Here is a 57,671-nt window from a genome sequence, read left to right as displayed (position 1 = left end):
GCGGGGGCACCGGGCACGGTCACCGGCAACCAACCCCGGGCGGGCATCGCCGGGCCGTGCGCTTGGGCTCCGCCGAGGGCGGCCACCGGGTCGGTGCCCCGGCCGCCGGTCGCGGCGAGGACCACGTCCCGGGTCAGGGCGGCCGGGGAACGGCCGGAGGCGTTCAGACCGTGCAGCCGTTCGCCGTCCCAGACGATGGCGAACAGGTCACCGCCGATGTCGTTGGAGCCCGGCTGGACCACGGTGAGGGTGATCGCGGTGGCCAGCGCGGCGTCGACGGCGTTGCCGCCGCGCCGCAGCACGGCCAGCCCGGCCGCGGCGGCGAGCGGTTGGCTGGTCGCGACGGCGCCGTGCGGGGCGAAGAGGGGCGGTCGGGGGTGCGACATCCGCCATGTCTACCGCACGGGTGGACCGGCCAGGGGTCACGCCGGGTGTTAGCCGTGGGTGAAGTGGTTGCAGGGGTCCCCTCCTCATCAAAACGAGGTAGAAGGGGACCCCTGCAACCACCTCAGCATCAGACGGGCACGAGACGACCGTCGTGGCGGGTGACCCGCAGCGCGCCGGGCAGGTACACCGCGCCCTGACCGCGCCAGTCGGTGACCAGCGCGTCGAGCGCGGCGACGTGCCGGTGCGACAGCGCCGCCGCCGGAGCGCCCAGTTCGCGGGCCCAGGCGTGCAGCACCCGGGTACGCAGCGCGGGCGCGAGCCCGGCCAGCACCGTCACGACCAACCCACCGGGAACCCGGCGCTCCCCGGCCGCCCGGCCGTCGGTCGGCACCCGGGCCTCGGCCAGCGCGGCGGCGGCGAGGTCGTCGAGGGCCGTGGTGTCGGCGGCCACCAGTCGGGCCGTCCGGGCGAGGTTGTCCAGCACCGCCGGACCCAACGCCGCGACCAGCGCCGGCAGCACGTCGGCGCGGACCCGGGCGCGGGCGTACGACGGGTCGACGTTGTGTGGGTCCTCCCACGGCGTGAACCCGAGCACCGCGCACGCCCGACGGGTCTGCTCCCGGCTCACGTCGAGGAACGGGCGCAGCAACGGCACCCCGGACAGGTCCCGGCGTGGTGGCATCCCGGCCAGGCCACGCGGCCCGGAGCCCCGGGCCAGGGCGAGCAGCACCGTCTCCGCCTGGTCGTCCCGGGTGTGGCCGGTGAGCAGGGCGCTCGCGCCGTACCGCCGGGCGGACTCGGCCAGCGCCTGGTAGCGGGCCTCGCGCGCAGCGCCTTCCGGACCGCCGGGCCGGCCCGCGACACGTACCCGGACGGCTTCCACCGGGGCGAACCCGGTCTCCTCCGCCCACCGGGCCACGGCGGCGGCCCGCTCTTCGGAGCCGGCCTGGAGGCCGTGGTCGACGGTGACCAGCCCGGCCGGGCGGCCCAGCCGGGGCGCGACGAAGGCGGTGGCCGCGGCGAGGGCGAGCGAGTCGGCACCCCCCGAACAGGCCACCAGGACCGGACCGGCGGTCGGCAACCCGACCAGTGCCCGGCGGACGGCGACCCGGATCGCGGCTACCGCCGGCGCGAGCGCGGCCACGGCCCTACGGTCAGCCGGCCGTCGGCAGCGGCCCGGCCGGACCGTGCACGCGGGCCACCCAGGCGTCCGGGTCGCCCAACTCCTCCAGCCGGGGCAGGGTCAACGGGGAGCTGAAGATCCGGTTGAAGCCGGGCATGCCGACCCGTTCCACCACGCCGTGCACGAACTTGCGCCCCTCGGCGTACTGGCGCATCTTGACCTCCACCCCGAGCAGCCGGCGGATCGCCTTCTCCAGCGGGTTGCCCGCCTCCCGGCGCCGGTTGAACCCGGCCCGGATCCGCTCCACGCTCGGGATGACCTCCGGGCCGACGCCGTCCATGACGAACTCGGCGTGCCCTTCGAGCAGGGTCATCAGCGCCGTCAACCGGTCGAGCACCGCCCGCTGGGCCGGCGTCTGGACGATGTCCAGCACACTGGCCCGGCTCTCCGGGTCCTTGATCGCGTCGGAGAGGGTGGCGACCCCGCGCCGCAGTCGCTCCAGCAGGTGTTCGCCGCCCTGTGACGCGTCGACGAAGGCCTGCACCTCACCGAGGAAGTAGGCCCGCATCCACGGCACGGCGGTGAACTGGGTCCGGTGGGTCACCTCGTGCAGGCAGACCCAGAGGCGGAAGTCGCGCGGGTCGGCCTCCAGCTTCCGCTCGACCTCCACGATGTTCGGGGCGACCAGGAGCAGTTGGCCCGGGTCGGCCGAGAAGACCTCGTACTGACCGAGCACCCGGCCGGAGAGGTAGGCCAGCACGGTTCCGGCCTGCACCCCGGTGAGCCGGGAGCCGATCGCCTCGGTGAGCGCGCCCGGCTGCTTGTCGCCGGAGAGCCGGCTGACCAGCGGGGTGATCACCTCGCGCAGCCCGGCGATGTTGGTGGCCGCCCAGTCCCGACGGTCCACCACCCGCACCGGCGGGTGCGCGACCTGCGCGCGCAGGCCGGTGTACTCGGCCACGTGCTCGGCCGCCTCGTCGGTCAGCCGCCGCAGGTCGCCCACCACTTCGGTCGCCTCTGCGTACGAGACCCGGGGCCCCGACTTGCCCAGTGCCCCCGCGGTGGCGGCGGCCAGATCCCAGTCCACGAACTGCGCCATGCACCCCACCGTACCCGCGCCGGTACACCCCCACCCGGGCTCGCGCCGCCGGCGGCCGGGCCAGGCCCACTGGCCCGGCCCGGCCCGGCCCGCCGGGGTCAGCGGCAGCCGCAGCCGGCCAGTGCCGCTCCCATCCGGTCGAGCGCCAGCCGGGTGGCGTCCGGGGTGTTCGGCGGGGTGCGGTCGGTGAGGATCGCGAAGCTGAGCAGGCGGCCCTCGGCGGTGGTGACCAGTCCGGCAATCGCGTGCACCCCGGTCAACGTCCCGGTCTTGGCCCGCACCACGCCGGCACCGGCGCGGGTGGCGTCCGTGCCGAACCGGTCGTCGAGGGTGCCGGACCAGCCGCCGACCGGCAGGCCACCGAAGATCCCGGCCAGCTCGGGCCGGGTGCCGTTGCCGGCCAGCGCGATCAGGTCGGTGAGCAGGGACGGACTGATCCGGTTGGTACGCGAAAGCCCGCTGCCGTCGGCCAGCGCGAGCTCGTCGGCGGGGAGCCCGAGCTCGGTCGCCACCTGGTCCATCGCGGTGGCCGCCCCGACGAACGACGCCGGCTGGTCGCGGGCGAGCGCGACCTGGCGGGCCAGCGCCTCGGCGACCACGTTGTCGCTGTCCGTGATCATGATGTCGACCAGCCGGATCATCGGGGGTGACTCGACCTTGCCCAGCTCGGTGCCGGGAGCGGGCGTCCCGGCGGGCGCGGCCTCGCCGCCACCGGTCGGGGCCTTCCCCCGCTCGACCTCCGTCCCGGCCGGCACGCCGAGGAGCCTCGCGAACGCCCGTGCCGCGGCGAGGTCGGGGTCCCGGTAGCGCTCGGCGCCCTTCGGTCCGGCGTCCGGGTCGCGGCGTGCCCCGTCGGTCATCAGCGCGGTGATGGCGCTGCCGTACCCCCCGGTGGGGATGTCGGCGTCCCAGCCCGGCTCGTGCACGGGGCCGGGGAAGAGCGTCGAGTCGACCGTCACCTTGCTGGGGGGAGTCCCGCCGAGGGCCTGTTTCACCTGCTCGGCGAGGAGGTCCAGACGGGCCGCGCCGGGATAGAAGCCGTTGGCGTCGATGGCCAGTGTCGGGTCACCGCCGCCGACGATCACCACCTCGCCGGGCGCCGTACCGGCCACGGCCCGGGTGCCGATCCGGTACGCGGGGCCGCGTGCGGCCAGTACGGTCACGCCGGTGACCAGCTTGGTGACCGAGGCGGGCACGGTGCCGTCGTCCGGGCCCCGGCCGTAGAGTTCCTGGCCGGTCACGACGTCGGTGACCGACACGTTGACCCGGCCGCCCAGCGCCGTCGCGCCGACCAGCGGGTCGAGCGCGGCCCGCATCCCCTCCACGGTCGGCACGGGGGCGGTGCCGGCCGGCAGCGCCAGCACGGGAACCGGGGCGACCTCCGGCGCCCGGGCGTCCACCGTCGGTTCGGCGTCGCCGCCGAGCCAGCCGGCCACCGGGCCGGGCCGGGCCACGACCAGTCCGACCCCGGCGACGACCAGCAGCAGGACGGTCGCCAGCACCGTCACCAGGGTGCGCCGCCGACGCGGGGTCGTCCCGCCACCGTCCGGCGGCGGGTTCCCCCCGGTCACCGGCGGCGGAACGGGTCCGGGCGGCGTGGCTCCGGTCCCGGCCGGCGCTGCGGGGGACACCGGGAAGGCGATGCCGGGGTTCGGGGTGGTGTCGGCGGGCCGGGCCGGCGGCCGGTAGATCGGGGGCGGCGGCTGCCCGGTGCCGGGGGCCTCCGGTCGGGGATGGGTGCCGGTCGGGGCGGGCGACCCCGGCGCGGGACCGTGCGCCCCGGGTACCACCACCCGCCCGGTGGCCCGCTCCGGGCGACCCGGAGCATGGTCACCCCCCACGCGGTAGTGTGAGTCTTCCCTCCCCACAGCCCCCTCCTCCCCCACGAAAAACGGCTTGGGCGACACTACTTCGGTCCGAAGACTATGCGGCGTCCGACGCCGGCGGGTGCGCATCGCCCCGTCCGGGGGTGTCGCTGTTCGTTAGCCAGCGTCGGCAAACGTAGGGAGCGTGAGATGGATTTCGACGTCACGGTTGAGATCCCCAAGGGTCACCGCAACAAATACGAGGTGGACCACGCGACCGGCCGGATCAGGCTGGACCGCACGCTCTTCACGTCCACCCAGTACCCGGCCGACTACGGCTTCATCGAGGGCACCCTGGGTGAGGACGGCGACCCGCTGGACGCCCTGGTGCTCGTGCCCGAGCCCACCTTCCCGGGCTGCCTGATCCGCTGCCGCACCATCGGCATGTTCCGGATGACCGACGAGAAGGGCGGCGACGACAAGGTCCTCTGCGTGCCCTACGAGGACCCGCGCCAGGAGCACCTGCGCGACATCCACCACCTGGGCGAGTTCGACCGGCTGGAGATCCAGCACTTCTTCGAGGTGTACAAGGACCTGGAGCCGGGGAAGTCGGTCGAGGGCGCGACCTGGGTGGGGCGCACCGAGGCCGAGGCGGAGATCCGGGCGTCGTACCGGCGGCACCAGGAGGCCGTGGCGCGCGGCGAGGCCACGCACTGACGGTAACCCGACAGTTTCCGCACCGGGCCCGGGGGTCGCTCAGCCGAGCAGCCCCCGGGCCCGGTCGTACAGGTCGAGCACCGCGCAGGCCACCGGGACCACCGCGACCACCAGCAGCGTGTCGGCCAGGTCGGCGGCCCGACCGAGGTACGGCGAGACCGGACGCCGCGAGTACGTGGCGCCGGCCGTAACGGTGAGCAGGGCGAGCACCAGTCCGGCGACGACCAGCCCGAGCAGGGCCACCGGGCCGGCCTGGTCGACCAGGGCGACGCCCAGCACGGCGAGGGCCGCCAGTCCGGCGGACAGGGTCGGCACCCGCTGCCGCAGCGCCACGAAGAGGCGCGCCCGCAGCAGCAGCACCGCCGCGGCCACGGCGACCAGGATCCGGCCGGCGAGCCCTCCGGTCGCGGTGAGCACGAGCGCGGCGGCCACCGCCAGCACCGCGTGCCCGAGCAGCATCCCGGTCAGCGTCTCCTCGGTGCGGGCCACCGCCGCGTGCACCCGACCGGTGTCCGGCAGGTCGCGGACGCCGGGGCCGTACCCGCTGTCGGTGGCGGCCGGCAGCGTGATCGGGGGCAGCGGCACCTTGCCGAGGCGGATGGCGAGCAGGGGCAGCATGCCGACCACGAAGACCAGGGCACTGAGCAGGACCGCGGCGGCACCGGCGGGGGTGAGGACGAGTCCGAGCAGGGCGGTGGCCGCGCCGAGCAGCCCGACCGTCGCTCCGGCGACGAAGACCCGTAGCCGGGCGGCGACGCCGAACAGGCCGAGCACCGCCACGAGGAGCAGGGTGACCGAGCCGGCCAGCAGTTCGGGCGCGCCGAGCCAGCGCAGCGGGCCGACCGGGGACACCGGATCACCGGAGCTGACCAGCAGCGCGCCGGCGGCGAAGGCGTACGGCAGGGCGTATCCGCCCAGGGTGGCGCCGGCCGGGCCGTCCCCGTACGCCCGGGAAGCGACGCCGCCGGCCATCGCGAGCAGGACGGCCACCGCCGCCGCGACCAGCCAGTCCGCCGGGTGGCCGGGACCGCCGGCGGTGAGCGCGACCAGTCCGACGGCTAGCGGCACGGCGGCCCCGGCCAGCGCGGCGGCCCGGGTGGCGGCCGGTGACCAGGCGACGCCCCGGCGACGCGCCCCCTCGGCGATGACCTCCACCACGTCGTCGTACTCGAGTTCGGGCCAGTGCGTGCGGGCCGGGACGAGGTGCAGCACCTCGCCGTCGCGGACGCCCTGGGCGTGCAGGGCCTGACCGGTCGCCAGCACGGCGCCGTCGGTGCGGCGCAGCACCCAGCCACCGTGCCGTTCGCCGTCGTCGGCGAGCCCCTCACCGGCGTGCCGGAGCACCTCGGGGAGGAGTTCGGCGAGCGGCAACTGCTCCGGCAGCGCCACGTCCAACCGCCGCTGCGGGGCGCTGATCGTGACGCGGGCGAGCCCGGCTGACATCGACGTCTCACTCCCTGTCAGGCGGCGTGCGCGGACGGCAGCACTTTACCTACCATGAGCCAGGCTCGGGTTACCGAGCGCACCGGGGAGGGTGAGTGTCCACTGTCGTCATCAAGCGACCGCCGCGACGCCCGGCTCCGGAGATCCCGGTCGGCGAACTCCCGGTCGAGGCGCCCCCGGAGATCCCCGAGGTCACCGGTGGCCGGTGGCAGCAGTTGCTGATGCTCCTGCCGATGCTCGGCGGGACGGTGGCCATGGCGATGATGTTCGGCCGGGGCGGCGGCGCGTACTCGTACGTGGTCGGTGGCATGTTCGGGCTCTCCTCGCTGGCCATGCTGGTCACCTCCTGGGGCAGTGCCGCCGGCGCACCGAAGAAGTCCGAGATGATGGCCGCCCGGCGGGAGTACCTGCGCCACCTCTCCGTGCTGCGCCGCCAGGTCCGCCGGAACGCCGGCCGGCAGCGCGCCGGCCTGTTCTACCGGCACCCCGACCCGACCCGGCTCTGGTCCACCGTCGACAGCCACCGGGTGTGGGAACGCCGCCCCACCGACCCGGACTTCGCCGTCGTCCGGGTCGCGCTCGGGCCGCAGACCCTGGCCACCCCGCTGGTGCCACCGACCACCCGGCCGCTGGAGGAGCTGGAACCGATGACCGCCGGCGCGCTCCGCCGGTTTCTCGACGCCTACTCGGTGGTGCCGGACCTGCCGGTGGCCCTCTCGCTGCGCAGCTTCGCCCGGGTCCACCTACGCGGTGACGTCGGTGACCCGACGGTCCGGACGACCGGCTCGCCGTCGGCGCAGGCACTGGCCCGGACGATGCTGACCCAGCTCGCCGTCTTCCACGCCCCGGACGAGCTGCTCGTCGCGGTCTGCGCCGGCCCGGAACGGCGGAGCGTCTGGGAGTGGGTCAAGTGGCTGCCGCACGCCCACCACCCGGGGCGGAGTGACGCGCTCGGCCCGGTCCGCCTGGTCACCAGCGCGGCGGCCGACCTGGAACAGCTCCTCGGCGAGGTGCTGGGCAGCCGCCCGCGGTTCAACCCGGCCGGGCCGGCCACGCACGGGCCGCACGTGGTGGTGGTGCTGGACGGGGCCGACCTGACCGGTGCCACCCATCTCACCTCCGACGGCGGCATCGACGCGGTCACCGTGGTCGACCTGGACACGCCGCCGCCACGCCTGCTCGACCGGACCACCCTGGTGCTGGAGGTACGCGACGGCCGGCTGCACTCGTACGCGGCCGACACGCACGCCGAGGTGGGCGCCGCCGACCAACTCCCGATCACCGACGCCGAGGCGGTGGCCCGGCGACTCGCCCCGCTGCGGCTGGCGACCACGGTCACCGGGTCCGACACGCCGCACCGCACCGAACCGGGCCTGCCCGAGTTGCTCGGCCTCGGCGACCCGGAGAACTTCTCGGTCGAGCAGGGCTGGACGCCCCGGGCCCCGCGCGACCGGCTGCGGGTGCCGATCGGCGTCGGCACCGACGGCGGCGCGATCGAGCTGGACCTGAAGGAGTCCGCACAGGACGGCATGGGTCCGCACGGGCTGCTGATCGGGGCCACCGGCTCCGGCAAGTCGGAGCTGCTGCGCACGCTGGTGCTGGGGCTGGCCGCCACGCACAGCTCGGAGGTGCTCAACTTCGTCCTGATCGACTTCAAGGGCGGGGCCACCTTCGCCTCGTTCGACCGGCTGCCGCACACCGCCGCCGTGATCACCAACCTGGAGGACGCGCTCCCGCTGGTGGACCGGATGGCCGACGCGCTCAACGGGGAACTGACCCGCCGCCAGGAGCTGCTGCGCCGGGCCGGCAACTACGCCAGCCTGCGTGACTACGAACGGGCCCGGGCGGCGGGCACGCCGCTCGCGCCGCTGCCGTCCCTGCTGGTGATCTGCGACGAGTTCTCCGAGCTGCTGTTCCACAAGCCGGACTTCATCGACCTGTTCGTGCAGATCGGCCGGCTGGGCCGATCCCTCGGGGTGCACCTGCTGCTCGCCTCGCAGCGGCTGGAGGAGGGCCGGCTGCGTGGGCTGGACACCCACCTGTCGTACCGGATCGGGTTGCGGACCTTCTCCGCGCTGGAGTCCCGGACGGTGCTCGGCGTGCCGGACGCGCACGAGCTGCCCCGCTCCCCCGGTCACGGATACCTCCGCTTCGGCACCGAACCGCTGGTCCGGTTCCGGGCCGCGTACGTCTCCGGGGCGGCCCGCCGCCACGGCGTCGGCGCGGGTGTCGACAGCGCCGGCACGGCCCGGCTGCTCGCCTTCTCCACCCACCTCGTGCCGGTGCCGGAGCCCGTTCCGGCACCCCGGCCGGCCGAGGAGGAGCGCGGGGGCGAGACCCTGCTGGACGTGCTGGTCGGGCGGATCGCCGGCCAGGGGCCCCCGGCCCACCAGGTGTGGTTGCCCCCGCTGGAGTCCCCGCCGACCCTGGACGACCTGCTCGGCCCGGTCGGCGTCGACCCGGCCCGTGGCCTGACCTTCGGCAACCCGGAGCTGCACGGCGCGCTCCAGGTGCCGGTGGCCCTGGTCGACCGGCCGTACGACCAGCGGCGTGACCTGCTCTGGCTGGCCCTGGACGGCGCGACCGGGCACGTCGCCGTGGTCGGCGCGCCACAGAGCGGCAAGTCCGGCCTGCTGCGCACGCTGATCTGCGCGCTCGCGCTCACCCACACCCCGCACGAGGTGCAGGTGTACTGCCTGGACTTCGGTGGCGGCGGACTGGGCCCGCTCCGCGACCTGCCGCACGTCGGCGGGGTCGCCGGGCGGGCCGACCCGACCTCGGTGCGCCGTACCGTCGGGGAGGTCGCCGCCCTGCTGGCCGAGCGGGAGCAGCGCTTCGCCGAGCTGGGCGTGGAGTCGATGGCCGCGTACCGGCAGCGACGGGCGGCGCTGGCCGCCGCCGGACAGCCGGTGACGGACCCGTTCGGCGACGTCTTCCTCGTGGTGGACGGCTGGGCCACCCTGCGCGGCGAGTACGACGACCTGGAGGGGCCGGTCACCGACCTGGCCGGCCGGGGTCTGGCGTACGGCGTACACGTGGTGGCGACCGCGCTGCGCTGGCTGGACTTCCGGCCGGCGATCCGGGACCTGTTCGGGTCCCGGTTGGAACTGCGTCTCGGCGACCCGTCCGACTCGGGCGTCGCCCGGCAGGCCGCGGCGAACGTGCCGGAGAACAGCCCGGGGCGGGGCATCACGGCGGAACGGCTGCACTTCCTCGGCGCGGTACCCCGGCTGGCCACCCCCGGTGGGGACACCAATGACCTGGTGAAGGCGGTCGCCGGGGCCTGGACGGGCCCGGCCGCCCCGGCGGTACGGCTGCTCCCGCCGGTGTTGTCCTATGCGGAGCTGGACCTGTCCCGGTCGACCGGGCTGCGGCTGCCGGTCGGCATCGCCGAGGCGGACCTGTGTCCGGTGGTGCTCGACTTCGCCGCCGAACCCCACTTCGTGGTCTTCGGGGACGCGGAGTGCGGCAAGTCGTCGTTCCTGCGCGCACTGGCCACGTCGATCACCCGACGGTTCACCCCGGAGCAGGCCCGGGTGATCCTGGTCGACTACCGGCGCAGTCTGCTCGGCGCGATCGGGACCGACCACCTGATCGGCTACGGCACCGCGGCGGCCGGCACCGCCGAACTGATCGAGTCGGTCGCCGGCTACATGCAGCGCCGGATGCCCGGCCCCGAGGTCACCGCCGCGCAGTTGCGGGACCGGTCCTGGTGGTCCGGGCCGGAGCTGTTCGTCCTGGTCGACGACTACGACCTGGTCGCCACCGGCCCGGCGAACCCGCTGCGCGCGTTGGAGGAGCACCTACCGCAGGCCCGGGACGTGGGGCTGCACCTGGTGCTGGTGCGGCGGTCGGGTGGCGCGGGCCGGGCCCAGTACGAGCCGATCGTCCAGCGGCTGCGGGAGCTCTCCACGGCCGGTCTGGTGATGACCGGCAGCCCGGAGGAGGGTGCGCTGGTCGGGCCGGTCCGGCCCGGCCCGCTGCCGCCCGGGCGGGGCCGGCTGGTGACCCGGCGGGAGGGCGTCCGGCTCGTGCAGCTCGCGTACCTCCCTCCGATGTGACCATCCGAGGCGGTTGATTACGGCGAAGAGGAGCCGGAGTGGACCGGAGAACGGGTAACCTCCGAGCATCATGTGTCCGGCGCGACGAATGGGCTGAGGCTGTGACTGCGGTGCGGCAGAGACGCGTGACCGGGCCCCGGAGGCCCGCCCGCCGTGCGTTGCTCGCCGTGGCCGCGACGGCCGTGCCGCTCGCCGTGGTCTCCGTGGCACCCGCGCACGCCGCCCCACCCTCGCGGACCGCGCCCGTCGCGTCGGTCGCGTACGCCGCTCCGGCCCGGCAGCTCGCGACCGTCGGGACGCCGCTGCGCCCCGGACCGGTCGCCGTCGACCCGGTCCACGCTCCCGCCCGCGCCGACCAGGTGCGCGACGACCAGTGGCAGCTCGACGCGCTCGACGCGGAGACCGCCTGGCGGACGTCCACCGGGCGCGGGGTGACCGTCGCGGTGATCGATTCCGGCGTGGACGCCACCCACCCGGACCTCGTGGGCCAGGTGCTTCCCGGTCTCGACCTGGTCGCTCCCGACGGGACGGTCGAGCCGGACCCGGTGGGGCACGGGACCACGGTCGCGGGCCTGATCGCCGGCCGGCGGGACGACCGCCGCGGGGTGGTCGGCCTCGCCCCGGACGCGAAGATCCTGCCGGTCCGGGTGCTCGACGAGGAGAACCGCTACGACGACGCGCTGGTCGTGGCCAAGGGAGTCCGGTGGGCGGTCGACAACGGGGCCCGGGTGATCAACCTGTCGTTGGGCGGGGGCGGGGACAGCGCGGCCCTGGCGGCGGCGCTGGACTACGCCTTCGCGCGGGACGTGGTGGTGGTCGCCTGCACCGGCAACGTGGCGGTCTCCTCCGGCTCCCGGGTCTGGTATCCGGCGCGGGAGCCCGGAGTGATCGCGGTGGCCGGCCTGGAGCGCGACAGCGACAACCTCTGGTCCGGCTCCATCAGCGGCCCGGAGACCGTGCTGACCGCCCCGGCGACCGGGCTGGTGGGTGCCCGGCCGGGCGGCTACTGGCGGGTGCAGGGGACGAGTTTCGCCGCACCGCTGGTGACCGCCACCGCCGCGCTGCTACGTGCCCGATGGCCGCAGATGTCCGCCGGTGACGTGGTGAACCGGCTGATCGCCACCGCCCGGGACATCGGCCCTGCCGGCCGGGACGACCGGTTCGGATTCGGCCGGCTCGACCCGGTCGCCGCGCTCACCGGGGACGTCGGCGCGGTGCCCCGCAACCCGCTCGACGACCACTCCTCGCCGGGCGAGGTGGGTTTCGGTCGGGCCCCGGGCATGGCCGAGACGTCCGGGACCGACGCCGACCGGCTCGGTCTCACCGGCACGCAGGGTGACGGATGGACGGCCCGCGCGGCCGGCGACGGCGAGGCGGCGGGACCGGCACGTCTGTGGGGTGGTGTGGTCCTCGGTGTCATTCTGGTCACCGGCACGGCCCTGGTGGCCCGCCGCTTCCGTCGTCCGGAGCGTCGCTGAGTCACCGCGGGGCAGATATCGGGTAACGTGATCATGACCCTGAGCCACCAGCGAAGTCGTTCGGCCCACTTTCTACTTAACGGTCGCTAAGCCTGCCTTTCGGCTCCCCGAAATCAGGAGATGCCGGTGAGCAGGCAATTTGCATCGCTGTTTATCGTGACAGTGATTCGGGTGCCAGCGCACCGCCGACAGCGATAAGGGCCAAAGATGAGCGACAGTCACCCTCCGTACGGAGGACCGTCCGATCCGAACGCCGGGCAGCCGTGGGGACCGCCTCCGGGCCAGCCGGTCTCCGGGCAGCCGTGGGGGCCGCCGCCCGGTCAGCCGATCTCCGGGCAGCCGGACCCGTACGGGTACGGCCAGCCCGGCTACCAGCAGCAGCCCGGTTACGCGCCGCCGCAGTACGCCGCCCCGGTGCAGCCGCCGAAGAAGAACCGGGGCCTGATGATCGGCCTCGGTGTCGGTGCCGCGACGGTGGCGCTGCTGGCGCTCTGCGGCGTCGGGGTCGGCGTCATCGTCGCGAACGGCGACGACGACGACCCCACCCCGCCGCCGATCGCCACCTCCACGGCTCCGGGCGGGGACACCAACCCGAGCGCCGCCCCGTCGCCCAGCGAGAGCCAGGACGACGTGCCGAACAACAACAACGCGGTGACCGCCCGGTACTCCAGCGACTTCGACGCGGTCTGCGCGGGCAACCCGGTCCTCAACGCGGCGGCCTACTCCGCGCCGGCCGGGTCCAAGGCGTACACCTTCTACAACTCGCCCTCCCGGCCGGAGAACTACTCGCTCCGCTCGACCGGCTACGGCAAGTCGTACTACGCCAAGAGCGACGAGTTCGAGAAGGTCAGCGTCGTGGGCTGCCTGAAGTACCAGGACGGCAGCGAGGGTACGGGCCGCAAGTGCCAGCTCAAGGACAGTGACGACAAGATCATCACGGTCGACTACGTGTCCTCCCGGTACACCCTCACCTTCTACGCCGCGAAGACCGCGCAGAAGATCGGCGACGGCGGCACCATCAACGCGCCGGCCGTGCGCTGCCCGTCCTTCGTCACCTACAACAAGGCCACGATGAAGGCGTACGCCTCGCCGGACACCGGCGCCATCGAGGCCGCCCTGGACAAGTTCCTGGGCTGACCCACCCGAGTGACCCGGTGCCGGGGAGGGATGGACGCCGTCCCTCCCCCGGCCCGGGTGGCGCGGCGGGCCGGTTCAGGTGCAGTCGCCGGTGTCGACCGCGCGGGTCCGTTCCGCGCCGGCCAGGGCCACCGGGCGGGCCTCCTCGGCGGTGACCGCGAACCCGGTGTTCGGGTCGTCCGCCGCCGCCGCGAAGATCACCCCGAGCACCAGGCCGTTCGGCGCGACCAGTGGGCCGCCGGAGTTGCCGCTGCGCACCAGTGCGCGGATCGTGTAGACCTCCCGGGTGACGTCCCCCGAGGAGTAGATGTCCGGACCGGTGATCCGGTCGACGTCCCGCACCCGGGCCGACTGCGCGTCGTACGGCCCGTCCAGCGGAAAGCCGAGGACGATCGCGTCCGCCCCGCTGGCCGCCTGATCGGCGGCGAACCGCATGGCCGGACCGGGCAGGTCCGGTACGTGGATCACGGCCAGGTCCCGGTCGGGGTCGTAGACCACCACGCGGCCGTCGTACCGCTCGCCGTTCTGTTCCACCGAGACGTCACGGGTGCCGGCGACCACGTGTGCGTTGGTCATCACCCGGTCGTCGGCGTAGATGAAACCGGAGCCCTCGATCCGGCGGCTGCAACTCGGCGCGTGGCCACGGACCTTGACCACCGAACGCTGGCCGTTGGCGACCACCTGGGAGCCGGCGAGCGCCGGATCGGGGGGCGACACCTGTCGGGCCCGGGTGGGCGCCAGGTCACCGAAGACGTCCGGGAAGCCGTTGGTGTCCACGGTGTCCCGCAACGCGGTGGAAAGTTGCTGGGCCTGGTCCGGCATCACCCGGTCGACCACGGTGAGCAGGGCGCTGTTCCGGACCGAGGAGGCCAGCCAGGGGAACGACGACGACCCGAGCGGGACGGCGACGAGCCAGGCCACCAGGACCACCGCGAAGAGCGAGACGAACGCCCCACCGATGTCGTCGGCACGGCGGCCGACCCGACTGGTGATCGCGTGCCGCAGGTGCGAGCCGATCCAGCCGGCGAGGGTCTGGCCGAGCACCGCCAGTCCGAAGACCGCGACCAGCGCGACGATCACCCGGGTGGCGCTGTCGGCGAGCCGCTCCGCCAGCAGGGGGCCGACCTGGAGGCCGAGCAGCGCCCCGAGGAAGAAGCCGGTGAAGGAGAGCGCCCCGATGACGAACCCCTGGCGATATCCGCTGATCGCGAACACGAGCATGAGCAGCAGCAGGACGAGATCAACGGCGGACACCCGTCCAGCGTACGGGCACCGGACAGCGGCAACGACGCTCGTCGCGGAAGCCGACCACCGCCGTCAGCGGTCGGCCATCTCGTCTGCGGAGTCGGTGCCGGCGGAGGGGGCCGGGGTGGCGTCCGTCGGTGGCAGGTCGACGATCCGGTCCCGGTGCCAGGGCCGGGCCCAGCCGCCCATCTCCAGCAGGGTGGCGAGCACGCCTGCGGTGAACCCCCAGACCAGCATGCCGCGCGCGGAGAAGGCCGGCCCGGTCCAGCCGCTCGGATGGCGTACCCGCATCCGGTTCTCCGGGTCGACCAGCTCGGCGACCGGGAGCCGGGCGACGTGCGCGACCTCGGCCGGTTCCCGGGGGTGCACCGGGTGCGGCCGGTGCCACCAGCCGAGGACCGGAGTGACCACGAAGTCGCTGACCGGGATCCAGAGTTTCGGCAGCTCGGCCAGGACGGTGACGGTGGCCGGGTCGAGACCGACCTCCTCGTTCGCCTCGCGCAGCGCGGTCGCGGTGGCGTCGGCGTCCTCCGGGTCGGCGGCCCCGCCGGGGAAGGCCGGCTGACCGGCGTGGTTGCGCAGGGTGGCGGCCCGTTGCAGGACGAGGACGTCCGGCCCGACCTCCGGTTCCTCGCCGAGCAGCACCAGCACGGCGCTCTGCCGGCCGCCGCTGGTCGGGGTGTGCAGCGGGGTGAAGTCCTCGGAGCGGGCCGTGCCGAGCCGGGCGAGCAGCGGGTCCATCCACGCGGGCAGCGGACGGGTCATGCCGGTACGTCCAGGCCGAGGTGACGGCGGACCAGGTCGGCGAGGCGGGCGTCGTCGATCGCGCCGGAGACGTCCTGGTGCCGGACCCGACCCTGCCCGTCGACCAGGAGGGTGATCGGCAGGACGTTCGGCGCCAGTGCGCGCTGCAACCGCTGGTCGGTGTCGACCAGGGTCGGGAAGGTCACGCCGAAGTCCGCACCGATCGAGACCGCCCGGGGCCGGTCGTCGCGGGTGTTCACCCCGATCACGTGCACCTGCCCGGCCATCCGCTCGTGCAGGCGCTGGAACGCGGGGAGTTCCTTCCGGCACGGCGCGCACCAGGAGGCCCACAGGTTGATCACCGCTGGTCCGCGTACCGCCCGGAGGGAGACCTCGGTGCCGCCGGTGAAGCACGCGAAGCTGAGGTCGGGCAGGTCCCGGCCCGCCCCCGGCGTGCCGGTCGCCGGGTCCGGCGAACCTGCGGGCGCGGCGCCGGTTTCGGACGGTCGGACCGACGGTCCGGGTGACGCGGGCGGAGCCGACGGGGCTGCGGTCAGCGCGGCGCAGTCGGCGAACGGCGAGTTCTCCGCCGCGGCCGACGGCGCGGCGTCCCGGTCGGGCTCCCCGGTCGTGCAGCCGGCGACCGCCAGCAGCGGAGCGAGGAGAGCTGCGGCCATCCGTCGGTTCACGGCACCTCCACGGCGACGGCCTGGGCGGGGACCAGCTCGGGGTCGAGCCCGGCGGCGACCGCCAGGTCCCGGGCCCGGGGACCCTTGAGCAGCTTCGCGGCGGCGGCCGGCTCGGTCGGCCCGGTCCCGTACGACGGGCAGAGCTTCGTCAGCGTGCAGGCGCCGCAGGCGGGCTTGCGGGCGTGACAGACCCGCCGCCCGTGGAAGATCACCCGGTGCGACAGCATGGTCCAGTCGCGCTTCTCGAAGAGCGCCCCGACCGCGTGCTCGATCTTGACCGGGTCGGTCTCGGCGGTCAGCCGCCAGCGGTGCACCAGCCGCTGGAAGTGCGTGTCGACGGTGATCCCGGGAACGCCGAAGGCGTTGCCGAGGATGACGTTGGCGGTCTTGCGGCCGATCCCGGGCAGGGTCACCAGGTCGGCCAGTCGGCCGGGGACCTGCCCGTCGTACCGTTCGACGAGAGCCTGGCCCAGCCGGATCAGCGAGTCGGTCTTGTTCCGGAAGAAGCCGGTCGGCCGGATCAGCTCCTCCAGCTCGGTCCGGTCGGCGCCGGCGTAGTCCGCCGCGCCCGGATACCGGGCGAAGAGCTTCGGGGTGACCTCGTTGACCCGCTTGTCCGTGCACTGGGCGGAGAGGATCGTCGCCACGGCGAGTTCGAGCGCGTTCGAGTGGTCGAGTTCGCAGTGCGCGTCGGGGTGGGCGTCGGTGAGCGCGCGGCCGATCCGCCGGGCCCGCCGCTTACGGCCCAGGTCGGTCTCCGCCACGCTGGGAGAGCTGGTGGTCACGCCGGCCAGCCTACGTCGCCGGGCGGACGGACCGGTCCTGCCTACCCGGCGTCCGGGGCCGAGATCGCCCCGTCGGTGGCGAACGTGGCACCGGTCTTCGGGAAGTCCTGCTTGGTGAGCGTCTTGAGCAGGCCGAGGCCCCGGTCGTCCGGATCCGTGACCGGCTTGCCGATGCTGTTCATGTACGTCGAGGCGAACGAGCCCTCGACGAAGGTGCCGTCCGCCTTGAGCGACACCTTGAGCACGCCACCCCAGCCGAGCCGGCCGTTGTTGCTCAGCGAGTTGCCGCCCCCGGCGAAGTTGCCGAGGCTGTAGGCGATCAGCCGACCCTGGTAGAACTCCATGGCCCGGAGCACGTGCGGGCCGTGCCCGACGATCAGGTCCGCGCCGGCGTCGATCATCGCCCGGGAGAACTTGACCGGGTCGCCCCGGTTCTCGCCGAGGAACATCTCGGTTCCGGGCTTGACCCGGGTCTTCTCCGACCCCTCGGCGCCCATGTGCACCTGCACGACGACCAGGTCGGCCATGGTCGCCGCCTTCTCGATCACCTGCTTGGCGGCGTCGATGTCGACCAGGCTGTTCGACCAGACGTACGACGAGAAGCCGGCGACGGCGACCTTGACGCCCTTGACGTCGACCACGGTGATCTGGTCGGGCGCGCCGGTGTGCTCCAGGCCGTGCTCCTCCAGCGCCTTCTGGGTGTTCTTGTAGCCGGCCGGGCCGTAGTCGTACCCGTGGTTGTTCGCCTGGTTCAGCAGGTGGAACCCGGCGTCCTTGAGGTGGGCGGCGTACTCCGGCGGGGCCCGGAACTGGAAGCAGCGGGTGGAGTTCGCCCCGCACTTGCCGGCACCGGTGTCGACCGTGAGCGGCTCCTCCAGGTTGCCCATCACCAGGTCGGCCTCGAGCGCGGTCTTGACCCCGTCGAAGAAGCCCTTGCCGCCGTTGGGGGGCAGCCGGTTCGGCGCGTTGCCGATGATGATGTCTCCGGTGGCGGAGAGCGAGACGACCTTCTCCTCCTCGGCCGGGGGAGCGCTCGGGCTCGCCGGGGCGGGGGCGGCGGTCGGATCGTCGGCGGGCTGCCACGCCGGGCTCTCGGCGGCCGGACCGCATCCGGTGGCGACCAGCAGGGCGAGGAGCACCCCCAGCGCGGCCGCCGGGCGGCGGCGGGAGCGGGAGCGGCGGGCGTCTCGGAAGGCGACGGCGTACATCGTCCGCGACCCTACCGGTCGGCAGCGCTTCCGGGGACGGCCGATCGGTTGAAAGGCACCTATCCGGTGGCCTCCGCCAGGCGCAGCCGATCCGACCACGGCACCACCTCGTGCGCGCCGCCGGCCAGGACGGCCGCGTGCACCGCGCGGGCGAGCGGGGCACCCCACCGCGAACGGGGCCCGCCGTACGGGTCGACCGGGCCGTCCGTCGGGCAGAGCACGGTCACCGCGTCGGTCGGGGTGCCGGTGGCCCGCAGCCCCAGTTCGACGATCGCCTGGGTCTTCGCCTCGGTCGCGGTCGCCACGGCGTTGACCAGCGCGGCATCGCCGAGCCGGACGGGCAGCAGGACGACGATGTTGACCGTGCCGACCGGCTCCACGGCGGCCGGGGTCGCCGGGGCGGCGGCCTGGACCGGGGTGCCCAGCCCGACCGTCGCCCAGACCCGTACCCCGTCGTCGGCGCGGGCCACCACCTCGGTGACGTCCACGCCGGTCAGCAGGCCGACCCCGGGTCCGTCGAGGCCGAGCCGGTCGGCCAGGCCGGCGAGGTGCTCCGCCGGGTCGTCCCGGTGGTACGACATCGGCACGGTCGCGTTGACCACCCAGTGCCGGACCCCGACTCCCCCGCCGAGCGGGGCGGAACTGACCCCGTACAGCGGCCGGTCGGCGCGCCAGTACAGCAGCGGGACGTCCCGGCCGTCCTCGGACCGGGTGGTCAGGAAGGGTTCGCTCAACACGTCGGTGACCCTACGACCGACGCCCGGCGGGGCGCTCCCCCGCCCTTCGCGGCGGGGGATCATAGCGGTTGATCAGGTCCGTTTCGTTACGTCCAACGATCACGTTCCAGGGGTGCACCTCTGATTACCGCTCACATGCGCCTAGACTGGCGTCGCGCGAGGGATCAGCGGACGGCGGACCCAGCCGACGGACGGCACGCGCAGGCGGAGGTGCGCGATGGACGAGGTACTGGCCCGTAGTGGGATCTTCCAGGGCGTCGACCCGGAGGCGGCCGAGGCGCTCGCCAAGGAGATGGAGACGCTCGAGGTCCGCAAGGGCGAGGTGGTCTTCAACGAGGGCGAGCCCGGCGACAGCCTTTACATCCTGCTTTCCGGCAAGATCAAGGTGGGGCGGCGCGCCGCCGACGGCCGGCAGAACCTCATCGCGGTGATGGGCCCGTCGGACATGGTCGGCGAGTTGTCGCTCTTCGACCCCGGCCCGCGTACGGCGACCGCCACCGCGGTCACCGACACCCGCCTGGTCCGCCTGCGCAAGCAGGCGCTGCGGCCGTGGCTGAACAACCGGCCCGAGATCGCCGAGCAGCTCCTCCGGGTGCTGGCCCGCCGGCTCCGGCGGACGAACGACTCGCTGGCCGACCTGATCTTCACCGACGTGCCCGGCCGGGTCGCCAAGAACCTGCTCCAGATGGCCGGCCGCTTCGGCACCCGCGACGGCGGCGTGCTGCGGGTGACGCACGACCTGACCCAGGAGGAGATCGCCCAGCTCGTCGGCGCGTCCCGGGAGACGGTCAACAAGGCGCTGGCCGACTTCGCGTCCCGGGGCTGGCTGCGCCTGGACGGCAAGAGCATCATCATCCTCGACCCGGAGCGGCTCGCCCGCCGGGCACGGGTCTGACCTCGGTCTCCCACGGGAGGGCCACCTTCGGGTGTGCCCTCCCGCGTTCTGCCCGCCGCAGAATCCGTCGACCGGATCGGTGGCCGGCTGCCACCCTGACCTGATGGTGGAACGCGTCGCCGTCCTCTCCGACATCCACGGTGTCCTGCCCGCGCTGGAGGCCGTCCTGGCCGAACCGGACGTCGCCGCCGCCGACCTGGTCGTGCTCACCGGGGACATCGCCGCCGGGCCACAACCGGTCGAGGTGCTGGACCTGCTGGTCTCCCTCGGTGACCGGGCCGTCTGGGTGGGCGGCAACGCCGACCGCGAACTGGTCTCGCTGCGCGCCGGTCACCCGATTCCGGTCCCGGACGAGGTGACGCCCTGGGCCGCCGGCCAGCTCCGCGACGACCAGGTGGCCCGGCTGGCCGCGCTGCCGCTGCACGTGACGCTGCCGGTCGCCGGGCTGGGCGAGGTGCTGTTCTGCCACGCCACCCCGCGCGACGACGAGGAGGTCGTGCTGGTCGACTCCCGGCTCGACCGGTGGCGCGAGGTCTTCGCCGCGCTGCCGGTCGAGGTCGGCACGGTGGTCTGCGGTCACACCCACATGCCGTTCGTCCGGCTCGCCCACCGCCGCCTGGTGGTGAACCCGGGCAGCGTCGGCATGCCGTACGGCGGGGCGGGAGCGCACTGGGCGCTGCTCGGTCCGGGTGTGCAGCTGCGCCGCAGCGGTTTCGACCTGGACGCCGCCTGCGCCCGGGTGGCGGCCGAGTCGGCGTATCCGGCGGCAGCCGCCTGGGCCGACGAGTACGTGCGGTCCCGGCACGACGACGCCGAGGCGCTGACCGTCTTCGCTCCACGCGACGGCCGCTGACCCACCCCGTCGTCCGACCTGTTCAGACGGCATCAGGGCGACCCTGTCCAGCCGGCATCAGCCCAGCCCGTCGTGGTCGGACCATAGCCCGCCGCGTCCTTTGGAGCTGCCCCGTTCCTGCGCCCGGGTCGTCCGTCACGCCCCCTGCGGTCGCCCCGACCCACGCCATCTCCGTCGTCCGGCCTTTTTGGCCGCAGGTCGGAAACAAGCTGGACAGCAGGATCCGCCCGCCAGCCGGCCGCCCCCGCAACGGGGGCCTGCCCCGTCTGTGCGGGCAGCTCCAAAGCGTCCGGCCCGCAGCACCTTTCGGTCGGCCGCCACAGTCGATCTGCTCGGCGGGCCGACGACGCCATCACCAGAAAAAGTCAGTCTTGACTGTTTGTTTCTCCGGCGGCACGCTGACGGAGTGCCCGAGCCGCCGAGCCACGCCGCACGACCGGACCGCGCCGCGCAGCCGAGCCGGGTGCCGCAGCAGGAACGGAGCCGCGCCACCCGCACCCGGCTGCTGGAGGCGACCGTCGACTGCCTGGTCGAGCACGGCTGGTCCGGCACCACCACCACGGTCGTCGCCACCCGCGCCGGGGTCTCCCGGGGTGCGCAACTGCACCACTACCCCACCAGGGCCGCCCTGGTCACCGCAGCCGTGGTCCACCTGGCCGAGCGTCGCGCCGCGGAACTGCGTACCGAGGCCGAGGCGCTGCCGGCCGGTCCCCGGCGGCTCGACCGGGTGATCGACATGCTCGCCGCCGCCTTCACCGGTCCGCTCTTCGTCGCCGCCCTCGAACTCTGGGTGGCCGCCCGCACCGACCCGGAACTCCGCGCGGCCCTGGTGCCGCTGGAGGCCCGGGTCGGCCGGGAGATGCACCGGCTCACCGTCGCGCTGCTGGACGCCGACGAACGACGCCCCGGGGTCCGCGAGGCGGTGCAGGCCACGCTCGACCTGCTCCGTGGGCTCGGGGTGGCCAACCTGCTCACCGACGACTCGACCCGCCGCACCGCCCTGCTGAACACCTGGAAACGCCAGCTCGCCACCCTGCTCACCCCGTGACCGGAGGCACCCATGGTCGTCCTGTCGGACCTGCCCGCTCGTCCCGCGACGGTGACCGCGTGATCCGGATCGGCAACGCCTCGGGCTTCTACGGCGACCGGTCCACCGCCTGGCGGGAGATGCTCGACGGCGGTGAGCTGGACTTCCTCACCGGCGACTATCTCGCCGAGCTGACCATGCTGATCCTCGGCCGGGACCGGCTCCGCGACCCCTCCCTCGGCTATGCGAAGACGTTCCTCCGGCAACTGGAGGGCACGCTCGGCACCGCGCTGGAGCGGGGCGTACGGATCGTCACCAACGCCGGTGGCGTCAATCCCGCCGGGCTGGCCACCGCGATCGGGGCGCTCGCCGACCGGCTCGGCCTCACCGTCCGGACCGGGTACGTCGAGGGTGACGCCGTGCCCCGGCCGGACGCGCTCACCGCGAACGCGTACCTGGGGGCGTTCGGCATCGCGGCCTGCCTGGAGGCGGGCGCGGACGTGGTGGTGACCGGCCGGGTCACCGACGCCTCCCTGGTGGTCGGTCCGGGCATCGCCCGGTTCGGCTGGCGGCACGACGACCTCGACGCGCTGGCCGGGGCCACCGTCGCCGGGCACCTGATCGAGTGCGGGGCGCAGGTGACCGGCGGAAACTTCAGCTTCTTCACCGAACTGCCCGACGGTGGACGCCGTCCCGGGTTCCCTGTCGCCGAGCTGCACCCGGACGGCTCGTCGGTGATCACCAAGCACCCGGGCACCGGTGGGGCCGTCACCGTGGAGACGGTCACCGCGCAGCTCCTCTACGAGATCGGCGGGCCGGACTACCTCGGCCCGGACGTGGTGGCCCGGCTCGACACGGTGGCCCTGCACCAGGACGGCCCCGACCGGGTACGCGTCAGCGGCACCCAGGGCACCCCGCCGCCGGACACCCTGAAGGTCGGCGTCAACAACCTCGGCGGGTTCCGCAACTCGATGACCTTTGTCCTCTGTGGACTGGACGTCCCGGCGAAGGCAGCGCTGGTCCGGCAGCAGATCGAGGCGGCGGTCGGCCCGGAGGGGCTGGAGTTCCGCCTCGCCCGCACCGACCGGGTCGACGCGGACGACACCGAGACGGCGAGCGCGCTGCTGCACGTACACCTGCGCGACGGTGACCGGGCGCGGGCCGGACGGGCCTTCTCGGGCGCCGCGGTGGAACTGGCCCTGGCCTCGTACCCGGGCTGCACGCTGACCACCCTGCCCGGCGACGCGACGCCGTACGGGGTCTTCACCTCCGACACGGTGCCGCAGAAGGCCGTCGCGCACGTCGCCGTGCTCCCCACCGGCGTACGCGTGCCGATCCCACCCCCACCGCTGACGTGCGAGCAGGGGCCCCCTGCAAAGCAGAAATCACCTGTAGGGGACCCTTCCTACCACTCCTACCAACCGACGAGGCGGGGTGTGCTCGGGGAGCTGGTCGGGGCCCGCTCGGGCGACAAGGGCGGCGACGCGAACCTCGGGGTCTGGGCACGCACCGGCACGGCGTACGCCTGGCTGCGCGGCTGGCTGACCGTCGAGCGCCTCGGCGAACTGCTGCCGGAGACGGTCGGGCTGACCGTCGAGCGGCACGAGCTGCCGAACCTGCGCGCGGTGAACTTCGTGATCCGGGGCCTGCTCGGCCAGGGGGTGGCCGCCTCCACCCGGTTCGACCCGCAGGCCAAGGCGCTCGGGGAACTGCTCCGGGCCCGGATCGTGGACCTGCCGGCGGAGCTGGCACCGGGCGGACCGGAGGACCGTCCATGACCACGTTGCGCAGCACCGTCGACCCCACCTCCGCCGCCCACCAGGCCAACCGGGAGGCGCTGCTCGCCCGGCTGGCCGAGCTGAACGGGGCGCTGGACGCCGCCCGGGCCGGCGGCGGCGAGAAGTACGTCGCCCGGCACCACCGGCGCGGCCGGCTCCTGCCCCGGGAGCGGATCGAGCTGCTGCTCGACCCGGACAGCCCGTTCCTGGAGCTGTCGCCGGTGGCCGCGTACGGCACGGACTTTCCGGTGGGGGCGAGCGTGGTGACCGGGATCGGGGTGATCGAGGGGGTGGAGTGCCTGGTCCTCGCCAACGATCCGACCGTACGCGGCGGCGCGGTCAACCCGTGGGCGCTGGCCAAGACCCGACGGGCCGGCGAGATCGCGCTCGCCAACCGGCTGCCGATGGTGAACCTGGTCGAGTCGGCCGGCGCGGACCTGCCCACCCAGGCGGAGATCTTCATCCCGGGCGGGCGGGTGTTCCGGGACCTGACCCGGCTCTCCGCCGCGAAGATCCCCACGGTCAGCGTGGTCTTCGGCAACGCCACCGCCGGTGGCGCGTACATCCCGGGCATGTCGGACTACACCATCATGATCCGGAACCGGTCGCAGGTGTACCTGGCCGGGCCGCCGCTGGTGAAGATGGCGACCGGCGAGGACGCCGACGACGAGTCGTTGGGCGGGGCGGCGATGCACGCCACCCGGTCCGGCCTGGCCGACTTCCTCGCCGAGGACGAACCCGACGGGATCCGGCTGGCCCGACGGTGCGTCCGCCGGCTGAACTGGCGCAAGCAGGGGCCGCCGCCCCGCACCCTGGACCCGGCCCCGCCCCGGTACGACCCGGAGGACCTGCTCGGCATCGCCAACGCCGACCTGAAGGTGCCCTTCGACCCGCGTGAGGTCCTGGCCCGGGTGCTCGACGACAGCGACTTCGACGAGTTCAAGCCGGCGTACGGCACCGCGCTGGTCACCGGCTGGGGTGAGCTGCACGGGTACCCGGTCGGCGTGCTGGCCAACGCCCGGGGCGTGCTGTTCAGCGAGGAGGCGCAGAAGGCGGCCCAGTTCATCCAGCTCGCCAACGCCACCGACACCCCGCTGGTCTTCCTCCAGAACACCACCGGCTACATGGTCGGCACCGAGTACGAGCAGCGCGGCATCATCAAGCACGGCGCGCTGATGGTCAACGCGGTGTCGAACTCGACCGTGCCGCACCTGACGGTCAACCTCGGCGCGTCGTACGGCGCGGGGAACTACGGCATGTGCGGCCGGGCGTACGACCCGAGGTTCCTGTTCACCTGGCCGAACGCGAAGTCGGCGGTGATGGGGCCGGCGCAGTTGGCCGGGGTGCTGTCGATCGTGGCCCGGCAGGCCGCCGCCGCCCGGGGCCGGGAGTACGACGAGGACTCCGACGCGGCGATGCGGGCCATGGTCGAGCAGCAGATCGAGTCGGAGTCCGGGGCGCTCTTCCTCTCCGGGCGGCTCTACGACGACGGGGTGATCGATCCCCGGGACACCCGTACCGTCCTCGGCCTCTGCCTCTCGGCCGTCCACAGCGCGCCGGTGCGGGGCACCGACGGCTTCGGCGTCTTCCGGATGTGAGCGCGATGATCACCAAACTGCTGGTCGCCAACCGGGGCGAGATCGCCCGCCGGGTCTTCGCCACCTGCCGGACGCTCGGCGTCGGGACCGTCGCCGTGCACTCCGACGCGGACGCCGACGCGCCGTTCGTCGCCGAGGCCGACCAGGCCGTACGCCTGGCCGGGAACACGCCCGCCGAGACGTACCTGCGGATCGACCTGATCCTCGACGCGGCCCGCCGGTCGGGCGCGGACGCCGTGCACCCCGGCTACGGCTTCCTCGCCGAGAACGCCGCGTTCGCGACGGCGGTGACCGACGCCGGGCTGACCTGGGTCGGCCCACCGGCCGCCGCGATCGCCGCGATGGGCGACAAGATGGCGGCCAAGGAGCTGCTCGCGAGGGTTGGCGTGCCGATGCTGCCGACCTGGACCGACCCGGACGCGGTCACCGACTTCCCGGTGCTGGTCAAGGCGTCCGCCGGTGGCGGTGGGCGGGGCATGCGCGTCGTCCGGGACGCCGCCGACCTGGCCGAGGCGCTCGCCTCGGCGCGCCGCGAGTCGGCGGCGGCGTTCGGCGACGGCACGGTCTTCGTCGAGCGGTACGTCGAGCGCGGTCGCCACGTCGAGGTGCAGATCGTCGGCGACGGGCACGGGACGCTCGTGGCGCTCGGCGAGCGGGAGTGCTCGATCCAGCGCCGACACCAGAAGCTCGTCGAGGAGGCTCCGGCGGTCGTCCCGCCCGACCTGCGGGAACGGCTGTACGCGGCGGCGGTGGCGGCCGGGCGGGCGGTCGGTTACGTCGGCGCGGGCACGGTGGAGTTCCTGCTCGCCCCGACCGGCGAGTTCTTCTTCCTGGAGATGAACACCCGGCTCCAGGTCGAGCACCCGGTCACCGAACTCACCACCGGTCTGGACCTGGTCCGGCTGCAGCTGCTCGTCGCCGAGGGCGCGCCGCTGCCGTTCACGCAGGCCCCACCGGCCGACGGTCACGCGATCGAGGTACGCCTCTGCGCCGAGGACCCGGCGCACGGCTGGCGACCGGCGACCGGTGCCCTGCGCCGGTTCGCCGTGCCCGGGGTGGCCGTCGAGTTCGGCGGCCTCACGCGCCCCGGCCTCCGGTTGGACTCCGGCGTGGCGGACGGCTCCACGGTGGGCGTGCACTACGACTCGATGCTGGCGAAGCTGGTCGCCCGGGGGCCGACCCGGACCGAGGCGGCCCGGCTGCTGGCCGGCGCGCTGGCCCGCGCCGAACTGCACGGGGTGACCACCAACCGGGACCTGCTGGTGCGGGTGCTGCGCAGTCCCGGGTTCCTGGCCGCCGAGGTCGACACCGGGTTCCTCGACCGGCACCCGGAGGTCTTCGCCCCGCTGCTGTCCGCCGACGAGATGCCGCTGACCGCGCTCGCCGCCGCGCTCGCCTCGGCCGCCGCCCGCCGCGCGGCGGCACCGGTGCTCGCCTCCCTCCCGTCGGGCTGGCGGAACGTTCCGGCGTTTCCCCAGGTCACCCGCTTCGCCGGGGCGGACGGCGAGGTCGAGGTCCGGTACCGGCTGGACCGCGCCGACGGGCTGGCCGAGTGGTCCACCGACCCGCCGGACGAGCGGACCGTCACCCTGGTCGCGGCGACCGGCGAGCGGGTGGTGCTGGACGTCGACGGGGTCCGGCGGGCGTACCGGGTGCACCGGGTGGGGTCGGAGGTCTTCGTGGACGGCCCGGAGGGGGCGACGGGCCTCACCGAGTTGCCGCGTCTCCCCCTGCCCACCGCCGAACTTGCGGTCGGCTCGCTGCTGGCGCCGCTGCCCGGCACGGTCACCCGCCGGCACGTCGAGGTGGGCCGACGGGTCACCGCCGGGGACCTGTTGCTGACCCTGGAGGCGATGAAGCTCGAACACCCCGTGCTCGCCCCGGTCGACGGCGTCGTCACCGACCTGCCGGTGCCGGCCGGCGGGCAGGTCGAGACGGGCGCCGTGCTGGCCGTGGTCGACCCGATCCAGGAGGACGCCTGATGAACTTCGACCTCACCGACGAGCAGGAACAGCTCCGCGACGCCGTCCGGGCGCTGGGCCGGCGGTACGGCCACCGGTACTTCGTGACGAAGGCGAAAGCCGGCGAGCACACCTCCGAACTGTGGGACGAGGCCGGCCGGCTCGGCTACCTGGGGGTCAACATCCCCACCGAGTACGGCGGCGGGGGCGGCGGCATCACCGAGCTGGCAATCGTCTGCGAGGAACTGGCCGCCGCCGGCTGCCCGCTGCTGCTGCTGGTGGTCTCGCCCGCCATCGCCGCCACGGTGATCGCCCGGCACGGCACCGACGGGCAGCGGGAACGTTTCCTGCCGGGACTCGCCGACGGTTCGCTGAAGGTGGTATTCGCGATCACCGAGCCGGAGGCCGGGTCGAACTTCCACCGGCTCGGTACGGTGGCCCGCCGGGACGGCGACGACTGGCTGCTCTCCGGGCGCAAGTGCTACATCTCGGGCGTCGACGAGGCGGGCTACGTGCTGGTGGTGGCGCGGACGGAGGACGCCGCCTCCGGGAAGCTCAAGCCGGCGCTCTTCGTCGTGCCGACGGACGCGGCCGGGCTGACCTGGTCGAAGCTGGACATGGAGATCGTCTCCCCGGAGAACCAGTTCCTGCTCTACCTCGACGACGTGCGGGTGCCCGCCGACGCGCTGGTCGGCGGATCGCTCGACGCCGGCCTGCCGGCGCTCTTCGCCGGCCTGAACCCGGAGCGGATCACCGTCGCCGCGATGGGGGCCGGCACCGGCCGGTACGCGGTCGAGCGTGCCTCGGAGTACACCGCCACCCGCGCGGTCTGGGGTGGACGGAGCATCGGCTCGCACCAGGGGGTGTCCCACCCGCTGGCACACGCGGCGATCCAGGTGGAACTGGCCCGACTGATGATCTACAAGGCCGCCACCCTCTACGACGCCGGCCGGGACCTGGAGGCCGGGATCTCCGCCAACATGGCCAAGTACGCGGCCGGGGAGGCCGCCGCGCTCGCCGTGGACACCGCCGTCCAGGTGCACGGCGGAGCCGGCATGACCACCGAGTACGGCGTCGCCACCCTGCTCGGGGCGGTTCGCGCCGGCCGGATCGCACCGGTCAGTCGGGAGATGATCCTCAACTTCGTCGCGCAGCACGTGCTCGGCCAGGACCGGTCGTACTGACCGCTCAGATCGGGGTACGGCAGGCGGCGTCGATGCGGTGCACCGGCCGTACCCGCCGGCCCAGCCCCTCCAGCAGCGAGTCCTCGACGTGGAAGTCGTGGATCCGCAGCCGGTGCCGGGGCAGTTCGTCCTCGTTCGGGCAGAGCACCTGCGCCTCGATCCGGTCCACCGGGACGAACCGCACCCCGCCCCGGGCTTCCAGGATCGTCATGTTCACGTCGTCGACGGCCACCACGTGCCCCCGCACGTCCTCGCTGCTCCCGGACTGCCCGGAGACGGTGACCACGGTCAGCGGCAGCACGGGGGTGGTGATCACCGGCACCGCTGCCCAGGCCAGGACGACCAGCACGGCGGTCTGGGTGACCGGGGCGAGCGGGCGGAGCACCGCCCGGGGCAGGGGCCCGGCGACGGCGCAGGCGAGCAGCGGCGACGCGCCGAGCAGCGACAGGGCCACCAGGTCCCGCTGGTCCCAGGCGTCGAGCACGGTCGGCCCGACCAGCCAGCCGTACCCGGCCAGGAGGCCGAGCAGGAGCAGCAGCCGGGGCAGCAGCCGCTCGTGCAGCCGTTCCGGGGTGAGCTGGAACGCGGCGGCCACCGCGGGCAGCAGCAGTGGCAGGTAGAGCAGTTCCCAGGTGACCATCGCGAACAGGAAGCTCGCCAGCACCAGCCAGGCCGGGGTGATGTCGGCCCACCGGGCGAAGAGCGGCCGACGGGCCGGAGGGACGACGGCGACGTCGGGAGCCGGCCCGTCGGCGCTGACCGCGAAGACCGCGCCGAGGGCGAAGACGGCGACCAGCACGGTGGTGACCAGTTGGGCCGCCGTGGTGAGGAAACCGGCGATCAGGTTCACCGGTCCGACGTTCGCCACCAGCAGCAGCGTGGTCTGGAGTTCACCCCCGGCCTCCACGGCGAGCCGCAGCACCGAGAAGACCGCAGGTACGCCGACGACGAGCGTCCAGAAGGACTGGCTCGCCCGGTCCCGCCGCTCGTCCCGGTCCCGCTGCCCGGCCCCGTTCCCCGCGTGGTCGTCGCCGGACCGGACCGGGACGGGGTCCGGACCGGAGGAGACGGTCGGGTGGTCGTCGACGGGGGCGCTCATCGCGTCGGTGCCTTGTCGTCGAAGTCCACCAGGTCCGGCACGTTCAACGGCTGCGGCTGGGGCAGGTCCGCCTTCAGCCACGGGCCGAGCGTCTTGTGGTACGCCGTCAACCAGGGGCTGCTGCCGTCCCGGCGTCCCTGCTGGTAGCTCTTGTCGAGGAAGTAGGCGACCAGGTCACGCAGCGCCGGGTCACCGATCGACACCCCCACGCCGATCCGCTCGCTGGTGCCGAAGGGCATGTCGACGATCTGGAACTCGGTGGGGAACTGGGAGCGGAACCCGGCCAGGATGGCCTCGTCGGAGCTGACCACGTCGTACCGGTCCTCGCGGATGCCCCGGACGCAGTCGCTGACGTTCTTGACCACCCGGGGCCGGATGCCGTGCTCCTCCAACTCCGCCTCGCTGGTCGATCCGCCGCTGGCGCAGACCCGCAGCGCGGGACCCCGCAGGTCCTCGATGGTCCGGACCCGGTCCTTCAGCCGGATCGGGACCAGGACCTCCTGGGTGGTCACGAAGTACGGGCCGGCGAAGAGGACCTGGGTCTCCCGCTCCTTGGTCATCGAGAAGCTGCTGACCACCAAGTCGACCTCGCCGCTCTGGAGGGCGGGGATGCGGTCCTCGGTGGCCAGCGGCACCATGTCGATCCGCCGGTCCCCCTCGTAGCCGAGCGACGCGGCGACGTACCGGGCGATCTCGGCCTCGAAGTTGACGAAGGCGTTCTTCTCCTCGTCCAGCAGCGGATCCAGGATCGCCACGCCGATCCGCAGCTTCGGCTGGCCGTGGACCTGCGTCTCGCGCAGTTTCTCCTGCACGGAGGGGAATTCGGGCTCCTGCCGGCTGTCGCAGCCGGCGACCGCCGCGAGGGAGAGGGTGAGGGTGACCGCCAGCGCGGTGGCGATCGCCCGGAGTTGCTGTCGGGACGGCGGGTTCATGGACGGCCTCCCGGGAGACGACCAGCGGGGCACCCAGGGTATGCGAACGGTTCCATTACGTGTCGCATGTGTACGGGGACGCGCCTCGCGCGCCCCCGCCCTACCCCTCCGGACCGTCCGGTCGGTGGCACGGCGGGCGCCCTCGGCCGACGGAGGTGGTCCGGCGGTTGACAGCGCGGGCGGGCGGGTGATGCTGGACGGGTGACTCGTCTTCTCCGATCCCGCGCCCGGATCCTGGCGGTGACCGCCTCACTCGCGACGGTCTCCCTCCTGGTCACCCTGGTCGTCCTGCGCCGGGCCGACTTCCTGGGCGTGGTGCTGGCCATCCTCGTCGTCCTGTTCGCGATGATCGCGGGAGTCGCCGTCGACGCGGCGCGGCACCAGCCACCGGCCGGGCCGGCGACCGCGCCGCCGCCGCAGCAGTCCACGGGTGGCCCGCGCGGGATCGACGCGCCCACCCTGGAGACGCTCGACAACCCGATGATGGTGGCGGCGCTACGGGCCCGGCTCCGCGACCGCTGACCACGCCGTCCGGGCGGGGCCGACGCGGACCGGGTCGATCAGCGCAGGCTGAGGGTCGGCGTCGCCAGGCCGTCGACCCCACGGCCGGCCAGACAGCGGTACGTCTGGTCGGGGTCGGTGTCGTCCGGCGGCAGCACCTCCAACTTCCACCCGTCCTCGTGGGTCAGGCCGCTGGTGAGCCGGAACGTCGTGGGGTTGCAGACCTGCTGGACCGACGCGGCGGTCTTGACCGTGTCGTGGTCGGCCCCGACCAGTTCGGCGGGGAGGTCGCCCTCGGCGTAGCTCTCCCAGGTGTGCCGCCGGTCGCAGCGGACCCGGATGGCCTGGGCCCGGGCGCCCCGGACCCGGACCGGGCCGAAGCACTGCAACTCGTCGGAGCAGCGCACCCCTGCGGGCAACTCGGTCGCACCGTCCACACAGCCCGGAAGCGTCCCCACGACGGTGGTGTAGGTGGGCAACGGGTCCGGGGTCCGGGTGCTGTCCGCCACCCAGGCCCCGGCGCCCGCCGAGGCGACCAGGGCGACCACGCCGGCCCCACCGAGGAACCAGCGCCGCCGGCGGCGCACCGGAGCCGGCACGGTCGGGTGGTCCTGTTCCAGCGGAGCGCGCGGCGCGGGCTGCCCGGTGTGCCCACGTGCCGGATCGTCGCCGGTGCGTTCGGCCGGGCCGGGGGGCCGCCAGGGCCCGACGAAGGACGTCCCCTGGTGGTGCGGGGAGTCCGTCGGGTCGAGTGGCAGTCCGGCCAGCAGGCCGCGCAGCTCGACCGCGGAGGGCCGGGCGCCCGGGTCGTTCGACATGCCGAGGCGGAGCACCTCGACCAGATCGTCCGGCACCCCGGGCAGTCCGGGGATCGGACGGTTGAACATGTCCAGTACGGTGACCAGGCTCGGATTGCGCTCCGACTGCCAGCGCGGGGGCCGGCCGTGCATCACCGCGTACAGGGTCGCGCAGAGGGCGTAGACGTCGACGGCCGGCGAGGGCGGGCTGTGGTTGAACATCTCCGGCGGCGCGTACGCCGGGGTGAGCACCTCCATGGTGACCGTCGGGTCCCGCACCTCGGCCAGCACCGCCAGCCCGAAGTCGGCCAGCACCGCCGAGTTGAAGTGCGAGTGGAGGATGTTGGCCGGCTTCACGTCCCGGTGCAGCACGCCGGCCGCGTGCGAGTGCGCCAACGCGTCGGCGATCTTGACGCCGAGGTCGCGCGCCTCGACCGGGCCGAGCGGCGAGGTCCGCATCCGCTCGGCGTACGACCCGTCGCAGAGTTCCATGATGAGGTACGGGTGCTGGTCGATGGTGACGCCGACGTCGAAGAGGTCCACCACGTGCGGGTGGGACGACATGCGACCGGCGGCCCGCGCCTCGCGCAGGAAGCGGGCCTGGTCCCGTTCGCTGTCCAGGGTGCGGTTCTCCACCTTGACCGCGACCTCACGCCCGACGGAGATCTGGACGGCCCGGTAGACGGTGGCGTAGCCACCCCGGGCAAATACCTGCAAATCCGTCAGACCGGGCACGATGGGCTTCGGCAGGGCGCCGGGCGGGGTGGCGGTCACAGCTCGAAAATACCCAACTCGTCCGGCGACTCAGAGCCCCGCACCGGCGACCAGCGCGGACGACGGCCCGGCACCGCCCGCGCCGCCCACTCTCCGGCGGGCGTCCACGCGGAGGCCCAGCGCGGTCGCCAACGCTCCCACGCCCTCCCAGACGGCCACCCCGAGGAACCCGACCGGTGCGACGTCCGCCACCACCACGAGGGTGAACACACAGACGGTGACCAACCGGAACACCACGGTGAAACGGAAGAACGGACGCCAGTCGCCGACCGCGGCGAGGAGGTAGTAGACCCCCATGTTGAACGCCGCCATGGAGGACGCGACCAGGAAGGTGCCGGTGTGGTCACCGGACGCCCGGGTCGGCGGCACGGCGAGGCCCAGCATGCCGAGCAGGGCCGCCGGCCAGAGCAGACCGAGCACACCACTCAGCAGGGCCGTCCCGCCGAAGACCGCGACGGTCCAGCCGGCGGCGGAGCGCGGCAGTCTCATGACGGTCCTTTCGTGGGTACGGCCGTCACTGTGGACCACCGCTGTGGCCCCTTACGCTAACCGCTCCGGCGCGTTCCGGCATCGGCAGAACCGGCAGATCCCGCCGAACCGACCGAGCCCGACGGGTGGGGCGTCGTCGCGTCCGCCGGAGCCGCCGCCGCGGTGAGCGGTTCGGTCGCAGCGGGGACGAGCAGCCGGGCCCGCAGCGCCTCCGCACCGGCCCGCTCGCTGCGCTGTTCCGTCGCGTACGCCAGCCGGACCGCCTCCTCGGCGGCGGCCAGCGCCTCGACCGGACGTCCGCACGCGCTCGACGTCTCAGCCAGGACCATCGCCGCGACCACCTGGCTGCGGACGTCCTCGGCCGGTGCGGCGACCGCCCGGCGGGCCCAGTCCAACGCCTGCTCGTGCTGCCCGAGAGCGAGCAGCGCCGACGCGTACCGGGCCAGGGTCTGTCGTCGGGAGATCAGCAGCGCCGAGGTGTTGCCGGCGGTCGCCACCGGGGCGAGCAGCCCCACCGCGGTGGTCGGGTCACCGGCCGCCAGCCGGGCCATCGCCAGCAGCACGCGGGGTGCCACCTGCGCCGGGGCCTGCGGGTTGTGCGGCTCCACGGCGGCGAGCACCTCGCGGGCGTACCGCTCGGCCGCCGTCTGGTCGCCCGACTCCAGGGCGACGAAGCCGCGCAGCGTGCCGGCCATCCCGGTGAGCAGCGGGTGGGTGGTCCGGCCGGCGTGGTCGAGGGCGTCGGTGAGCAGGTCCGCCGCGTGCTCCGGCTCGCCCAGCCCTCGGGCGATCGCACCGCGCACCACCAGGGCGAAGCCGCGTCCCCAGTCGTCCGAGGCGGCCACGAAGTCCCGGTACGCGCGCCGGGCCGACCGGTCCGCCTCGGCCAGCTCGCCCAGCTCGGCGGCGGCGTACGCCTCGACCGCGCGCAGCGTGCCGACCACCCACGCCTCGCCGATCCGCTCGCCGAACGGCAGGAAGATCCGCGCCAGCCGGTACGCCTCGCGCAGCCGACCGGCGAGCACCCGGGCGAACGCGGTCGTCCCGCGCAGCCAGGCCCGCCCGTACGGGTCCTTGAGTTCGGCGAAGAGCCGGGCGGCCCGGCCGAGCACCGCGTCGGTGCCGGCGAAGTCGCCCCGGGTGGTGGTCACCCAGGCCAGGTTCTGCAACGACCACGCCTGCCCGCGCGGATCCTGGGCGGCCAGGCTGACCTGGTACGCGGCGGCGAACCGGCTGCTGGCCTGACCCAGCCGCCCGGTGACGAAGTCGGCCATGCCGAGCCGGCGCATCGCCGAGGCGCGCAGCGTGGGCAGCTCGGCGTCGGCGGCCACCTGCAACGCCTCCTGCCAGCTCGCGACCGCCCGCCCCAGGTCACCGAGGTTCTGGTACGCCTGCCCGGCCAGCAGCAGGGCGTTGGCCCGGGTCGCGCCGTCGTCGGTGGCGTTGGCCGCGATCTTCTCGGCGAAGGCGAGCGCGTCGGCGGCCCGCCCCACCTGGAGCAGCGCCCGGGCGTGCACCACCCGGGCGGTGACCGGCAGCCCGTCCCGGGCCAGCTCGGCGGCGCGTTCGGCGTACTCGACCGCGAGAGCCGGCTCACCGGCGGCGAGCGAGCGGCGGGCGGCCCGATCCAGCGCGGCCACGCCCAGCGGGGCCACCGTGCGGGCCGGCGCGTCCGGACGGAGCCCGACCGCGTCGGCGAGCGTGGTGGCCCGCTCGGCGTGCTCGGCGACGAACCCGTCCCGGGCGGCGTCGGTGAACCCGCCCGGCACCGGGGTGCCGCCGGAGTCGGTCGGCGCGGCCCAGCGGGCCAGGGCGGCGTGCCGGTCGGCCAGGTCGGCCTTGCTGACCCCGGCGTAGGCGGCCTCCCGCATCAGCGGGGTGGCGAAGGAGTAGCCCGTCCGGGTGCGGTGCAGCATCCGGCGTTGCAGCAGTTCCTCCACGGCCCGGTCCAGTTCCACCGCCACCACGGCGGCCGGTCGGCCGTCCCGCCCGGCGCGCCGTTCGCGCAGCGCCTCCAGAGTGCCGGTGGGCACGGTGTCGCCGACCACGGCGGCGTCCCGGAGCACCGAGCGGGCCTCGGTCGGGAGCGCGTCGATCCGGGCCGCCAGGACGGCGGCGAGGTCACGGGAGAGCAGCCGGCTGCCGAGGGAGCCCGGGGCCAGCCGCCAGGTCGCCGCGCCGCTGCCGTCCCGCTCGGCCCCGGCGGTCAACGCGCCCCGCTCCATCAGCAGGGTCACCAGTTCGGCCAGGTAGAACGGATTTCCCTGGGCGGTGGCGAGCAGCCGGTCGGCGTCGGCCTGGGGCAGCTTTCCGCCGCTGAGATACGTAGTCAGCAGCCGGGAGGCGTCCGCGCCGCGCAGCGGCGGCAGCACGTGCACCTCGGCCTCGGAGAGCCGGGTCAGCGTGCCGGCGGTCCGGACCAGTTCGGGGCGGCCCAGCAGCAGCACCAGCACCGGTCCGGCCAGCCGGGACAGGGTGACCCCGAGCGCCCGGGTGGTCTCGGGCGTGGCGTCGTGCAGGTCGTCGACGACCACCACCAGCGGCGCCTCGGCGGCGAGCCCGCTGAGCAGGTTCGCCACCGCGGTCGGCACCGCCTCGGCGTCGGGTGGCGGGCTGTTCGCGTTCCACTCGGCGTCGTCGGCCGGGCCACCGTGGGTACCGGGCAGGTCGACGTAGCCGAGCAGGGCCAGCAACTGGTCGGTGGCGAGCGGCGGCGGCACCGGCTGCACCCGGGCGAGCCGCTGTTCGAGGCGGCGCAGCCGTTCCTCGACGGCGGCCCGGGTGACCGCGGTCGCGGCGTCGCCGGGCAGACCCACGGCGGCCCGGACCAGGTCGGCCAGGGGGGCGAGCCGGCGGCGCTCGCCGAAGGCCGCACAGCGCACCGAGAGCACCCGCGCCCCGGTGTGCGCGGCGAACCGGCCGGCACCGACGTCGTACCCGGCGGCGAGGCGTTCCACCTCGGCGGCGAACCGGGACTTGCCGATCCCCGCCTCGGCGGTCATCAGCAGCACCCTCGGCTCGGTGCGGTCGATCACCTCGGCGAGCCGGCCGGCGACCCGGCCGACCTCGGCCTCCCGGCCGACGAACGGGGCCTCGTCGCCGAGCCCGGAGCGGGTGCCCGGCGCGTCCAGGAGCCCGAGTAGTTCGTACGCCTCGACCGGCTCCCGCTTGCCCTTGAGCCGCAGCGGACGCAGGGCCCGCCAGGAGGCGACGTGCCGGGTGGCGGCGGAGGTCCGCGCCCCGGCGTACACCGCTCCGACGGCGGCGGCGTCGGCCAGCCGGGCGGCGGTGTTCACCGTGTCGCCGATGACCGTGTACTCGATGGCGGCCTGGATGCCGGCGATCACGTCCCCGGTGTTGAGCCCGACCCGCAGGCCGAGCGGGGCACCACCGCCGCGTTCGTCGTCGAGCACCCGGCGGACCGCCCGCTGCATGGAGAGCGCGGCCCGCACCGCCCGCTCGGCGTCGTCCTCGTGGGCGACCGGCGCGCCGAAGACCGCCATGATCCCGTCGCCGGTCAGCTTGTCGACGTGCCCGCCGAAGGTCTTGACCGCCCCGGCGAGCGCGGCGAGCACCCGGTCGGTGACCGCGCCGACCCGCTCCGGGTCGAGGTCCTCCGACCAGGAGGTGAAGTCGGACAGGTCACCGAAGAGCACGGTGACGACCCGGCGCTCGGCCGCCGGCAGGGTGGCGGCGGCCGGCAGCGCGGCACCGCAGTTGTGGCAGAACCGGGCGCCGGGCACGGCGACGGTTCCACACACCGGGCAGGTCACGGTTGGTCCAACCGCGCTTCTCCGCCCCCGGATTCCCGGGGCGTCACACCCAGGTACTCCAGCTGGGCCCGGACCGACCACTCGGCGGCCCACCACAGCGAACGGTCCACGTCCGCGTAGACCCGGGCGACCACCTGGGCGGCGGTGGTGTCACCGGCGGCGACCGCCGCCCGGACCTGGTCGAGCCGGGCCCGCCGGTGGGCGAGGTAGTAGTCGGCCGCGGCACCGCAGTCGGCCAGCGCCGGCCCGTGCCCCGGCAGGGCGACGACCCCCCGGTACGCCGACAGCCGTTCCAGGCTGGCCAGGTAGTCCCCGAGATCGCCGTCGGGGTGGGCGACCACGGTGGTGCCCCGGCCGAGGATGGTGTCGCCGGTGAGGACCACCCGCTCGCCCCCGTGGTCGACGAGGAAGCAGACCGAGTCGGCGGTGTGCCCGGGGGCGGGCACCAGGTCGATCCGGAAGCCGGAGCCGCCGGCGGGCTCCCAGGACCCGGTGAGGGGTGCGGCGTCGACGGTGTGCGCCGGGTCGGCGGCGAGCACCGGGACGCCGCCGAGCAGCTCGGCGAGGCGGCGGGAGCCGTCGGTGTGGTCCGGGTGCCCGTGGGTGATCAGCACGAACCCGACCGGCGCGTGGGCGGCGATCCGGGCCAGGTGCTCCTCGTCGGCGGGACCCGGGTCGACCACGATCGCCTCGTCCCGCCCCGGGGCGCGCAGCAGCCAGGTGTTGGTGCCGTCGAGGGTCATCGGGCCGGGGTTCGGCGCGCGCAGCAGCGTCACCCACTCCGGCAGCGAATCGGCCAGCGCGGCCGCCGGCGTCGTCATGTGCCCCGTCATGGCTGCGATCGTACGACCCGACCGGCCACTCTTCGCGATCTTGAAAGCCGCACCGGCCACCGCACGGCCGGGAAGACCGTGAACGCGTGACCCCACCCGGCCGGGCCGGGTGGGGTCACGGCGAACGGAACCGGTCAGCCGACCTCGACGATGACCTCGACCTCGACCGGGGCGTCCAGCGGCAGCTCGGCCACACCGACCGCGCTACGGGCGTGCCGGCCGGCCTCCCCGAAGACCGTGCCGAACAGGTCGGAGGCACCGTTGATCACGCCGGGCTGGCCGGTGAAGCCGGGCGCCGAGGCGACGAAGCCGGTCAGCTTCACCACCTTGACCACGTTCTCCAGGCCCACCAGCGCGTCGATCGCGGCGAGCGCGTTCAGCGCGCAGCGCTGGGCGAGGTCCTTCGCCTGCTCGGCGGAGACACCCGCGCCGACCTTGCCGGTGGCGAGGAGCTTCCCCTCGGCCATCGGCAGCTGACCGGAGACGTAGACGGTCCGCCCGGACTGCACCGCCGGCACGTAACTGGCCACCGGGGGCACGACCTCGGGCAGTTCCAGCCCCAGCTCGGCGAGCTTGGCGTACGGAGCGGCGGTCATCCCTTCGGCCGCTTCAGGTAGGCGACGAGCTGCTCCGGGTTCGGTCCCGGGACCACCGAGACGAGTTCCCAACCGTCCTCGCCCCAGTTGTCGAGGATCTGCTTGGTCGCGTGGACCAGCAGCGGAACGGTGGCGTACTCCCACTTCTGCATCGTTGCCGGGCTCCCGTTGTCGTGGGGTGGATGTTCCGCCGACAGCCTACGGCCCGGTCGACGGCCGGGGCACGGGACGCGGCTCGGGGACCAGCGGCGTCTCCCCGCAGGGCCCCGAATGCCCGTAGCGCTGGGGGCAGCGTGACCGGTCCGGCAGGAGCAGGTCGCAGAAGACCCGGGACCGGTTGTTCTGGTCGTCGGCGGTGGACACGGTGGTCTCTCCGGCGTCCAGTTCGGGCAGGAAGCCGAGGGAGTCGGCCACCTGGTTGGCCAACGCGGTGGCCGCCGCGAGGTCCAGCACCCGGACCGGCAGGTGGATCACGTAGCCCGGCTCGTCGTCGTCCCGGCCACGGTCGACCTGCCGGGTCCGCAGGCGCAGCGGTTCGACCTGGTCGGGCGGTCTACGGTACGGCCGCTCGTTGCACGTGGACGCCACCACCGGCTCCCCGACCTCCCCCCGGCGCACGGGCCTGAAGTCGCCGTCGGGAAACTGGGTGCGGGGAGTGTTCTCCGCGTCGCGCATGCAACCGCCTCCGGGCGTCGTACCTGTCCGATCTGCCGTCTGCGGGGCGGGCGTCGCCGCCCACCCGTTCCCCCGCGCCGGGGCCGAACGTAGGGTCGAGATCCACCAAACGGCAACTGGACGCGCTCGAATCATCACGGACAGTCATATATGCGACAGGCCGGCCGTCCGGTTGCGGATATCGCGATCGGCCGGTCCGGCGGTAGGCGACCCACGCCCGGCACACGCCGGTGGAGTACGTCGACCCCCCGGTCGGCACCGGCGGCATTCGCACCGGGACCCCGGTCCGCCCCGGCGACCGCTACCCTCACGGGCGGGTCGGCGCTCCCGACCCGCCCACCAGAGAGCGTCACCGCCGCCGGTGACCGCGTAGCGCACTCCCGGGGGAGACGATGACCCAACCGCCGCAGGGTGGCCAGTTCCCGCCGCCGAGCGGTCCGCCGTTCGGCGCCGGCCAGCCGCAGCCCGACGCCCCGTACGGCACGCCGGGCCCCGCCCCGCAGTACGGTGGCGCGCCGGGATACCCGCCCCCGCCCGGCACGCCGGCCCCGCCGCCCGGGTACGGCGCACCCGTGCCTCCGCCCGTGTCCGGCGCACCCGGGTCCGGCGCACCGGTCTCCCCGTCCATGCCCGGTGGGCCCTACCCGCCCGCCGGATACCCGGCACCGGCCGGCGGCGCCTACCCGCCCGGCGGACCGTTCCCGCCCGGGTACCCTGCGCCGGCCCCGCCCCGGAAGAAGCGCGGGCTGCTGATCGCCTCGATCATCGTGGTGGTCGCTCTGCTGCTCTGCGCCGGTGGTGGGACCGCCGCCTTCTTCCTGCTGCGGGGAGCCGACCCGGGCGAGGGCGCGGACGAGCCGACGACCGCGGTCCAGGAGTTCCTCACCGCCGTCTACCAGGACCGCAACGCCGGTCGCGCGACGGACCTGGTCTGCTCCTCCTCCCGGGACCGGGAGAAGATCGCGGCCAAGGTGGCCGAGGTGGAGAAGTACGTCGCCGAGTACGACACGCCCCGGTTCCGGTGGACCGCGCCGGCGGTGGCCGACCGGACCGACGAGCGCGCCACCGTCACCACGAAGGTGACCGTGACCACCGCCGACGAGAAGGTCGCCGACCAGGAGCTGCGGTTCACCGTGATCCGGGAGACCGGCTGGTGGGTCTGCGAGGTCGGCTGATCGGAGACCGGTGGTTAGGCTCGACTGGTGCGAGCAGCTGAACAGCCGGTCGACCCGGCCGGCCCGGGGTGGCCGGCCCGCCTCCACGTGGTCACCGGCAAGGGCGGCACGGGCAAGACCAGCGTGGCGGCGGCGCTGGCCCTGGGACTGGCCGCCGGCGGCCGGCGCACCCTGCTGGTCGAGGTGGAGGGGCGACAGGGCGTCGCGCAGCTCTTCGGCACCGACCCGCTCCCGTACGAGGAGCGGCACCTGACCGACGCGCCGGGCGGCGGGGAGGTCCGGGCACTCGCGGTGGACGCCGAGGAGGCGCTGCTGGAGTACCTCGACATGTTCTACAAGCTCGGTGCCGCCGGCCGTGCCCTACGCAAGCTCGGTGCGATCGACTTCGCCACCACCATCGCCCCCGGCCTGCGTGACGTCCTGCTCACCGGCAAGGTCAAGGAGGCGACCAGCCGGACCAGCGGGCAGCGCCGGGTGTACGACGCGGTGGTGCTGGACGCTCCGCCCACCGGCCGGATCGGCCGGTTCCTGAACGTCACCGCGGAGACCGCCCGGCTGGCGAAGGTCGGACCGATCAAGACCCAGAGCGAGGGCGTGGCCGCCCTGCTGCGCTCCCCGATGACCGCGGTGCACGTGGTCACGCTCCTGGAGGAGATGCCGGTCCAGGAGACGCTGGACGCGGTCGCCGAGTTGACCTCGTTCGGATTCCCGGTCGGGCGGATCATCGTCAACGCCGCCCGCCCGCCGCTGCCCACCGGCCGGCCCACCAGCCAGGCCGAACTACGCCGGGGGCTGCTCGCCGCCGGGCTCCCGGCCGACCGTGCCACCGTGGCCGGACTGCACAGTGAGGCGGTCGACCAGGCCGTCCGGCGGGAGCTGGAGGAGACGCTCCGGGAGGAGCTGGCCGAGCTCGGCCGGCCGCTGGTCGAGCTTCCGCTGCTCCCGACCGGCGTGGACCGGGCGGGCCTGGAGACGCTGGCCGCCGCGCTCGTCCGGGCGGATTGACTCACACCTGCCGCCGGCACGGCGCGGGGAGCCGCACGAGCCCGATACGCTCGATTGGTGCCTTCTGAAGACGCAGCGCCGCTGCTGGACGTCGACCAGATCCTCGCCGACCCGGGCGTGCGGATCGTCGTCTGCTGCGGTGCGGGCGGGGTGGGTAAGACGACCACCGCGGCGGCGCTCGCGCTGCGGGCGGCGGAACGGCACGGCCGGCGTACGGTGGTGCTGACCATCGATCCGGCGCGCCGGCTCGCCCAGTCCCTCGGCCTGACCGAGCTGGACAACACACCCCGCCAGGTCAAGGGGCTCGACACCGACGGCGGCGGTGAGCTGCACGCCATGATGCTGGACATGAAGCGGACCTTCGACGACGTGGTGCTCCAGCACACCGACCCGGCGAAGGCGGCGGAGATCTTCGCCAACCCCTTCTACCAGGCGATGAGTTCGACCTTCGCCGGCACACAGGAGTACATGGCGATGGAGAAGCTCGGGCAGCTCCACGCCCGGGGCGAGTGGGACCTGATCGTGGTGGACACCCCACCGTCCCGCTCGGCGCTGGACTTCCTCGACGCGCCGGCCCGGCTCTCCCGCTTCCTCGACGGCCGGATGCTGCGGCTGCTGCTCGCCCCGGCGCGCAGCGGTGGGCGGAGCATGTTCAGCCTGGTCACCGCCTCGTTCGGGATGTTCTCGAAGGTGGTGCAGAAGGTTCTCGGCGCGCAGTTGCTGACCGACCTCTCCGGATTCGTCGCGGCGCTGGACTCGATGTTCGGGGGCTTCCGGCAGCGTGCTGAGCAGACGTACCGGATCCTCCAGGCCCGGGAGACGGCCTTCCTCCTGGTGGCGGCACCGGAACCGGACGCGGTCCGGGAGGCCGCCTACTTCGCCGGGCGGCTGCGGGAGGAGCGGATGCCCCTGGCCGGGCTGGTCCTCAACCGGGTGCACCGGCCGACGGTGACCACCCCGGACGCGACGGAGAGCCTCGCCGCGGCGGACCGGCTGGCGGAGCTGGGTGGCCACGAGGCCACCGTGGACGTGCTGCGGGCCCACGCCGCGCTGCTCCAGCAGTCGGCCCGCGAGCAGCAGGTGGCGGCGTCCTTCACCGAGGCGTTCCCGGCGGTGCCGACGGTGGCGGTGACGGCGCAGCCCGCCGACGTGCACGACGTCGACGGGCTGCGGACGATCGGGACGGCGATCAGCCGGCCCTGACCGGTGGCGGATGTCGCCGGATGACGGCCGGTCAGCCGGCGTTGACCAGGATCTTGTCCTTGCCCGCCTTCTCCTTGGCGTTCTTCCGCATGGCGGCCTCGAACATCTTGCGCCAGCTCGTCACCTGGGGGTGCCGGCGCAGCAGCGCCCGGCGTTCCCGCTCGGTCATGCCGCCCCACACGCCGAACTCGATGCGGTTGTCGAGCGCGTCGGCCAGGCACTCGTACCGAACTGGGCAGCTCCGGCAGATCCGCTTCGCCACGTTCTGTTCAGCGCCCTGTACGAACAGTGCGTCCGGGTCTCCGTTCTGACACGCCGCCAGCGACGGCCAGTCAGTGATCATGCCCATCTGTACTCGTCCCCCCTTGCAGTACCTACCGACTCCATGCGGGTCAGCCGGATTTCCCCCCGGTCATCCGCGCCCGACCTTCCCCAAGGCGGCACGGACGACATCTGGCTCTGTCGCCGCCCTCATCATGCTCCGTAGTCACCCGATTACGCAACGTTGTCGGCCAAATCCATCATTTCGGACACATCGCGCGTCTCGGACTACGGCCCGCCGCATACCCCGGCCGACCGGGTGAAAACCCTGCGGCGTCCCCACTTTCCGGGGACACTCGCCCGCCGGGCGCAACCCCGCACCGGGGGTCGTGCGTTTAGCACAACGAGGGCGGCGCACGCAGGAAATGGGGGAAACCTGCCCCGAAGCCGCCCACTACCTACTCGCGTACGCTGTCGAGGTGACCTGGATGCGGAAACGTGACCACAATCTGCTGACCAACGCCGCATCGCTACTGATATGCGGCCTGCTGGCCGGGGTGGTGGTGGCGGCCGCCGCGTTCCCTGCGGTGGCGATGTCCGGGCTGGCCGCCAAGGCCGGGGCCGAGACGCTCGGGAAGCTCCCGCCGGACCTGACCGTCAAGCGGGCCCCACAGATCAGCTACCTGCTCGCCAGCGACGGCAAGACCCCGCTGGCGACCATGTACGACGAGAACCGCCGCGACGTCAAGCTCAAGGACATCGCCCCGGTCATGCGGCAGGCCATCGTCGCCGCCGAGGACCACGACTTCTACAAGCACAACGGCGTCGACTTCAAGGGTGTCGCCCGGGCGTTCGTCAACAACAGCTCCGGCGCGGCCTCCCAGCAGGGCGCCTCGACGCTGACCATGCAGTACGTCCGACTGGCGATCGCCTACTCGGCGAGCCACCCGGCCGACGTGGTCGCCGCGACCGAGGACACCACCGCCCGCAAGGTCCGTGAGATGCAGTACGCCGTCCAGGTGGAGAAGAAGTTCTCCAAGGACGAGATCATGGAGCGCTACCTCAACATCGCCGCCTTCGGCAACGGCGCGTACGGCATCTTCGCCGCCAGCCAGGTCTACTTCAACAAGACGCCGGCCAAGCTCACCATCGACGAGGCCGCCATGCTCGCCGGCATGGTGAAGGCGCCGACCAGCTTCGACCCGACCACCAAGAGCGGCTACCCGCTCGCGGTGGAGCGCCGCAACTATGTGATCAACAACATGGTGGAGATCGGCGCCATCACCAAGGAGGAGGGCGAGAAGGCCAAGGCCGTCAAGCTCACCGTCAAGGGCAAGCGGGCACCGAACGGCTGCGTACAGACCCGGGACGCCCAGTGGGGCTTCTTCTGCGACTACTTCTACCGCTGGTGGCTCCAGCAGGAGGAGTTCGGCGCCACCACGTACGACCGGGAGCGGCGGCTCAAGAGCGGTGGCTACAACATCGTCACCACCCTCGACGTCCAGGCTCAGCGCGGCGCGGACAAGGCGGTCCGCAAGGCCAAGTCGGTCAACAGCAAGGAAGCCGCGATGGTGGCCGTGGTCGAGCCGGGCAGCGGCCGGGTGCGGGCGCTGTCGGTGAACCGAAACTTCAAGCTGGACGACCCGAACAAGCCGCAGAACAAGCCGCACAGCGACCCGGTGCAGCGGAACAAGAACAAGAAGCGGGGCAACTACCCGAACACGGTGAACCCGCTGCTCTCCGGCGGTGACGGCATCACCGGGTACCAGGCCGGCTCGACGTTCAAGATCTTCACCATCGTGGCCGCGCTGGAGAAGGGCGTCCCGCTCCAGTACACGATCAACTCGCCGAAGCAGTTCAAGTCCGAGTACATCGTGGAGCGCAACTCCCCGGCCGCCTGCCCGGGCACGAACAACTACTGCCCCACCAACTCGGTGGAGAGCATGGCCGGCCCGCACAACATGTGGAGCGCCTTCGGCCGCTCGGTGAACACCTTCTTCGTCCCGCTCCAGCAGCAGGTCGGCGCGAAGAACGTGGTGAAGGCGGCGCAGAAGCTCGGCATCACCTTCCGGGCCAGCAACGACGCCACGTTCGCCGCCACCGACCAGGCCGCCAACCAGTGGGGCGCGTTCACCCTGGGCGTCTCGCAGACCACCCCGCTGGACCTGGCGAACGCCTACGCCACCCTCGCCGCGGACGGCAAGTACTGCGAGCCGATCCCGGTGCAGAAGATCACCGGACCGGACGGCAAGACCCTGGACATCGCCAACCCGCGCTGCGAGCAGCGGATCAGCACCGAGGTGGCCCGCGCCGCCGTGGACGCCGCCCGGTGCCCGGTCGGTGACCGCTCCTCCACCTCGCGCTGCGCGGGTGCCACCGCAGGCAACGTCAAGGGCATCGTGGACGCGCCGGTCGCCGGCAAGTCCGGCACCACCGACTCCGAGAAGACCGCCTCGCTGGTCGCGATGACCAAGCAGTACGCGGTGGCCGGCATCATGGCCGACCCGGACTGGCCGCAGACCAACGTCAAGATGAAGCACAACCAGAAGGACGGCATCAACCCGCCGGTGTACGAGACGCTGCGGGACGCGATGAAGGGCAAGGAACGGATCAACTTCACCCCGCCGAGCGGCAAGATCGTCACGGGTGACCAGCGCTCCATCCCCCGCGTCCGGTGCGAGTCGGTCGACACCGCCCGCAACCGGTTGAAGGGTGCCGGCTTCGAGGTCGTGGTCAGCGACATCAAGATCTCGTCGAGCTGCCCGGCCGGGAGCGTCGCCGGCACCAGCCCGGACGGACGCACCATCAAGGGCGGCGTGGTCACCATCCAGATCAGCGACGGCAACGGTGGCGGCACGCCGGGTGACAACGGTGGCGGCACGCAGCCGGGTGCTCCGCCCCGAGGCGGCACGGACCGGCCCAACCGGTAACCGGTCCGGACACCACGAAGGGCCCCTGCCGTCGCACACCAGCGACGGCAGGGGCCCTCGTCAGTTTCCGGTCCGACAGCTCGGGAAGCCGGTCGACGACCCGGGTCGGCCGACCGCTCAGACGGCGAGCTGGCGGCGTACCTCGGCGGCCACCCGGCCCCCCTCGGCCCGGCCGGCCACTGCGGCCTGGGCCGCCTTCATGGCCGGGCCCATCTGCGCCTTGCCGCCGAACCCGCCCGCCGCGAGCGCCCCCGCGACCAGCTCGGCCAACTCCTCGTCGGAGAGCTGCCTCGGCAGGTAGCGCTCCAGCACCTCGCCCTCGGCGGTCTCCTTGCCGGCCTGCTCGGTGCGCCCCGCCTCGGCAAAGGCGGTCGCCGCCTCACGGCGCTTCTTCGCCTCCTTGGTCAGCACGGCGAGCACCTCGTCGTCGGAGAGCTCCCGCTTGGCCTTGCCCGCGACCTCGGCATTGCCGACGGCCGCCAGGGCCATCCGCAGGGTGGAGGTGGTCAGCTCGTCCCGGGCCTTCAGGGCGGCCCGCATGTCGGTGGTCAGGCGGTCCTTAAGCGTGCTCATGGTCGGTCAAACTACCCTGAACGGCATGCGAAAGCGCACCTTATTCCGGCTCGCGACCGCCACCGCCGCCCTCGGCGCGGCCACCCTGGCGTACGCCTCGCTCGTCGAGCGCAACATGTTCACCCTCCGCCGGTACGACGTGCCGGTGCTGCCGGCCGACGCCGAACCGCTGCGCATCCTGCACCTCTCCGACCTGCACATGACTCCTGACCAGGAGCGCAAGCAGCGGTGGGTGGCGTCGCTGGCCGCCCTGGACCCGGACCTGGTGGTGGTCACCGGGGACAACATGGCCCACCCCGACGCGGTGCCCGGTGTGCTCCGTGCCCTCCAACCACTGCTCGACCACCCGGGTGCCTTCGTCTTCGGCTCCAACGACTACACCGGTCCGGTCTGGAAGAACCCGTTCTCCTACTTCCTGCCCGACCGTGAGTACGCCGAGGGCGTCGCGCTGCCGTACGAGGAGTTGCGGTCGGTCTTCACCGGTGCCGGCTGGGCCGACCTGAACAACTCCCGGACCACCATCAAGGCCGGCGGGCGGCTGGTCGAACTCGTCGGGGTCGACGACCCGCACATCGAACGGGACGACTACTCGCTGGTGGCCGGGGCGGTCGCCGAAACCGCCGACCTCTCCATCGGCCTGACCCACTCCCCCGAGCCCCGGGTGCTCGACGAGATGGCCGCCGACGGCTTCGACCTGCTGCTGGCCGGTCACACCCACGGCGGGCAGGTCTGCGTACCGGGAGTGGGAGCGCTGGTGACCAACTGCGAGCTGCCCCGCGCCATGGCCAAGGGCCTGCACCGCTGGCCCGGCTCCGACTCGTGGCTGCACGTCTCGGCCGGTCTGGGCACCCACCCGACCGCCCCGGTCCGGTTCGCCTGCCGCCCGGAGGCGAGCATCCTCACCCTGATCCCTCGCTGATCCGGCACCTGCGCCGCCGCTGACCGGAGGCCGAGGCGGGCGCGGGGGTACCGAGTTTGATCCCCGGGGCGGGTGGGCTAGTATTTGTCCGCACGCCTCGGGGTGTGGCGCAGCTTGGTAGCGCGCTTCGTTCGGGACGAAGAGGTCGTCGGTTCGAATCCGGCCACCCCGACAGAGGCAGAGCGGGCCTGGTGAGATGCTGTCTCACCAGGTCCGCTGCTGTAAGTGGAGCGTTCCATTTCAGCGAATTACGTCGATTCTTGCTGGCCTTCCTCGCCCTCGTTCTGCTCGATAGTCAGCGGAAAGTCAGCGAAGGGTTCTCAGACCCGGTCGGCACCCGTCTCGGACGTGTGCGTGTATCGATCGAGCGTGGTCGAGATCTGCTCGTGCCCCATCACGCGGGCCGCATCGTCGAGCGGTACGCCGTCCGTGATCAGCCACGGGGCGTACGAGTGGCGCAGGTCGGCCCTGTCCCGGAGCACGCACTACCCGGCGGTTGGCTAGTGCCTCGTCCCGCAGTCCTGCACAGGTGATCCGGGCGGCGGCTCTTGGAGTTGATCGCGAACCCGGATTTCGGTAGGCCGATCTGCCACTGCCACAGATTGTGCCGCCGCCCGCCCGCCCGGCCGGCCGGCCGGCCGGCCGAGGACGCCACCCCGACAGCAACTGAGTGTCCGAGGCTTCGTGGCTGCCTGAGGTGTGATCCGCTCGGCGTGTCGTGTATCTGAGCTGCCACAACTGTGTGCGGTAGCGGATGTCCGCTCATCCGCCGCCACTCCGTTGTGCAGCAGCCGACCGCACCCGACCCGCACCAGCCTCAGCAGCCCGCTTGACCTCGGACGACAGCCGATCCACCCTCCTCGCCACCAGTTCGGGACGGAGAAAGGCCGGTTCAGGCGCGTACGAAGTTGAGGTCGAAGTCCTTTCGCCAGGACTTGCCCCCGTCCTCGGACGCCTCCCAACGGCCGAGGATGCGGTCCTTGTCGACGTCGGCGACGAAGCGTTGGTGGAAGTCCGGGTCTTCGCGGGTCATCGTCCAGTGCCCGCCACCGAAGGTCACCGCGAACTCGCGACAGACTCCGCGATCGTCCTGGTAGAGCGCGACGAACCGGTCGTTGGCATCGCTGCGTCCGAGGACGAGGCTCATCTCGGAGTGCGCGTGCCCGTCTCCACCGAACTCCGACCGCACGAGCAGCAACGACTCCCCGAGCCACTCGATCACGGTGGCGCCCGGCACCTCGGTGCCTGCCGGTTCGAGGAACCAGGCGTCCGATATCGTCGCCGTCCAATCGCCGACGAGGCCGTTGAGCTTCGCCATCTCGGTGTTTCGCATCGTTTCCTCCCGGTCGATCCGACGCCGCCCGGCACGTCGACGCCGCCACCGCAGGGCAGGCACCCCACCCCGGCTCAGGCAGTTCCCCACACTGATCGTGCCCCACCCGGCCGACCAGCGCTCCTGGAGAGGACGACGAGCAAGCCGTCTCATGATGGCCTCTCCGACGGCGACGGGCAGGTAGCTGGCTTCTTGATGTGATTCGCTGTCTTCCCACTCGGGGATGTCTGCCGGGTCGTCGCCTCCGATGCCCATCGACACGTCGCTGTGCCGGGCGCGGAAGTAGAACCGCTCACCGTCTGGCAGAGCGCCTTCTACCTGCACGGGGGCTGCCGCACACGTCACGTGCGCCGCCCAGCCCTCGGCCTCGAGGGTGGCGGCGAGTCGGAGCCAGGACGCACCGTGTCGCTGGTGCCACCGCCGCCGAGCCTCATCCACCGTGCTACTCCTCAGCCTCGCATCCGGCCGAGCCGACACTTGGCGATCATGCCGGAAGCGGACTGAGCGACTGGTCCGGGCCGCTGAGCGGCCGGACGAACTGTCGGTCGCGGGCGCTGACCGAGGCCGTCGGGCCGGCTGCCCGGAGGACGACATCGAGAACCAGGTCCGAGTCCGCCACGTAGGCCCCGCTGGCCCAGGCGGCATTCGCCTCGACCACGGCCCAGTGGCCGTCGACCAGTCCCACGTCGACGACGATGGCGGAGGGCAACGTGTGCCCGTATCCGGCGAGTAGGTCGGCGCCGAAGGCCAGCGCGTCGGCCGAGGGAGGGCCGAGATGCAACCGGCCGTGCTCGGCGTACTGGCTGCCCGCGTGGACCGCACCGTCGAGCAGGTGCAGCCGGTACTCGGCGGTGAAGTCGACGACGTCGCTGACGAGCACCGGAGTCCGTCGGTCGACAGCATCCGGTCCGGGCAGACGGGATCCGTCAGTGTAGATCATCGCGGGGATGCTCTTGTCGTTGGGCGACTTGACGAAAGCTGGGCGACGGAGTTCGTAGGCCTCACCGATCGCGACCAGGGCGATCTCCCTGCGGGTGAGTTCACGGGGAAGCCGGGTCAGCCAGCCGGGCTCGGCCTCCAGGGGTGCGATGCCGAGCAGCGGCGCGACGGCGTCGGCGAAGCTCGGTCCCGCATGGAGGTGATCAGCGCAGGTCCCGGCGGGCACCTCGAAGGTGGGAAGCTGCACAGTACGTAGTCCGCGTCGGTGGGCGGCGTCGCGCAGACGTTGGGCCGAGGCGGTCAGGCGCGGTGGCAGCACGAGTGTCACGACTGGTCATCCTGCCTCGACCCGCCACCTCGTTCACAGCAGTTGTCCGGCGGTCCGACCCGGTGCGGAAGTCGCCTGGTCTGGCAGGATCGGAGCCCATGCACCCCTTCCAGCACTTTCTCCTTCCCGGGTTCGACCAGGTGGCCGCCGACACCTGGGCCAACGACGAGCGGATCGTGATCCAGCCGGTCTTCTTCAACCTGGTTCCCGACCTGCCCGCCGCGCTCACGGACCTGACCGCGCTTCGGAAGGGGTTGGCGAAGATGGCCGCTGCCCAGGGTGGCGCGCTGATCGAGGCAGACGTCGAGTCGGTCGGCGGGCAGCCGGCACTTCGCCAGGTCATCAAGGTCAAGCTGCCCAACCAGCCCCACGGCCAGGCCTTCCTCGGCAGCTACATCGTGCCGAAGGCCGCGTGCAGCGCGGTGCTGCGGGTGCAGGCCGCCGAGAGCGGCATGACCGGCCAGCGGGAAGCGCTGGTCATGGCCAGGACCGGTCCCGCGAACTACTTCCGACCCCATCCGTACGGACCGGAGGGCGAGGGCGGCCTGCCGTCGCACGTCGCCGACGATGCGGCGTACGACGCCCAGTTCCCACAGCACCCGCTGACCCGGGTACGCCAGGTGCTGGCCCAGCTCGCCCAGCAGGTCGAGTTGCACCCCGGCTTCGCCGCGCTGCCGCCGTTCGCCCCCTGAGGTCGTGATCGGTCCGGTGGGCCCGGACGGGCGAAACCCTGTTGCCCCCACCACCACGGCGAAGCACGATTCCGGGATGACCGGAGTCGCCCACCTGGACGCCGACGAGGTGCACGCCGTCCTCGACGCTCTCGCGAGCGCCGGTTGCCCGGCGTGGATCGGTGGCGGTTGGGGCGTCGACGCTCTCGTCGGTCGGCAGACCCGCAGTCACCGGGATCTCGACCTGCTGATCCCGGCGGATCGCGAGGCGGCGGCACTGCGTTCTCTCGGACTGCTCGGCTACACGGTGGAGACCGACTGGCGTCCGGTCCGGGTCGAGGTCGTCGCCGCCCGACGCGGCCGGGTGGACCTGCACCCGGTGACGTTCGACGCGGCAGGGGACGCCTACCAGGCGGGCCTGGACGGTACCTCCTTCCACTATCCCGGGGACTGCTTCACCACCGGCACCATCGCCGGTCGCGCGGTCGGCTGCCTCTCCGTCGAGCAGCAGTTGAGTCTGCACAGCGGCTACGAACCCCGTGACGTCGACCGCGCCGACCTCGCCCTGCTCCGGCAACTCGCGTCGGCCTCCACCGGGCAACCTCCGCAGGTCACCGGGACACCGTGAGGACGGGTGGGCGCGGGAACCCGGTCGCCACCCGCGCACACCCGACCGGCCGGCGACGGGCCGGTGTGGACTCTCAGAGCGTCAACACGACCGTGGAGATGCTGCGCGCCCCGACGTTCACGCTGACCTGCCCGCCGTTCACCGTGGTCGGCTGGCTGGCCGCGTTGGCGTTCTGCGAGGTCAGGTAGTACTCCGCCGTCGTGACGTTCTGCGGCACCTGGATCACCGCGTTGTTCACCGCACTGGTCGACCGGTTGAGGATCACCAGCGTGATCTTCCCGCCGCCCCGGTATGCGGTCACCTCCAGCGGTGACGCCTTGGAACTCTTCGTCAGGGCGACCCGCTGGTAGCCGGGGCGGACGTACTTGGCGTACTGCGAGAACGCGTACCCGCGCTTCAGCGGGACCCCGGCGGTGGTGCCGTAGGCCGCCTCCCCGTCGCCGATGAAGGAGTAGTAGCGCTTGCCGTACCACCAGACGTAGGCGCTCCAGTTCGACTCCATCGACCTGTGCACCGTACGCATGATGTCGTCGAGCGTCTCGTTCCAGACCGCCTGGTTGCTGGGGTTCCCCCAGATGTTGGAGCCGCTGCCGTCGGCCTCGTGGAGGTTCCACTCGGTCATCCACACCGGCTTGTCGTGCTGGGCGGCCAGGTCGTAGGGCTTCAGCCGGCCCGACGCCTCGGTGCCGTACAGATGGCCGCCGATGTAGCCGATGTTGTTCCGGGCACTGGCGTCGTTCAGGGTCGGATCGGTGTAGCCGTAGTTCAGGTTCACCGCCTCGGCGACCATCAGCCGGGTGTTCTGCACCTTGGCGCCCTGCTCACGTACGAAGGTCTGCAGCTCCGTGCCGCTCCAGTCCATCGAGTCGTAGTCCGGGTGCCAGTCCGGCTCGTTCTGCACCGAGGTGACGTCGACCGTCACGCCCTGGTTGCGCATGTACTGCACGTAGCTGTTCAGATGGTTGGCATAGTCGTCGTAGTACTCGGGCCTCAGCTTGCCGCCGTTGATCCGGCTGTTGTTCGTCTTCCACGCCGCCGGTGCCGTCCACGGCGACGCGAGGATCTTCACTCCCGAACCGTACGTTTTCGCCGTCTTGAGGGCGTTGACGTGGATCGGCCATTCGCTGGAGACCGGCGAGAGGCCGGTACGCACGATCGACAGGCCCAGCTGGTTGGGGCCCAGCCCGACCAGGGTCTGCGTCTCCGCCGTCGACCAGGCGCCGCCCCAGATCGACTGCGCCGCCCCGAACCCGTCGATCGTCTGGTAACCGTTGGCGCTGTTCACCGTGATGTCCGCCGGCCCGTTCGGCGGCGGCGTGGTGGGCGGTGGGGTGGTGGGCGGTGGCGTGGTCGGACCGGTGGTCGGCGTGACCCCGCCGGTGCAGGTCACCCCGTTCAGCGCGAAGCTGGTCGGCGCGGGGTTGCTTCCGCTCCACGAGCCGTTGAAGCCGAACGAGGTCGTACCGTCGGTCGGAATGGCACCGTTGTAGCCGACGTTCCTGGCGGTCACCGCCGCACCGCTCTGGGCGACGGTCGCGTTCCAGGCCTCCGCGACCCGCTGGCCGGCGCTGTAGGTCCAGGTCAGCGTCCAACCGGTAACGGGGTCACCGAGATTGGTGACGGTGACGTTGGCCCCGAAGCCGCCCTGCCACTGCGACGCCACGGCGTAGTTCACCGAACAGCCGGCGGCGGCTGCCCCGGCTGGCAACGCCCCGGCGACCGCGGCCGATGCCAGCAGCACGGCACCCGCCGACACCACGGCGGTGTTCACTCTGCGTCTCTTCATGGAAGATCTCCTGACTGGGGATGCGGCCGACAATCGGGCTCCGAAGGCTCGGAAGCGCCTGACGGCCGCGCCGGGCAGACCGGTGACGGGTCCGCCGAGGGGGTGGTGGAGGAACGCCGGCCCGTCGAGTTCCCCGTACGGGGCCAGGAGAGATCCACACTGGAGACGGGCTTCGGGACGGCCCTCCAGCCGCCCGTCCGGCCGCCGGCCAGGTGGTGCGCCAGCCCGGAACTGCCGGAGGAGTCGACCCCGAGCCGACGATGTTAGCGCTCACATTACGGCCAGTCCGGAAGCCGTCCCACCGGCCCGGTGCGGGCAGGCGGACGACGGGATGGCTGGTGATCGCGGCCAGCGGAGCCACACGGCGCCCTACCGTGTCGGCCGGTTCGATGGAGCCGGCCAACTCCACTGCTCATCGCAGGCCCGCAGGCGATCTCCGCACAGCGAGCGCACGAAATCCTTCTCTGGTCGCCACGAAAACTAGTCCGCCCAGCGACACATGTCAATGATCATCGATTCGATACCTCGCCCCCCGTGCGACGACGAGGCCGGGCCGACCACGCGAACGGGCCCCGGAGCAGCAGCTCCGGGGCCCGTTGCGGTGCCGACGGTCAGGCGACCTCGGCCGTGGTACGGATCCGGTCCAGCGCCGGCGCGGCGATCGGCGAGCTGGCCTTCAGGTACGCGATCAGCGCGTCCAGGTCGATCATGCCGGTGACCGCGTTGGTGCCCTGCGGCAGGACACTGAACCCGTCACCGCCGCCGGCCAGGAAGCTGTTCACCGTGATCCGGTAGGTGGCGGCGGTGTCGACCGCCGTACCGCCGATGGTGAGGCTGCCCCGGACGACCCGGGTGCCGGCGCACGGGTCGGCGGCCGGCGCGGTGGTGCCGTTCACGTCGACGACGTAGCGGACGGACGCCGACGGGTAGAGCGTGCGGCCGACGACGAACTGCTGCTCCAGCATGCAGTAGAGCTGCGCACCGGTCAGGTCGAGGGTGGTCAGGTTGTTGGCGAACGGCTGGACCGTGAACGCCTCTTCGTACGTCACCTGACCGGCGTCGATGTCGGCCCGCACCCCGCCCGGGTTCATGAACGCGGCGACCGCGTTCTGCTCGGTGTCGGTGGCGGCGAACTGCGCGTCGGCGATCACGTTGCCCATGGTGGACTCGCCCAGGGTCGTGCCGTACAGGGTCTCCTGGGCGCGGCTCAGCGGGCCGCTGGTGGTGCCGACGACCTGGCCGGCGATCGGGCCGAGGACCTCCTTGTAGCGGGTGATCAGCTCGGTCTGCGCCCGGTCCTTGGCGACGTCCCGGGTGACCACGACGTTCTCCGCCTTCATGGTGAGCACGTCACCACTCCGCCGGTCGATCTTGAGGTCGATGTCGGTGACGAGCCGGCCGAACGAGCTGGCGCTGGTGACCAGCTTGCCGTTCACCTCGCAGTTGTACGCCTGGTGGGTGTGGCCGCTGACGACGACGTCGATCGACCGGTCCATCCGCTTGGCGATGTCCACGACCGGGCCGCTGAAGTCGACGCAGTCGTTGATGCCGCCGGACCCGGCCTGGTTGCCGCCCTCGTGCAGCAGGACGACGATGGTCTGCACGCCCCGGCGGCGCAGCTCGGCGGCGTACCGGTTGGCGGTCAGCGCCTCGTCGGCGAAGGTCAGGCCGGCGGTGCCCTCCCGGCTGACGATGTCCGGGGTGCCCTCCAGCGTCATGCCGATGAAGCCGATCTTCACGCCGTCCACCTTGTGGATGGCGTACGGGGGCAGCAGCGGCTTGCCGGTCGAGGTCTTGAACGCGTTGGCCGACAGGTACTGGAAGCCGGCTCCCCGGTACGGGGTGCCGTCGGCGCAGCCGTCGACCGGGTGGCAGCCACCGTTCTGGATCCGCAGCAGCTCGGCGGGGCCCTCGTCGAACTCGTGGTTGCCGACGCTGGCGTAGTCGAGCCCGGCCAGCGACAGCGCCTCGATGGTCGGCTCGTCGTGGAACGCGGCGGAGAGCAGCGGCGACGCGCCGATCAGGTCACCGGCGGCGACGGTGATGGTGTTCTTGTGCTTCCTGCTCTCCTGGCGGAGCTGCTTGAGGTAGGTCGCCAGGTATTCGGCACCGCCCGCGGTCTGCCCGGCGATGGTGCCGCTGGAGCCGCTCGGCGGTTCCAGGTTGCCGTGGAAGTCGTTGAGGGCGAGCAGCTTGACGTCGACCGGTTTCGGGCCGACCGGGTGGGCCTGGGTGGGGGTCGCGGCAACCGCGCTCAGCGCTGCCGCGGTGAGCGCGGCCAGACCGAGCGCGGTCCGGCGGCGCATCCCGGAGACGGACATGGAACTCCTCGTGAGGGTCGGTGCGTGGGGCCGGCGCGGTACCGTCCGGCTGCCCTGATCCGTACCGTTGCAGTGATCGCTCGCAGGTGCGGCGTGGGGGTCGCGGTCCTGCCGGGACAGCCTCTCATCCGCGCCGCGATCGGTCGACCGGACGAGTACAACGGAGCTTCGGATACGTTCGGCCACCTCAGCCGGTCGGACGGACGGTTCCGGCATGACGGCCGGATGAACGGGTGTCCCGGCCGGGATGCCCCGCGCCGCGACAGCGGTGGACGGCGGGTCGTGGCCGACAGCTGTCGTACCGTCGGGGTAGGAATGGCGGGTGACCACGACGAACCGGCCGGCGCAGACGGTGCGTTCCGCCGACAGCACCCCGATCGCCTACGAACCCTCCGGGGAGGGTCCTCCGATCGTGCTGGTCGGGGGCGCCTTCAACGACCGGGCGACGGCGCAGCCGCTGGCCGCCGCCCTGGCCCCGCACTTCACGGCGTACACCTACGACCGGCGGGGGCGCGGCGACAGCGGAGACACCGCGCCCTACTCGGCCGACCGGGAGGTCGACGACCTCGCGGCGCTGATCGGCGCGGCCGGCGGTTCGGCGTACGTCTACGGGCTCTCCTCGGGAGCGATCCTCGCCGCCCGGGCCGCCGCCCAGGGGCTGCCGATCACCGGTCTCGCCCTCTTCGAGCCGCCGTTCGCGGTGGACGGGCGCGCCGGCTCCCGGCCGGGCCTCGCCGCCGCGCTGGCCGAACTGGTCGCGGCGGACCGCCGTACGGAGGCCGTGGAACTCTTCATGACCTCGGCGGTGGGACTGCCCGCCGAGGCGGTCGCCGGGATGCGGCACGACCCGAGCTGGCCGTTCCTGGAGCGGATGGCGCACACCCTGGCGTACGACGCCACCATCACCGGCGACGGCGCCCTTCCCCGGGACGAGCTGGCCGCGATCACGGCACCGACTCTGGTGGTGGACAGCACAGCGAGCCCGGACTGGCTGCGGCAGGCGACCCAGCGCACGGCCGAGGCGGTTCCCGGGGCCGGGCGGCTCAGCATGGCGGGCGGGTATCACGAGGTGCCCCCGGCCGACCTCGCCGTCGAGCTACGCCGGTTCTTCCTCGGGTGATCGACGGAACGGAGGCGAACCGACGGTCCGGCGCACATCCGACGGTCCGGACTCGCGATCGACGCGGTCCGGCGCACAGCCGACGGTCCGGTGCACGATCGACGCGGTCCGGCACCGCGATCGACTTGGTCGGGTGAGGCCCGCCGCGCCGGCCTCCCGTCAGAGCCGGCGCGGCGGTGGCTTTCGGTCGGTCAGCGGCAGGCGTAGCTGCCGCCCAGGCCGTGGTACGGCCGGGCCGGGTTCTCGATGACGGGATCGCCGCCATCGTCGAACGGGCCGAAGCGGCCGGCGTCCCGCTGGTCGCGGGCTGCCAGGTCGCGCAGCGCCCAACGCCCCGCAGAAGGCATGCGCCTGTTGATGGGAAGGTTCTCGTCGTTCAGGCTGCTGTTCACGATTCCCCCACATTCCGAGAGCCAGCGACGGTCCTGCCGGCACGGGATCCCACGTTTCCGTGAGAATGCCTGAGGCTATCGATGGTGATGCCAGTCGTGGACATCGAGAAAGCTGCAAGGGCAACTAACAACTGGCCGGTTGATCAACCACAACCGAACGGACTACGTGACTCAAACGATCGGCGTATGCCTATGCACTGAGGGTGATCGCGCAGGTCGGCACCGGTGAACATCGGCCAGATCGTCCAACGGCTACGGAGAAAGAGCCGATCGGCGGGAGATGTGACCACGCCGACATCCCGCGAGCGAGATTCGGTGTGCGATTCCGGAAAATGCGCAGGCAGACACAGCCCCGTCGTTGTTGCGCCCGGGACACGCCCACCACAGACGCCGATGCGTCGCGCCGTTCCCGCCCGCCGAGTACGCGGCGGCCGCCCACGGCGACCACGGGTGTCGACTGTGGACATCCGCCGGTACGACGCTACACCGCGCCGTCCGACCCGGTCCACGTTCCCGCCGTCGCGTGTCGGACCGTCGCCGCCAGATCGGCCGGCTCCCACCGTCCGGCCACCCCGGGGCGTGCCGCCAGGTAGTCGACGATCCGGTCGACGGCCCAGCCGTGCGACTCGGCGAGCCCGGCGGCGAGCAGGCCGAGGTAGGCCGCGGCGGGCGGATTCCACGGGACGTCGCCGGCCCGCCAGGGCGCGGTGAACGTCAGCAGTGGGTACCCCTCCCGGTGGCCGGCGCAGACCAGGGTCTCGTACCGACCCGGCCCGACCGCCACCGAACCCCGCTCCACGGCGACGGCCAGCGCCACCAGGTCCGCGCCCGGCGGACGGTACATCTCCTGCGCCGCGACGTCGGCGAACTGCCCGGCGGTGAGCAGGTAGGCCCGGGCCGCGACCAGGCCCGGCAGCGCCAGGTCGTAGAAGGCCATCCCGCCGGTCCAGGCTCGCGACTCGCCGGTGAAGTAGACCCCGCCGGGGAGGAACACCGGAACGTCGCGGCGGGGCGGCCGGCGGTCCCGGCAACCCGGGTACGTCCGCAAGCCACCGGGTGGCCGGCCGCCGCCGAGGTAGCAGCCGAGCCGGGCGGCGTGCAGATTCGAGCCGTAGGCGACGTACCACACCAGGTCCGACGACACCGACACCTCCCGGTCGGCCCAGGGTATCCACAGCCCACGTCCACAGCCTGTGGATAGAACGTGTGTACGAGCACCGGAGCGGCCGGCGGGGCCTGGGTAACCTTGGTCGTGCGGCTGATGGCCGCTCACCCGCCCCCGACCTGGAACGACGCCCACGTGGACCTGGACCGAGTCATCCGTGACGTCACGGTGCGCCTGCCGATGGCGTCCACCGCGGTCGAGGCGTGCCAGTGGGTTGTCAGCACCCTCTCCCGGTACGCCCCGGCGACCATCTCCGTCCTGCTCCAGGTCCACGACCGGCTGCGCTGCGTCGCGGCGACCGGCTCCTGGCAGGTCTACGCGACCGTGCCACCGAAGGCGGGCATCGTCGGCCGGGTCTACGCCTCGGGCACCGGGGTCACCGTGGCCCGGGTCGCCGACGACCCGGACTATCTGCCCGTCCGACCGGACGTGACCGCCGAGATCTGCGTGCCGGTGGTCGACCCGGCGGGCCGGCCCCTGGGCGTGCTGGACCTCCAGT

Annotated in this window: 49 protein-coding genes, 1 tRNA gene and 1 pseudogene (2 of these 51 running past the window's edge); 22 read left to right on the top strand and 29 right to left on the bottom strand. The window is 73.1% G+C overall.

All coding sequences use genetic code 11. From position 1 onward, the window contains the following. From QSK20_RS25875 to dacB, 4 genes are all read right to left on the bottom strand, one after another. Positions 1-386 carry the beginning of a gamma-glutamyltransferase family protein gene (locus QSK20_RS25875; RefSeq protein ID WP_285791208.1) on the bottom strand. The gene continues 1,258 nt to the left of window position 1, outside the view, so only the first 386 of its 1,644 coding nucleotides appear in the window; the start codon lies at positions 384-386; its stop codon lies beyond the left edge, outside the window. Positions 387-514: 128 nt separating this feature from the next. Further along, the gene (gene tilS, locus QSK20_RS25870) at positions 515-1,531 is read right to left on the bottom strand and encodes a tRNA lysidine(34) synthetase TilS (RefSeq protein ID WP_285791207.1); all 1,017 of its coding nucleotides are present in this window, start codon (positions 1,529-1,531) and stop codon (positions 515-517) included. Positions 1,532-1,541: 10 nt separating this feature from the next. Continuing rightward, a complete protein-coding gene (locus QSK20_RS25865; protein ID WP_285791206.1) occupies positions 1,542-2,609 on the bottom strand; it encodes an Rv3626c family coenzyme F420 biosynthesis-associated protein in 1,068 nt (355 codons plus the stop codon). Between the two features lie 98 nt (positions 2,610-2,707). Continuing rightward, positions 2,708-4,180, bottom strand: coding sequence for a D-alanyl-D-alanine carboxypeptidase/D-alanyl-D-alanine endopeptidase (dacB, locus tag QSK20_RS25860; RefSeq protein WP_502889028.1), 1,473 nt, complete (start codon positions 4,178-4,180; stop codon positions 2,708-2,710). A gap of 444 nt (positions 4,181-4,624) precedes the next feature. On the opposite strand from dacB, the gene QSK20_RS25855 reads away from it, so the two are divergent. Continuing rightward, a complete protein-coding gene (locus QSK20_RS25855) occupies positions 4,625-5,131 on the top strand; it encodes an inorganic diphosphatase (protein WP_088981731.1) in 507 nt (168 codons plus the stop codon). Positions 5,132-5,170: 39 nt separating this feature from the next. Here QSK20_RS25855 and eccD read toward each other — a convergent pair whose 3' ends face one another. After that, complete coding sequence (gene eccD, locus QSK20_RS25850) at positions 5,171-6,574, bottom strand: type VII secretion integral membrane protein EccD (protein WP_285791205.1); 1,404 nt, start codon at positions 6,572-6,574, stop codon at positions 5,171-5,173. 95 nt (positions 6,575-6,669) lie between these two features. On the opposite strand from eccD, the gene eccCa reads away from it, so the two are divergent. From eccCa to QSK20_RS25835, 3 genes are all read left to right on the top strand, one after another. After that, positions 6,670-10,635, top strand: coding sequence for a type VII secretion protein EccCa (eccCa, locus tag QSK20_RS25845; RefSeq protein WP_285791204.1), 3,966 nt, complete (start codon positions 6,670-6,672; stop codon positions 10,633-10,635). 101 nt (positions 10,636-10,736) lie between these two features. Next, complete coding sequence (gene mycP, locus QSK20_RS25840; RefSeq protein ID WP_502889023.1) at positions 10,737-12,113, top strand: type VII secretion-associated serine protease mycosin; 1,377 nt, start codon at positions 10,737-10,739, stop codon at positions 12,111-12,113. 207 nt (positions 12,114-12,320) lie between these two features. After that, on the top strand, positions 12,321-13,250 hold the full coding sequence (locus tag QSK20_RS25835) for a hypothetical protein (RefSeq protein WP_285791202.1): 930 nt from the start codon (positions 12,321-12,323) through the stop codon (positions 13,248-13,250). Positions 13,251-13,325: 75 nt separating this feature from the next. Here the strand turns inward: QSK20_RS25835 and QSK20_RS25830 are convergent, their stop codons facing one another. From QSK20_RS25830 to QSK20_RS25805, 6 genes are all read right to left on the bottom strand, one after another. Next, positions 13,326-14,504, bottom strand: a complete 1,179-nt coding sequence (locus tag QSK20_RS25830) for a MarP family serine protease (protein WP_285791201.1) — start codon at positions 14,502-14,504, stop codon at positions 13,326-13,328. 63 nt (positions 14,505-14,567) lie between these two features. Next, positions 14,568-15,260, bottom strand: coding sequence for an NUDIX hydrolase (locus QSK20_RS25825; RefSeq protein WP_285791200.1), 693 nt, complete (start codon positions 15,258-15,260; stop codon positions 14,568-14,570). Next, on the bottom strand, positions 15,257-15,928 hold the full coding sequence (locus tag QSK20_RS25820; protein ID WP_285791199.1) for a TlpA family protein disulfide reductase: 672 nt from the start codon (positions 15,926-15,928) through the stop codon (positions 15,257-15,259). The genes QSK20_RS25825 and QSK20_RS25820 overlap by 4 nt, the downstream gene beginning before the upstream one ends. After that, positions 15,925-16,713: an endonuclease III gene (nth, locus tag QSK20_RS25815; RefSeq protein ID WP_285791198.1), complete on the bottom strand. Its 789-nt coding sequence runs from the start codon at positions 16,711-16,713 to the stop codon at positions 15,925-15,927. Before nth ends, QSK20_RS25820 begins: the two co-directional genes overlap by 4 nt. A gap of 41 nt (positions 16,714-16,754) precedes the next feature. Beyond that, positions 16,755-17,921, bottom strand: a complete 1,167-nt coding sequence (locus tag QSK20_RS25810; protein ID WP_285791197.1) for a CapA family protein — start codon at positions 17,919-17,921, stop codon at positions 16,755-16,757. Between the two features lie 59 nt (positions 17,922-17,980). Next, positions 17,981-18,658, bottom strand: a complete 678-nt coding sequence (locus tag QSK20_RS25805) for an adenosylcobinamide amidohydrolase (protein ID WP_285791196.1) — start codon at positions 18,656-18,658, stop codon at positions 17,981-17,983. A gap of 217 nt (positions 18,659-18,875) precedes the next feature. Here QSK20_RS25805 and QSK20_RS25800 point away from each other — a divergent pair, with 217 nt between their 5' ends. The 7 genes from QSK20_RS25800 to QSK20_RS25770 all read left to right on the top strand — a co-directional run bounded on the left by QSK20_RS25800 (position 18,876) and on the right by QSK20_RS25770 (position 27,954). Beyond that, entirely contained in the window at positions 18,876-19,553 is a 678-nt protein-coding gene (locus QSK20_RS25800) for a Crp/Fnr family transcriptional regulator (protein WP_088981720.1), read from the top strand. A gap of 103 nt (positions 19,554-19,656) precedes the next feature. After that, complete coding sequence (locus QSK20_RS25795) at positions 19,657-20,406, top strand: metallophosphoesterase family protein (RefSeq protein ID WP_285791195.1); 750 nt, start codon at positions 19,657-19,659, stop codon at positions 20,404-20,406. A gap of 406 nt (positions 20,407-20,812) precedes the next feature. After that, positions 20,813-21,454 (top strand): TetR/AcrR family transcriptional regulator, encoded by a 642-nt coding sequence (locus QSK20_RS25790; protein ID WP_285791194.1) that lies wholly within the window; start codon positions 20,813-20,815, stop codon positions 21,452-21,454. A gap of 59 nt (positions 21,455-21,513) precedes the next feature. Further along, positions 21,514-23,211: an acyclic terpene utilization AtuA family protein gene (locus QSK20_RS25785; RefSeq protein WP_285791193.1), complete on the top strand. Its 1,698-nt coding sequence runs from the start codon at positions 21,514-21,516 to the stop codon at positions 23,209-23,211. Then, entirely contained in the window at positions 23,208-24,809 is a 1,602-nt protein-coding gene (locus QSK20_RS25780; protein ID WP_285791192.1) for an acyl-CoA carboxylase subunit beta, read from the top strand. Before QSK20_RS25785 ends, QSK20_RS25780 begins: the two co-directional genes overlap by 4 nt. Positions 24,810-24,814: 5 nt before the next feature. Next, the gene (locus tag QSK20_RS25775; RefSeq protein WP_285791191.1) at positions 24,815-26,791 is read left to right on the top strand and encodes an ATP-binding protein; all 1,977 of its coding nucleotides are present in this window, start codon (positions 24,815-24,817) and stop codon (positions 26,789-26,791) included. Continuing rightward, on the top strand, positions 26,791-27,954 hold the full coding sequence (locus QSK20_RS25770; RefSeq protein ID WP_285791190.1) for an acyl-CoA dehydrogenase family protein: 1,164 nt from the start codon (positions 26,791-26,793) through the stop codon (positions 27,952-27,954). The genes QSK20_RS25775 and QSK20_RS25770 overlap by 1 nt, the downstream gene beginning before the upstream one ends. A gap of 4 nt (positions 27,955-27,958) precedes the next feature. On the opposite strand, the gene QSK20_RS25765 is transcribed toward QSK20_RS25770, so the two are convergent. Beyond that, positions 27,959-29,053, bottom strand: a complete 1,095-nt coding sequence (locus QSK20_RS25765) for a hypothetical protein (RefSeq protein WP_285791189.1) — start codon at positions 29,051-29,053, stop codon at positions 27,959-27,961. Continuing rightward, positions 29,050-29,985, bottom strand: a complete 936-nt coding sequence (locus QSK20_RS25760) for a transporter substrate-binding domain-containing protein (protein ID WP_285791188.1) — start codon at positions 29,983-29,985, stop codon at positions 29,050-29,052. The genes QSK20_RS25765 and QSK20_RS25760 overlap by 4 nt, the downstream gene beginning before the upstream one ends. 201 nt (positions 29,986-30,186) lie before the next feature. On the opposite strand from QSK20_RS25760, the gene QSK20_RS25755 reads away from it, so the two are divergent. Continuing rightward, positions 30,187-30,507: a hypothetical protein gene (locus QSK20_RS25755; RefSeq protein WP_285791187.1), complete on the top strand. Its 321-nt coding sequence runs from the start codon at positions 30,187-30,189 to the stop codon at positions 30,505-30,507. Positions 30,508-30,545: 38 nt separating this feature from the next. On the opposite strand, the gene QSK20_RS25750 is transcribed toward QSK20_RS25755, so the two are convergent. The 7 genes and pseudogenes from QSK20_RS25750 to QSK20_RS25720 all read right to left on the bottom strand — a co-directional run bounded on the left by QSK20_RS25750 (position 30,546) and on the right by QSK20_RS25720 (position 38,423). Then, a complete protein-coding gene (locus QSK20_RS25750) occupies positions 30,546-32,057 on the bottom strand; it encodes a serine/threonine-protein kinase (RefSeq protein WP_285791186.1) in 1,512 nt (503 codons plus the stop codon). A gap of 30 nt (positions 32,058-32,087) precedes the next feature. Then, on the bottom strand, positions 32,088-32,546 hold the full coding sequence (locus QSK20_RS25745; RefSeq protein ID WP_285791185.1) for a hypothetical protein: 459 nt from the start codon (positions 32,544-32,546) through the stop codon (positions 32,088-32,090). A 191-nt stretch (positions 32,547-32,737) separates the two neighbouring features. Further along, positions 32,738-36,319, bottom strand: a pseudogene (locus QSK20_RS25740) (adenylate/guanylate cyclase domain-containing protein); the annotation flags it as partial. After that, complete coding sequence (locus QSK20_RS25735; RefSeq protein ID WP_285791184.1) at positions 36,316-37,152, bottom strand: MBL fold metallo-hydrolase; 837 nt, start codon at positions 37,150-37,152, stop codon at positions 36,316-36,318. The gene QSK20_RS25735 and the pseudogene QSK20_RS25740, both read right to left, overlap by 4 nt. A 134-nt stretch (positions 37,153-37,286) precedes the next feature. Beyond that, positions 37,287-37,748, bottom strand: a complete 462-nt coding sequence (locus tag QSK20_RS25730; RefSeq protein ID WP_285791183.1) for a RidA family protein — start codon at positions 37,746-37,748, stop codon at positions 37,287-37,289. Then, the gene (sp36, locus tag QSK20_RS25725) at positions 37,745-37,900 is read right to left on the bottom strand and encodes a Sp36 family protein (RefSeq protein WP_013289021.1); all 156 of its coding nucleotides are present in this window, start codon (positions 37,898-37,900) and stop codon (positions 37,745-37,747) included. The genes QSK20_RS25730 and sp36 overlap by 4 nt, the downstream gene beginning before the upstream one ends. Before the next feature lie 46 nt (positions 37,901-37,946). Continuing rightward, complete coding sequence (locus QSK20_RS25720) at positions 37,947-38,423, bottom strand: hypothetical protein (protein WP_285791182.1); 477 nt, start codon at positions 38,421-38,423, stop codon at positions 37,947-37,949. A gap of 626 nt (positions 38,424-39,049) precedes the next feature. Here QSK20_RS25720 and QSK20_RS32185 point away from each other — a divergent pair. The 3 genes from QSK20_RS32185 to bagB are packed head-to-tail and all read left to right on the top strand — an operon-like array spanning position 39,050 to position 41,806. Further along, positions 39,050-39,598, top strand: coding sequence for an Rv0361 family membrane protein (locus QSK20_RS32185; RefSeq protein ID WP_416905788.1), 549 nt, complete (start codon positions 39,050-39,052; stop codon positions 39,596-39,598). A gap of 27 nt (positions 39,599-39,625) precedes the next feature. Then, the gene (bagA, locus tag QSK20_RS25710) at positions 39,626-40,603 is read left to right on the top strand and encodes an ATPase BagA (RefSeq protein ID WP_285791180.1); all 978 of its coding nucleotides are present in this window, start codon (positions 39,626-39,628) and stop codon (positions 40,601-40,603) included. Positions 40,604-40,657: 54 nt separating this feature from the next. After that, the gene (gene bagB, locus QSK20_RS25705; protein WP_285791179.1) at positions 40,658-41,806 is read left to right on the top strand and encodes an ArsA family ATPase; all 1,149 of its coding nucleotides are present in this window, start codon (positions 40,658-40,660) and stop codon (positions 41,804-41,806) included. Positions 41,807-41,837: 31 nt separating this feature from the next. On the opposite strand, the gene QSK20_RS25700 is transcribed toward bagB, so the two are convergent. Continuing rightward, a complete protein-coding gene (locus QSK20_RS25700; RefSeq protein ID WP_285791178.1) occupies positions 41,838-42,155 on the bottom strand; it encodes a WhiB family transcriptional regulator in 318 nt (105 codons plus the stop codon). Between the two features lie 400 nt (positions 42,156-42,555). On the opposite strand from QSK20_RS25700, the gene QSK20_RS25695 reads away from it, so the two are divergent. Continuing rightward, positions 42,556-44,997, top strand: coding sequence for a penicillin-binding protein (locus tag QSK20_RS25695; protein WP_285791177.1), 2,442 nt, complete (start codon positions 42,556-42,558; stop codon positions 44,995-44,997). 117 nt (positions 44,998-45,114) lie between these two features. Here QSK20_RS25695 and QSK20_RS25690 read toward each other — a convergent pair whose 3' ends face one another. Then, positions 45,115-45,570, bottom strand: coding sequence for a GatB/YqeY domain-containing protein (locus tag QSK20_RS25690; RefSeq protein ID WP_285791176.1), 456 nt, complete (start codon positions 45,568-45,570; stop codon positions 45,115-45,117). Positions 45,571-45,595: 25 nt separating this feature from the next. Between QSK20_RS25690 and QSK20_RS25685 the strand changes: the two genes are divergently transcribed. Both QSK20_RS25685 and QSK20_RS25680 read left to right on the top strand, forming a co-directional pair. Further along, the gene (locus QSK20_RS25685; protein ID WP_285791175.1) at positions 45,596-46,489 is read left to right on the top strand and encodes a metallophosphoesterase; all 894 of its coding nucleotides are present in this window, start codon (positions 45,596-45,598) and stop codon (positions 46,487-46,489) included. 98 nt (positions 46,490-46,587) lie between these two features. Next, positions 46,588-46,661 (top strand) — tRNA-Pro (locus tag QSK20_RS25680). 148 nt (positions 46,662-46,809) lie between these two features. On the opposite strand, the gene QSK20_RS25675 is transcribed toward QSK20_RS25680, so the two are convergent. From QSK20_RS25675 to QSK20_RS25665, 3 genes are all read right to left on the bottom strand, one after another. Next, positions 46,810-46,971, bottom strand: a complete 162-nt coding sequence (locus tag QSK20_RS25675; protein ID WP_285791174.1) for a tyrosine-type recombinase/integrase — start codon at positions 46,969-46,971, stop codon at positions 46,810-46,812. A 410-nt stretch (positions 46,972-47,381) separates the two neighbouring features. Beyond that, positions 47,382-47,822, bottom strand: a complete 441-nt coding sequence (locus tag QSK20_RS25670; protein ID WP_285791173.1) for a hypothetical protein — start codon at positions 47,820-47,822, stop codon at positions 47,382-47,384. Positions 47,823-48,306: 484 nt separating this feature from the next. Next, positions 48,307-49,089, bottom strand: a complete 783-nt coding sequence (locus QSK20_RS25665) for an ATP-grasp domain-containing protein (protein ID WP_285791172.1) — start codon at positions 49,087-49,089, stop codon at positions 48,307-48,309. A 98-nt stretch (positions 49,090-49,187) separates the two neighbouring features. Between QSK20_RS25665 and QSK20_RS25660 the strand changes: the two genes are divergently transcribed. Together QSK20_RS25660 and QSK20_RS25655 are read left to right on the top strand one after the other, a co-directional pair. Next, complete coding sequence (locus QSK20_RS25660) at positions 49,188-49,781, top strand: hypothetical protein (RefSeq protein ID WP_285791171.1); 594 nt, start codon at positions 49,188-49,190, stop codon at positions 49,779-49,781. 76 nt (positions 49,782-49,857) lie between these two features. Next, positions 49,858-50,388 (top strand): nucleotidyltransferase domain-containing protein, encoded by a 531-nt coding sequence (locus QSK20_RS25655; RefSeq protein ID WP_285791170.1) that lies wholly within the window; start codon positions 49,858-49,860, stop codon positions 50,386-50,388. Between the two features lie 73 nt (positions 50,389-50,461). Here QSK20_RS25655 and QSK20_RS25650 read toward each other — a convergent pair whose 3' ends face one another. Together QSK20_RS25650 and QSK20_RS25645 are read right to left on the bottom strand one after the other, a co-directional pair. After that, positions 50,462-52,174 carry a cellulose binding domain-containing protein gene (locus QSK20_RS25650; protein WP_285791169.1) on the bottom strand — a complete coding sequence of 571 codons (1,713 nt, stop codon included), beginning with the start codon at positions 52,172-52,174 and terminating at the stop codon, positions 50,462-50,464. Between the two features lie 611 nt (positions 52,175-52,785). Continuing rightward, positions 52,786-54,495: a bifunctional metallophosphatase/5'-nucleotidase gene (locus QSK20_RS25645; RefSeq protein WP_285791168.1), complete on the bottom strand. Its 1,710-nt coding sequence runs from the start codon at positions 54,493-54,495 to the stop codon at positions 52,786-52,788. A gap of 322 nt (positions 54,496-54,817) precedes the next feature. On the opposite strand from QSK20_RS25645, the gene QSK20_RS25640 reads away from it, so the two are divergent. Then, entirely contained in the window at positions 54,818-55,615 is a 798-nt protein-coding gene (locus QSK20_RS25640; protein ID WP_285791167.1) for an alpha/beta fold hydrolase, read from the top strand. 191 nt (positions 55,616-55,806) lie between these two features. Here the strand turns inward: QSK20_RS25640 and QSK20_RS25635 are convergent, their stop codons facing one another. Next, positions 55,807-56,007 carry a hypothetical protein gene (locus QSK20_RS25635; protein WP_285791166.1) on the bottom strand — a complete coding sequence of 67 codons (201 nt, stop codon included), beginning with the start codon at positions 56,005-56,007 and terminating at the stop codon, positions 55,807-55,809. A 481-nt stretch (positions 56,008-56,488) separates the two neighbouring features. Then, complete coding sequence (locus QSK20_RS25630) at positions 56,489-57,157, bottom strand: histone deacetylase (protein ID WP_285791165.1); 669 nt, start codon at positions 57,155-57,157, stop codon at positions 56,489-56,491. 111 nt (positions 57,158-57,268) lie between these two features. Here QSK20_RS25630 and QSK20_RS25625 point away from each other — a divergent pair, with 111 nt between their 5' ends. Continuing rightward, on the top strand, positions 57,269-57,671 hold the beginning of the coding sequence (locus QSK20_RS25625) for a GGDEF domain-containing protein (RefSeq protein WP_285791164.1). Its footprint extends 1,058 nt past the window's final position; the window shows 403 of its 1,461 coding nt (coding positions 1-403); it begins with the start codon at positions 57,269-57,271; its stop codon lies off the right edge, out of view.

The organism is Micromonospora sp. NBRC 101691 (genome assembly GCF_030269285.1).
Lineage (GTDB): Bacteria > Actinomycetota > Actinomycetes > Mycobacteriales > Micromonosporaceae > Micromonospora > Micromonospora echinospora.
Note: the sequence above shows the minus strand (reverse complement) of the source record. Positions and strands in the feature narration are given on the sequence as shown.

Coding starts and splice junctions, on each gene's coding strand:
- QSK20_RS25650 (WP_285791169.1), bottom strand. CDS start 52,174: ATGAAGAGACGCAGAGTGAACACCGCCGTGGTGTCGGCGGGTGCCGTG.
- QSK20_RS25745 (WP_285791185.1), bottom strand. CDS start 32,546: ATGAGACTGCCGCGCTCCGCCGCCGGCTGGACCGTCGCGGTCTTCGGC.
- QSK20_RS25735 (WP_285791184.1), bottom strand. CDS start 37,152: ATGACGGGGCACATGACGACGCCGGCGGCCGCGCTGGCCGATTCGCTG.
- QSK20_RS25765 (WP_285791189.1), bottom strand. CDS start 29,053: ATGAGCGCCCCCGTCGACGACCACCCGACCGTCTCCTCCGGTCCGGAC.
- QSK20_RS25775 (WP_285791191.1), top strand. CDS start 24,815: ATGATCACCAAACTGCTGGTCGCCAACCGGGGCGAGATCGCCCGCCGG.
- QSK20_RS25760 (WP_285791188.1), bottom strand. CDS start 29,985: ATGAACCCGCCGTCCCGACAGCAACTCCGGGCGATCGCCACCGCGCTG.
- QSK20_RS25645 (WP_285791168.1), bottom strand. CDS start 54,495: ATGTCCGTCTCCGGGATGCGCCGCCGGACCGCGCTCGGTCTGGCCGCG.
- QSK20_RS32185 (WP_416905788.1), top strand. CDS start 39,050: ATGCCCGGTGGGCCCTACCCGCCCGCCGGATACCCGGCACCGGCCGGC.
- QSK20_RS25685 (WP_285791175.1), top strand. CDS start 45,596: ATGCGAAAGCGCACCTTATTCCGGCTCGCGACCGCCACCGCCGCCCTC.
- QSK20_RS25660 (WP_285791171.1), top strand. CDS start 49,188: ATGCACCCCTTCCAGCACTTTCTCCTTCCCGGGTTCGACCAGGTGGCC.
- QSK20_RS25795 (WP_285791195.1), top strand. CDS start 19,657: ATGGTGGAACGCGTCGCCGTCCTCTCCGACATCCACGGTGTCCTGCCC.
- QSK20_RS25825 (WP_285791200.1), bottom strand. CDS start 15,260: ATGACCCGTCCGCTGCCCGCGTGGATGGACCCGCTGCTCGCCCGGCTC.
- sp36 (WP_013289021.1), bottom strand. CDS start 37,900: ATGCAGAAGTGGGAGTACGCCACCGTTCCGCTGCTGGTCCACGCGACC.
- QSK20_RS25690 (WP_285791176.1), bottom strand. CDS start 45,570: ATGAGCACGCTTAAGGACCGCCTGACCACCGACATGCGGGCCGCCCTG.
- QSK20_RS25800 (WP_088981720.1), top strand. CDS start 18,876: ATGGACGAGGTACTGGCCCGTAGTGGGATCTTCCAGGGCGTCGACCCG.
- QSK20_RS25770 (WP_285791190.1), top strand. CDS start 26,791: ATGAACTTCGACCTCACCGACGAGCAGGAACAGCTCCGCGACGCCGTC.
- QSK20_RS25695 (WP_285791177.1), top strand. CDS start 42,556: ATGCGGAAACGTGACCACAATCTGCTGACCAACGCCGCATCGCTACTG.
- QSK20_RS25780 (WP_285791192.1), top strand. CDS start 23,208: ATGACCACGTTGCGCAGCACCGTCGACCCCACCTCCGCCGCCCACCAG.
- QSK20_RS25670 (WP_285791173.1), bottom strand. CDS start 47,822: ATGCGAAACACCGAGATGGCGAAGCTCAACGGCCTCGTCGGCGATTGG.
- QSK20_RS25810 (WP_285791197.1), bottom strand. CDS start 17,921: ATGTACGCCGTCGCCTTCCGAGACGCCCGCCGCTCCCGCTCCCGCCGC.
- QSK20_RS25855 (WP_088981731.1), top strand. CDS start 4,625: ATGGATTTCGACGTCACGGTTGAGATCCCCAAGGGTCACCGCAACAAA.
- QSK20_RS25835 (WP_285791202.1), top strand. CDS start 12,321: ATGAGCGACAGTCACCCTCCGTACGGAGGACCGTCCGATCCGAACGCC.
- QSK20_RS25720 (WP_285791182.1), bottom strand. CDS start 38,423: ATGCGCGACGCGGAGAACACTCCCCGCACCCAGTTTCCCGACGGCGAC.
- QSK20_RS25700 (WP_285791178.1), bottom strand. CDS start 42,155: ATGGGCATGATCACTGACTGGCCGTCGCTGGCGGCGTGTCAGAACGGA.
- QSK20_RS25730 (WP_285791183.1), bottom strand. CDS start 37,748: ATGACCGCCGCTCCGTACGCCAAGCTCGCCGAGCTGGGGCTGGAACTG.
- QSK20_RS25865 (WP_285791206.1), bottom strand. CDS start 2,609: ATGGCGCAGTTCGTGGACTGGGATCTGGCCGCCGCCACCGCGGGGGCA.
- QSK20_RS25655 (WP_285791170.1), top strand. CDS start 49,858: ATGACCGGAGTCGCCCACCTGGACGCCGACGAGGTGCACGCCGTCCTC.
- eccD (WP_285791205.1), bottom strand. CDS start 6,574: ATGTCAGCCGGGCTCGCCCGCGTCACGATCAGCGCCCCGCAGCGGCGG.